We start from the raw sequence: 51,585 nt of genomic DNA on the forward strand, positions 1-51,585 counted from the left end.
ATCGCCCCGCCAGAGCCGTCGATCTTCAGCGGCCGGTCGAGGTCCAGCGGCTTCATGTCCAGGATCGGCGGATAGAGGCTGCCGGGCGGCGTCTCGAAAATATACCCGAAGCGGGTCATCAAGGTCGCGCCGGTTATCTCGTCGGCATAGACAGGGATGCGCTTGCGCATATGCAGCACCAGCGCGCGCATGTCGTCGATGCCATGGGTATGGTCGGCATGATCATGGGTGAAGAGCACGGCATCGAGATGCATGATCCCGGCGTCGATCAACTGCTCGCGCAGGTCCGGCGTCGTGTCGACGATCAGGCTGGTCTTGCCCTCCGCGCTTTCCCGTTCGACGAGGATGGAGCAGCGACGCCGGCGATTCCTAGGGTTCTTGGGGTCACAGGCGCCCCAGCCCGAGCCGGGACGCGGCACGCCGCCGGAGGAACCGCAGCCCAGGATCGTGACCGTCAGCGCCATAGCGAGCTTACGTCACGCGACCTGCGCCACCGGCGCCGCATGGTCCATCTTCCAATAGCAGCGCCGCGCATTGGCCGTGGTGATCCGGGCCATCTCGTCCAGGCTCATGCCGCGGACCTCGGCCAGCACCTTCGCGGTCTCTACGACATAGGCCGGCTGGTTCTGCTTGCCGCGGAACGGCACCGGCGCCAGATAGGGCGCGTCGGTCTCGACCAGGAGACGGTCCAGCGGCACGTCGGCCGCAATCCGGCGCAGATCCTCCGAGGTCTTGAAGGTCAGGATGCCGGAGAAGGAGACGTAGAGCCCAAGCTCGACGCCGATCCGGGCCAATTCGGGCCCGGCCGTGAAGCAATGCAGGATCGCGGGGAATGCGCCCTTCGCCATTTCCTCGCGCAGGATCGCGATCATGTCCTCGTCGGCCTGGCGCGCGTGGATGACGAGCGGTAGCTGCGTCAGCCGGGCGGCGGCGATATGGGTACGGAAGCCCTGGGCCTGCGCGTCGCGCGGGCTCTTGTCGTAGTGATAGTCGAGCCCGGCTTCGCCGATCGCGACGCAGCGCGGATGCTCCGAGAGCCGGGCGAGCTGCTCGGCCGTGACGTCGAGCTCCTCATGCGCGTTATGCGGATGCGTGCCGACCGAGCACCAGACCGACGGGAAGCGCTCGGCGAGTGCCTTATAGGCTTCGAAACGCGCGACACGGGTCGAGATCGTGACCATCCGACCGACGCCGGCGGCTTCGGCCCGCGCGATATAACCAGCGAGATCCTCGGCGAAATCGGGGAAGTCGAGATGGCAATGGGTATCGATCAGCATCAGGCGACCTGGCCGGCTTCCGGCTCGACATAACGTGGGAAGATCGCGCTCGGCGCCGGCAAGGTGGTGCCGCCGACGAGCCGGCCGCTCTCGCCAAGGCTCGCGAAGACGCGCGCCTCCGGGCCGACGGCGAGCAGGTCGAGCAGCTTGCTTGCCGCCTCCGGGATCACCGGCAGCGTCAGGATCGCGACCTGCCGCAGCACCTCGGCCGTAACATAGAGCACCGTGTCGCGGCGCGCCGGATCACTCTTGGTCAGCTTCCACGGCTCGTTGGCGGCGAAATAGCGGTTCGCCTCGGCGATGACGGCCCAGATCTCGGCAAGCACGACATGGAGGGCGAAATCCTCCATCGCCGCGCGCGCCTTGGCGAGCGTGCCGTCGGCAAGCGCCAGCATGGCCTCGTCGCCCTCGGTCCGCGCACCGGGCTTGGGCACCCTGCCCTCGCAGTTCTTGGCGATCATCGAGAGCGAGCGCTGCGCCAGGTTGCCGAGATCATTGGCGAGATCGGCGTTGATCCGCCCGACGATCGCCTCGTGGCTGTAATTGCCGTCCTGGCCGAAAGAGACCTCGCGCAGGAAGAAATAGCGCAGCTGGTCGACGCCATAGGCGGTCGCGAGATCGAAGGGATCGACGACATTGCCGACCGATTTCGACATCTTCTCGCCCTTGGAGAGCAGGAAGCCATGGCCGAAGACGCGCTTGGGCGGCTCCAGCCCGGCCGACATCAGGAAGGCCGGCCAGTAGACCGAGTGGAATCGGATGATGTCCTTGCCGATGATGTGGACATCGGCCGGCCAATAGTGCCAGCGCGGATCGTTCTCGTTGGGGAAGCCGCAGCCGGTGACATAGTTGTTCAGCGCGTCGACCCAGACATACATGACATGCTTGGGCGCGTCCGGGACAGGCAGGCCCCAGTCGAAGGTGGTGCGGCTGATCGAGAGATCCTGCAGCCCGCCCTTGACGAAGCTGACCACCTCGTTGCGGCGCGTCTCCGGACCGATGAACTCCGGATGCTCCTCGTAGTGCTTCAGCAGCCGGTCCTGATAGGCCGAGAGGCGGAAGAAGTAGCTCTCCTCCTCCGTCCACTCCACCGGCGTGCCCTGCCCGCCGATGCGGACGCCATCGGCGTTGAGATGGGTCTCATCCTCGGCATAGAAGGCCTCGTCCCGCACCGAATACCAACCGGCATAGCGGTCGAGATAGATGTCGCCATTGGCCTCCATCCGGCGCCAGAGCTCGAGCGTCGAAGGCAAATGATCGGCATCAGTGGTGCGGATGAAGCGGTCATAGGCGCAGTTCAGCGCGTCCGCCATATCCTTGAAGCGCGGGGCGGTGCGGTCGACCAGCTGGCGCGGCGTGACGCCCTCCTTGGCGGCGGCCTGGCTGATCTTCATCCCGTGCTCGTCGGTGCCGGTCTGGAAGAAGACGTCGTAGCCGTCGAGGCGCTTGAAGCGCGCGATCGCATCCGAGGCCACGACCTCATAGGCGTGGCCGATATGCGGCGCCCCGTTCGGGTAGGAAATCGCCGTGGTAATGTAGAATTTCGGGGCCGTGGCCATCAATTAATCCGCAAATTGTCTCGCTTCGACCATGGCCGGCCTGACCTGGATAGCCAGCCGGCACGATACAGGGTCCTCACGTTCACGCTGCGCGCGACCGGCGAACCGCATCCGACAAGTCATGAAACATCGTCATCACGAGCGGCCGGCGGTCAAGATTGTAGGTTTCCACCTCGCGGGCCGCGCGTCCCAGCTTTTCCCATACCTCCGCCAGCGGTGCAAGGCGGCCGGCGCCGGCAGCGGCATGGGCATGGAGATGGTCCGAGAGCCAGCTCTGGATCGTCTCGATCATGATGGCGAAATCGCTTTCGCCGGCCCGGCCGGCGACATCCTCGGCCAGCGCCATCAGCGCGGTCAGATCGATGCCCGGCAGCGCGTCGAGCCTGGCTCGAACCGCCTCGACCAGGGCCAGCGTCTCGGGATCGACATAGGTCAGGGCGCGGCGCACCGAACCGTCCGCGAGCGTCGCTGCGCGCCTGAGCGCCGAGCCGTCGAAGGGATCGCCCATGCGTTCGAGCGCGATCTCGCCGGCCTCGGCCACCTCGGCCTCGCTCAGCGCCTCGAAGCCGATCAGCCGGCAGCGCGAGCGAATGGTCGGCAGCAGGCGGCCGGGCGCATGCGCGATGATCAGGAAGAGCGCGCGCGCCGGTGGCTCCTCCAGCAGCTTCAGCAGGGCATTGGCGCTGGCGCGATCCATGTCCTCGGCCGAATCGACGATGCAGACGCGCCAGCCGCCCTCAGCCGCGCTGGCGCCGAAGCGGTCGATGACCTTGCGCACCTGGTCGACCGGGATATTGCTCGTGACGCTCTTGCCGTCTGGCTTAACCGTCCGGCGCAAGAGGTGCAGGTCGGGATGCGATTGCGCGATGATGCGCCGCGTCGCGGCATCTCCCTCCGGCATCGCCAGGCTGTCGGTGGCGCCGGCGCGAGCGAGCGGATCCCCGGCGGCCAGGACGAAGCGGGCGGCGCGATAGGCGAATGTCGCCTTCCCGATGCCCTCCGGCCCGCCGATCAGCCAGGCATGATGCATCCGGCCGGAGCGCAGCGCATCGAGGAAAGCCTGCTCCTGCCTGCTATGGCCGACGAGCGCGAGCGTCTCGCGCGGGTGCGGCGCGTTGGGCAGGCGGTCAGGTTCGAGCGAAGTCTCGCGCATCAAGGGGTTTCGTCAGCGTCCTGATTCAGGGGCAGCCTCTCGCAGAGCACCTCCCAGGCCGCCTGCGCAAGCTTATCCGGCGGAAGGCTCGCATCGAGCACGGCGCAACGCTCCGGCTCCTTCTCGGCGATGGCGAGATAGGCGGCTCGCAGCTTGCGGTGGAAAGTCAGGTTCTCGCCCTCGAAACGATCCTTGGCCTCGCCGGGATTGCGGCGCCTGGCGGCACGGGCGAGGCCTTCCTTCGGATCGAGATCGAGGATCAACGTGAGATCGGGCACGAGCCCGGCGATCGTGACCTGCTCGAGCTCGCCCAGCAGCGCCGGATCGATATGGCCGAGCGCACCCTGATAGGCGCGCGTCGAATCGATGAAGCGGTCGCAGATGACCCATTCGCCGCGGGCGAGCGCCGGGCGGATGCGCCGGTCGATATGGTCGATCCGCGCCGCCGAGAACATCAAGGCTTCGACGAAGGGGCCATGCGGCTTGATCCGGCCCGACAGGATGGTCTCGCGGATCGCTTCCGCCTTGGGTGAGCCGCCGGGCTCGCGCGTCAGGTCAACCGGAATGTCGGACATCCGCAGGCGTTCGGCGAGCGAGCGCGCCAGCGTCGACTTGCCGGCGCCCTCCCCGCCTTCGAGCGTGATGAAGCAGCCATGGTCCATATCAGCTTCGCTTGAACGCCTTGCGTACCCAGCCCGTCGCGGCCTCCATCAACGCGTCGAAGGCGCGACTCTGCAAGGTGCCGGGTTCGATCGACTCGGCGGCATAGAGCGGGATGTCGAGCGTCTTGACGTCGCCGCGCGTCACCAGCAGCCGCCCGACCTCTGCGCCTTCCTGCAACGGAACGGTCAGCGGTCCACGATAGACGATGCGCGCGTTCAAGCGTTCATTCGTGCCGCGCGGCAGCAGAAGGCTGACCGGCCCCTTGGCCTTGAGCCCGACCCGACCCTTGGTGCCGCCGAAGACGCTGGCCTCGCCGACGATCTCGCCCTCGGCGAAGATCTGGCGAGTCTCGAAGGCGCGAAAGCCCCACTCGAGCAGCTTGCGCGCCTCCTGCTCGCGTTCGCGCGCGGTCTTGAGGCCGTTTACTACGACGATCAGGCGCTGGCCGTGCTGCACCGCCGAGCCGACCAGGCCGAACCCCGATTCGGTGATGTTGCCGGTCTTGAGTCCGTCGGCGCCGAGATCCATGCCAAGCAGCGGGTTGCGGTTCTGCTGCCGGATCTTGTTCCAGGTGAACTCGCGCTCGCCGAAGATCTTGTAGAGCTCGGGATAGGTCCGGATGATGTGGTCGGCGAGCAGCGCCATCTCGCGCGCCGTGACGCGCTGCTGCGGATCGCCCATGCCGGTCGCGTTCTTGAAGACCGACTTGGTCAGGCCGAGCGCCCTCACCCGTTCGGTCATGATGCGGGCGAAGGTGCTCTCGTCGCCCGCCACAGCCTCGGCCAGGGCGATCGAGGCATCGTTGCCGGACTGGACGATGATGCCGCGCAGGATGTCCGAGAGCTTCACCCGACTGTTGAGCTGGGCGAACATGGCGGAGCCGCCCGACGGCCCGCCCCCCTTGCGCCAAGCGTTCTCCGAAATCACGATCTCGCTGTCGAGCGTCAGGCGCCCCTGCGCGATCTCCTGGAATGCCACGAGTACGGTCGCGAGCTTGGCGAGGCTCGCCGGCACCATCAGCTCGTCGGCGGCCTTCTCGTAGAGCACCGTGCCGCTGGCCGTATCCAGCAGGATCGCGTAGGGCGCCAGCGACTGGAATGCCTGCGCCCGGGCGGGGCCGGCCTGCACGGCCGACCATAGCAAAAGCACAGCCAGAACAGCCGCTTGGATAGCGGCCTTCAATCCAGGTTCTCGGTTGATTTTTTGCACCGCGCTCATGCCTTGATCTGAAGCAGAGCGGGATGCTTCGGGTCAAGCCTCGGCGGCGTCAATTCCGCGCTAGCGGCAGGGTCTGCTGCGGGACGAGGTCGCGGGCGAGCGGATGGTTTTTTGCGAAGCGCTCGATCGGCGCACGTTCCGGCGCAGCGAACAGGCTGGCGACCGTGGCGCGAGCCGGAGGCGGCAGAGGTGCCATGATCGGAGCGTTGGTCGGGCGCACGAGCACGGGCCGGCTGGCATTGGCGATGGTATCGAGATCGAAGGGCCGGTTCGGCGGCAACGGCGCCCCGCGGACGACGACCGCGGCGCTCGGCGCCGGCACGGCGGCGGCCGAGGCTGCGACCGGCGTGGCCGGGATGATGGTGCGGACTGCCGGCTGCTCAGGCGCATAGGCCTGCACGACCGGCTGGCTGACGGGAGCCGGCGCAGGTTCGGGGCGGAAGCTCTCCTCACGCGGCGGCACCTCGTCGAGATCGGCGCTGCGGCTGCGGTCGACCAAGACCGGCGCATTGCTGGCGACCATGGTGCGGGCGCTGGTGCCCGGAATCGCGGCCGGCTGACCATCGGTCCGCAAGGTCGCGAGCAGGAGCCTGTCGTCGGAGCCGGCGAGCGAGGCCTGGCCGAGATACTCGAGCTTGATGCGGGCGGTGCCGAGATGGCGGAAGGCGAGCGCATCGGCCGTCTTCTGCGAGACGTCCATGACGCGGCCGCTATGATAGGGACCACGATCGTTCACGCGCACGATGATCGAGCGGCTGTTGAGCAGATTGGTGACGCGCGCATAGGCCGGCAGCGGCATGGTCGGATGCGCGGCGCTGATGCCCAGGCGGTCATAGACCTCGCCATTGGCCGTGCGCCGGCCATGGAAGGCCTCGCCGTACCAGGAGGCCGTGCCGATCTGCGTATAGCCGACCGGCTTGTCATATGGCGCATAGCGCTTGCCGGCGACCGAATAGGGCCTGCCGACAAGCTGGCGACCGCCGCCCTTCGGCACGGGCTCGCCATCGGCGACGACGCGCGGGCTGGCCGGACCATATTTCGACGAGGGAAAAGCACCGATCTCCTTGGAGCGACCGCGGCGGGCGACCTGGTCGTTGGCGCAATTGGCGAGAAAGACTCCGGCCAAGACGACGCAGCCGAGGCGCAGGGCGCGAATGGCAGGCGTTGAAGGCGCGCGCGCAGACTCCGGTGCGGGATCGAGTGCGGTCAATGCCGGGGCCGAAGAGCGAGCGCCTCGCGTCATGCCGTATTCCTGACTCCTGGGCCGAAAAGAAGCGCGACGGCCAAGCCGCGAATGCGGCAAGACCGAAGCTTTCGACCAATTCCGTTAAGGGAGTGCTAACGGGCGAAAACGCGTGTCGCGCTCCGCCAATCTGGCATCCCATGCGCCCTAGGGCGGGCACAAAGGTGTCGGAAATGCGGCAGCTGTCAATCCATGTTCCAGCCGGAACCATTTTTTCCGCCGGCGTGACCTGAACGCAACGGGTCCGACCAGAGATTCTCAATCGGGTCTGCGAGGCGCTTTACCCGCTTCATCCAGGGCATTTTGTACTGGAATGGGACGCTAAGCGGATGAACGACGTCGCGAGCACGGTTCCGACGGTCACGACAACCGCCGCGCTATCGGGCGTCGCAAGATGGCACCTCCCGCCGCGCTGCCACGATTCGAACACGGATGCTTTCGGCCGCCGCCGACTCGCTGCCACAATGTCCGGGAGCCGAGATCAACCATCAGGCCGAGCTCATTGGGTTGGCGGAAGGGGTGGGATTCGAACCCACGGTGGGCTTGCACCCACGGCGGTTTTCAAGACCGCTGCCTTAAACCACTCGGCCACCCTTCCAGCGCAATCGTCATTGCCGGGAGCGAGCCGGTTTGGCAAGCGCGAAGCGGGGCGAGCGATCATGTCCTCTGAGTCTGGGCAGACTGAACGCCTGCTCTCCGTCGCAGGGCCGGTAGCCTGCGTGACAGTGCCAGAGAAGCGCTCGATCGACCCCAGCCCAAGGCGACGTCGCGATCCCTCAGCCGGTCAATCGTCCCAGTAAGGCCCGCTCTTGCAGCGATAGCCGACGAAGCAGGACGGCGTATCGCGGCTCGGCACCCAGGCCGGCTCGATATATTCGTCGAACTGGCAGAAGCTGCGGTCGCGCACGTAGCGATCATAGGTATAGCCGCCGGTGCCGAGCACGATGGCGCCGTTCGCGACCACGCTCTGGCGGTTGGCCGTGCAAGACCTCGCCGGTGACGACGGACGGGGCTGCGCCGCCGCCAGATCGGCGGCCAATGTCAGCACCAGAGCAAGAACGATCCGCCTCATCTTTGCCTCCAATCTTCGAGATCGCGGGGGTCATGGCCACAATCTAGGGCATGCATCCCCGCTCCCTGCGTGACCTGGAGCACATTATAGCACGCCGGTAGTTCCGGACTGCCGCCGAACTTTATTCAGCGTCCGATCGCGGCGAAGTGATCGCGCTATTTCACGAGAGATCGGGCATCGATTTCCTGTCGAAAGAATTGCGGCACCGTCTTGAGAGAATTGAGGTGATCGCTTGTTTGTGAACTCACAAAGATTTGCTGAAACAGGATTGGTGATTTGTGCATTTATTTGATGGGCGACACGTATAGGAGATTGGTCATGTTGATCCACAAACTCGCGTTCTTCGCTGGCGCTCTCGTCGTGCTCGCCGCCCCGGTGGCTCAGGCCTATGACCAGACCGGGTCCGGCGCGGACAGCATCGTCAGCGACACCTACAATAATCAGCGCGCCCTCGATGAGCAGGCGCAGAATCGCGCCTATCAGGATCAGTTCCGCATGGAGCGGCGGCCAATGGTCCGCACGGTGGGAATCAGCCGGAACGACGCGGTCGATATCGCCCGCGCCCATGGCGTCAGCGATATCAGGGCAGTGCGCCTGCTCCGCGACGGAGACTGGATGGTTCGCGGCAACAATGCTCGTGGCGCCACCGTCGCCGTCCGCGTCGATCCGCGCGGCGACGTGCTCGGCATGCGCCGCGGTTGAACGACACCGAGCCTGAGGGGCCGCCTCCTCCGGGAGGCGGCCCTTTCATCTCGGCCGGGCCGTGGCAAGATCGGAGATCGGCCAGGCGGAACCGCCAGGGTTGGGGGGAGGCCATGCCGACACAACTCCGCGCTATCCGCGCCGATATCACCACGCTTTCGGTCGATGCCATCGTCAACGCCGCCAATTCCTCGCTGCTCGGCGGCGGCGGCGTCGATGGCGCGATCCATCGTTCGGCCGGGCCGGAGCTCGTGCAGGAATGCCGGCTGCTCGGCGGCTGCCGGACCGGCGACGCCAAGCTCACCAAGGGCTACAGGCTGCCGGCGCGCTTCGTCGTCCATACGGTCGGGCCGGTCTGGCGCGGCGGCGACCAGGGCGAGCCGGAGCTGCTGGCTTCCTGCTATCGGCGCTCGCTCGAGCTTGCAGGCGAACGGGCGATCCGAAGCATCGCCTTTCCCAGCATCAGCACGGGCATCTACGGCTATCCGATCGACGATGCGGCTGTGATCGCGATCGATACCGTGCGCCTTGTCATCGCGAAGCAGGAGCTGCCGACGGACGTGATCTTCTGTTGTTTCTCGGCCGATGACCTCGGCATCTACGAGCGCGTGCTCGGCGCGCGAGCGTAGAGCATTTCCGCGTTTCTTCGAACCGCGTAGATTCTCTAACTCTTTGTTTTAACGCATTTTCTTCACGCGAACCGGCGTCCACTTCGCTCGAAAATGCTCGAGCCGCCCTCGCCGCTTCACGATGCGAGCGCATCGTCCTCCATGCGGGCATTGCGCCTGATCGCCTGGGGCGGCTGGCCGAAGGCGCGCAGGAAGGCGCGGCGCATGCGCTCGCGATCGGCGAAGCCGGTCTCGCTGGCGACGACATCGATCGGATGCCGGCTCTGCTCCATCATCAGCCGGGCCGCCTCGATGCGCAGGTTCTCCACCGCCTTGGCCGGCGATTGCCCGGTCTCGGCGCGGAAGGCGCGGCTGAACTGGCGCGGGCTGAGATGGGCGGCCTCGGCCAGCTGCTCGACCGAGAGCGGCGTGCGCAGGTTGCCCCTGGCATAGGCGAGCGCGGCCTGGATACGATCCGATTTCGGCTCGAGCTCGAGCAGGGCCGAGAATTGCGACTGCCCCCCGGCGCGGCGGTGATAGACCACGAGCTTCCTGGCGACGAGCCGGGCGAGCTCGACGCCATGATCCTTTTCGATCATCGCCAACGCGAGATCGATGCCGGCGGTCATGCCGGCCGAGGTCCAGATCGGGCCGTCGATGATGAAGATGCGGTCCTCTTCGGTCTTCACCCCGGGAAAGCGCTTCTGAAAGTCGCGGGCGAAGGCCCAATGCGTGGTCGCGCGCCTGCCGTCGAGCAGGCCGGCCTCGCCGAGGACGAAGGCGGCCGTGCAGATCGAGGCGACGCGGCGGCAGGAGGTCTGCGCCTGCCGCAGGAAGGCGTGCAGAGCCGGCGTGCCCGCCTCGATGCCGGTGCCGCCTCCAACGATGACCGTGTCATAGGCGGGCTCGCCGAAGCGCGAGGTCTCGACGGTCATGCCGACGGAACTGCGCACCGGCCCGCCTTCCTCGGAAAGGAAATGCAGCTCGTAGAGCGTCTGCTCCGCCGTGATGTTGGCGAATTCGAAGGCCGAGACGGCCGAGAAGCTCATGACCTGGAAATGGGGGAAGACGATGAAGCCGATGCGCTGCATGGCTCGCTCCTGCGATGTCCTAAAACGAGGTATATATGACATTTGAGACGCGCACCAGCAGGCGTATCCCATTCCGTGGCAGCCGTCCTCACCGGCGAAACGGAGATTTGAACCATGACCATTCCATCAAAGGGCACCGCCCTCGTCACCGGCGCTTCCTCCGGCATCGGCGCGATCTATGCCGACCGCCTGGCGCGCCGGGGGTATGACCTGATCCTGGTGGCGCGCAATCGCGACCGCCTGCATGCGCTGGCGAACAAGCTCTCCGACGAGACCGGCCGCTCGGTCGAGGTCGTCGCCGCCGATCTCGGCGACAAGGCCGATCTCGCCCGCGTCGAGACCGTGCTGAAGAGCGATGCCAGCATCACGCTGCTGGTCAACAATGCCGGCTTCGGCGCGGCCGCGCCGCTGCTCCAGGCCGATATCGAGAAGATGGAGGAGATGATCACGCTGAACGTCACCGCGCTGACGCGGCTGACCTATGCGGCAGTGCCTGGCTTCGTCGCACGCGGCACCGGCACGATCATCAATATCGCCTCGATCGTCGCCGTGGCGCCCGAGTTGCTCAACGGCGTCTATGGCGGCAGCAAGGCCTTCGTGCTCGCCTTCAGCCAGTCGCTGAAGCATGAGCTCGCCGACAAGGGCGTGCGCGTGCAGGCGGTGATGCCCGGCGCGACGGCGACGGAGTTCTGGGGCGTCGCCGGCGTCCCGGTGGAACATCTGCCGCAGCAAATCGTGATGCCGGCGGAGGCGATGGTCGATGCATCGCTGGCCGGGCTCGATGCCGGCGAATTCGCCACCATTCCTGCCCTCCCCGATCTGGCCGACTGGGAGGCCTTCGAGGCGGCCCGGCAGAAGCTCGGCCCGAACCTGTCGCACTCGGCGCCGGCGGCACGCTACAAGGCGGCCTGACCCGCCACGAATATCGGCCGCGCCAGAAGGGCGCGGCCGGTCTCATGTCAGGCAGCGCGGGTCAGTCTCGTTTGCACGGCGAAGAGCACGAGCGCCAGCGTGCCGATCAGCCCGCCGAGCGTCGCCGTCGCCGGCCAGCCGCCCCAGTGATAGCTCAGCGTGCCGAGGACCGAGCCGATCGCGCCGCCCGCGAAGGTGATCGTCATATAGAGCGCGTTGACGCGGCCGCGGGTCTCGGGCGCGCCGGAGAAGATCAGGCGCTGGCTCACCACCTGATTGATCTGCACGGCCGCGTCGATGACGATTGTCAGGACGAGCAGCGCGGCGAGCGCCAGGGCAGCCGCCGCCCAGCCGGTGGCGTAGAAGCAGAGCGCCAGGGCTCCCATCGCGCCTGCGGTGAGCGCGCTGGTCAGCCCGCGATCGGCGAGACGCCCGGCGATCGGTGCCGCGAGCGCGCCGCCGGCGCCGGCCAGCGCAAACAGGCCGATACCGTGTTCCCCAAGGCCGAAATGCTCGGCGAGCATCAGCGGTGCCGCGGTCCAGAACAGGTTGAAGGCCGCGAACATCAGCGCCTGGTAGATCGCGCGCCAGCGCAGCATTGGCAGATCACGCAGGAGCCCGGCCATCGAGGCGAGGATCTGGCCATAGTGCATGCCGGCGCGTGGCTCGTGCCGCGGCATCAGCCGCACCAGCGCCGCACCGATGCCGAGCATCAGGACGGCCGAACACCAGAAGACGGCGCGCCAGCCGAAGCTTGCTGCGATGAATAGCGCGACCGGCCGCGCCAGCATGATGCCGGTCAGCACGCCGGCCATGACATTGCCGACGACGCGGCCGCGACGCCTGGCCGGCACGAGATGGGCAACGAGCGGGATCAGCACCTGCGCCCCGGTCGAGCACAGCCCGATCACGAAGGCGGACAGGAAGAAGACCGCGGCCGAGGCCGAGACCGCGGCGCCGATGAGGCCGAGCGTGGTGAAGCCGAGCAGCGTCAGCACCAGCGAGCGGTTCTCGACCAGATCGGCCAGCGAGACCAGCAGGAAGAGCCCGGCGCCATAGCCGATCTGGGTGACGCTGACGACGCTGCCGGCGAGATCGGGCGAGATGCCGATCTCGGGCGCGATCGCCGAGATCAGCGGCTGCGCGTAATAGAGATTGGCGACGAGCGCCCCGGTCGAGATCGCGACCAGGGTGATGAGCGCCGCGGACGGACCTGTTTCCAGGTCCACCGCGGCGAGAGGCGCATCAGTGACGGACATAAGCGGCTCAGCCGACTTTCGGCCGGTTCGCGCGCTGGCGCTCCAGCATCCAGCCGGGATATTCCGCCGGCAGGGCGCTGACGGCGTCGAGCTTGCGCATCTCCTCTTCGTCGAGCCGGATCTCGGTCGCCGCGAGGTTGTCGTCGAGCTGCTCGACCGTCTTGGCGCCGATGATCACCGACATGACGAATTGCTTGGCCAGGACATAGGCGAGCGCAACACGGGCGACCGACACGCCACGGGCATCGGCAATCCCGCGCATCACGTCGATGCAGTCGAAGGCGCGGTCCTTGTTGACCGGTGGGAAGTCGAAGCTGGCGCGGCGCGCGCCCTCCGGCCCGTTTCCGTCGCGGTCATATTTGCCGGAGAGCAGGCCGCCCGCGAGCGGGCTCCAGACCATCAGGCCGACCTTCTCGGCCTCGAGCAGCGGGGCGATCTCGCGCTCGAGGTCGCGGCCGGCGATGGTGTAATAGGCCTGCAAGGTGGCAAGCCGGCTGAGGCCGTGCCGATCGGCGATCCCGAGCGCCTTCATGATCCGCCAGGCCGGCCAGTTGGAGACGCCGACATAGCGGACATGGCCCTGGCGCACGAGATCGTCGAGGGCGCGCACGGTCTCCTCGACCGGCGTGATGTGATCGGTGCCGTGGATCTGATAGAGGTCGATATAGTCGGTGCCCAGCCGCTTCAGGCTGGCCTTGACGCCGTCCATGATATGGCCGCGCGAAGCGCCGCCATCATTGACGCCCTGCCCGACCTTGCCGAAGACCTTGGTGGCCAGGACGATGTCGGAGCGCTTGCGGCCCGAATTGACCATGGCGCGGCCAGTGATCTCCTCAGACAGCCCTTCCGAATAGACATCGGCCGTGTCGATGAAGTTGACGCCGGCATCGAGCGCGCGAGCGACGATTCCGTCGGCGGTCGATTGGTCGAGCGCGCCGATCGCGTTCCACATGCCCTCGCTGCCACCGAAGGTCATGGTTCCCAGGCAGATTTCGGAGACGAGAAGGCCGGTACCGCCAAGCGTGTTGTAGCGCATGATATCACCTGTTCGTGAATGCGGGCGGAGCGTGCGCGGGCTGGAAAATGCCCGCGGGACCTGCCCGAAAGAGGATGTCTCTGAATCTCGTCCCGCCGCGTGGGCGGAACAAAAGGGTCAAAAAATTGGCCGTGCGGCCTCGAAGCGCCCCCTTGGTCGCATCTGCGGCGACCTGCGTGCCGATTTAGTCCGCCATGCGGCGGGCGATAACCGCCGGGTTGCTCGATACGTTGTATAGAGGCGCTATACGATCCTCTTGAAAACGGTCTCAGCTTGGCGCGCATCGATCCATTCGACGGCCTGTCGGAATTCCTCGCCATTGCCCGCTGCGGCAGCTTCCGCGCCGCCGCGGCCGAGCTCGGCGTCACACCGGGCGCGATCAGCCAGGCGCTGCAGGTGCTGGAGCGGCGGCTCGGCCTGCCGCTCTTCCACCGCACCACCCGCCGGATCGCGCTGACCGAGGCGGGCGAGCGGCTGATCCTGCAATTGCGCCCGGCGGCCGAGGCGATCACCGGCACGCTCGACGACCTGACGCTGCTCAGGGCCAAGCCGTCGGGCCGTCTGCGCCTGCTGGTGCATCGCATGGCTATCCCGCAGGTGGTCGAGCCGATCCTGCCGAGCTTTCGCCAGGCCTATCCCGATATCAGCGTCGAGATCGTGGTCGACGACGCGCAGGTCGGGCTGGTCGAGGGTGGCTTCGATGCCGGCATCCGCATCGGCGAATATATCGATCGCGACATGGTCGCCGTCAGGGTCTCGCCGCCGTTCAGCTGGGTCGTGCTCGGCGCTCCCTCCTATTTCGCCCGACGGGGCCGGCCGGATGCGCCTGAGGATATCGCCGCGCATGATTGCATCCGCTACCGGCTGCCGGGCCGGAGCGAAGTCTATCGCTGGGAATTCGAGCGCAACGGCCAGGCGCTCACGGTCGACCCGCCCGGTGCCGTCGTGGTCAACGACGCCGGCCTGCTGCGCTCACTCGCGCTGCGGGGGATGGGGCTGATCTATACGGCCGGCCTGAAGATCGGCCCCGACATCGCCAGTGGCGAGCTCGAGCCGGTGCTTGAGGAGTTCATGCCGCCGCGCGACAGCCTGTTCATCTGCTTTCCGCGCTCCAGCCGCAACCAGCCGAAGCTGCGGGCCTTCGTCGAAGCTTGCGCCGGCTGCGCGCGCTAGATGATCGGACCGGAACCAGCCCCCTCGTCATGCTCGGCCTTGTGCCGAGCATCCACGTCTTGAACACCGCCCTCGATCAGCGAAGACGTGGATGGTCGGGACAGGCCCGACCATGACGAAAGGCCTGAACCCGTATCCGCTACGGTCATCTGGCGTCTTGTTTTCGCATCGGCTTTTCCGAAACCGCAGTCCACGTTGCGGGCCGATGCGCTGACATAGGCGTCACGGGCTCAACGCGGCTTCGACGGCTTCGTCCTTAGGCAGCAGTTCCGCCAGCAGCCACTCCCTGAGCACGGTGACCTGAGGCCAGGTCTCCGCGCCGCTGGGATAGACGAGATCATAGCGCAGCCCCTCCAGCTCCGGGCCGAAGAAGGGCTGGACGAGCGCGCCCGAGGCGAGCTCGGCCGCAACCAGGGCCGTGCTCAAAAGGGCGATGCCCTGCCCGGCAATCGCGGCCTGGATCGCGCTGCTCTCATCGTTGAAGGTGATGCCGGCTTCGGGATCGATGCCAGCGAGGCCCGCCTGCTCGATCCAGCTGCGCCAGCTCGGCACGCTGAGCTTCTTGGCCTGCGGCCCCCATTCGAAATGGATGAGCGTCGCGTCAAGGAGATCCTGAGGCTCGCGCAAACCGAGATGCGGACTGCAGACTGGAGCGAAACTGTCGGTCATCAACGGCAGCGCGGTGAGGCCGTGATAGGGGCCCATGCCGTAGCGGATCGCCGCATCGGCTTCGCCGGCCTGCAGATCGACGGGGTCGTCTGAGGCGTGCAGGCGCAGGTCCCAGCCGGGATGCCGGGCGCGGAAGCTCGCGGTGCGCGGCACCAGGAGCTTGGCCGTGAAGGCCACCGTCGCCGACAAGGTCGCCATCCGCCGCGCCGGCGGACGCTTCACCGACTCGACTGCCGTGGCCATCTGGTCGAACGCCTCGCGCAGCGCCGGGTACAGCGCCCTGCCCTCCACGGTCAGCACGACCTTGCGGGTCTGGCGGACAAAGAGCGCGACGCCGAAGCCGGCTTCGAGCTGGCGGATCTGGTGGCTGACCGCGGTCGGCGTCACCCCGAGCTCGGCCGCGGCGCGCTTGAAGCTTTCGAGACGCGCGGCCGCCTCGAAAGCACGCAGGGAACCGAGCGGCGGCAAGCGGCGCATCAGGGCCACTCCGGGGCAGGGTTGCGCATAGACGAATTCAACTCATCCATTACCTGAGAACTTCGCGTTTGTCGCCAAGGTAATCAAGCGTCTAACTCGCCTTCAGTCCGGCCCGAGAGCGCACGGATGAACTGACGTCAACCAAACGAAGGCATACGAGCATGGCCTGGGCCTATCTCGCGGCGGCGGCCGTTTTCGAGGTGATCTTCGCCTTGGGCATGAAATACGCCGAGGGCTTCACCCGGCCGCTCCCGACCCTTGTCACGGTGATCGCCACGATCGGCGGCATCGGCTTCCTGACATTGGCAATGAAGACTCTGCCGGTCAGCGTCGCCTATCCGATCTGGACGGCCGTCGGCACGCTCGGAACGGCCCTGCTCGGCTTCGTCCTGCTCAACGAACCTCTGACCCTGCCCAAGCTCGTCTCGGCTCTCGCCATCGTCGGCGGCGTCGCCGGTCTGAAGATGAGCGCGGCCTGACGAGCCTACTCCTGGAGTACCGACCATGACCACCATCCTGCATCTCGACGCCAGCGCCCGCAGCACGCGCTCGCTCAGCCGGCGCCTCTCCGCCCTCTTCGTCGACAGCTGGCTCGGGCACAGCCCCGGCGACCGCGTGATCCGGCGCGACCTCGCGGAAACCCCGCCGCCGCATGTTTCGGAAGCCTGGATCGCCGCCAGCTTCACCGCGCCGGAACAGCGTGACGCGGCCATGCGCGAGGCGCTCACCTGGTCGGATGCGGCACTGGCCGAGCTGGAGGCCGCCGACCTGATCGTGCTGGGCACGCCCATGTATAATTATGGCATGCCGAGCGCGCTCAAGGCCTGGTTCGACCAGGTGATCAGGATCGGCCGGGCCTTCTCCTTCGACCTTGCGCGTGGCGATTACCCGATCGAGCCGATGCTCGGCGGCAAGCATCTGGTCGTCCTGAGCGGGCGCGGCGAATTCGGCTTCGCACCCGGCGGCATCCGCGAGAGCCTCAATCAACTCGATCCGCATCTTGCGACCTGCGCCGGCTATATCGGCGTCGCGCCGGAGGCGATCCATACGATCGCGATCGAGTATCAGGAATTCGGCGGCGAGCGGCATGCACGCTCGATCGCAGCGGCCGAAGCGAAAGCCATCGCGCTGGCGGCCGAGCTCAATCGCGCGTGCGAGCCGGTTGGCTGAGCGTCGGCGCAGTCGCGCTAGGCGACGCGCCCGACATCCTGATCAGCCCCGATCACGGTGCTGACGACCCGATTGCGACCGGACTGCTTGGCACTGTAGAGCGCGGCATCGGCCGCGCGGAGCATCTCGTCGCGGCCGGTCCGCCCGGTATCGCAACCGGCGACGCCTGCGCTCACGGTGCAGGTCAGTGCGCCCGCTTCCGAGGTGAAGCCGTGCCTTGCAAAGCGCATGCGAATGCGCTCGGCGATCAGCAGCGCTTCGTCGAGCGAGGTCGCGGGCAGGATCAGCGCAAACTCCTCGCCCCCCAATCGCGCCGCCACGTCGCTGCGCCGCGTATTGGCGGCGAGAAGGTCGCCGAAAACGCGCAGGACCTCGTCCCCGGCCTGGTGACCGTGGACATCATTGACCCGCTTGAACTGGTCGACATCGAACACGATGGCGGCGATCGGCGCGGCAAGATCGCCTGGAACCTTGCCGAACAGGGCCCGCCGGTTGAACAGGCCGGTCAGCGCATCGGTCTCGGCGTCGAGCTTGTGGCCACGGGCGAGCCGCGACTGATTGAGCGCGAGCGAGAGCGCGCCGATGCCGGCCGTGCTCGCCAGCGAGACCGCGAGATTGAGGTTCTCGACCCAGTTCACCGGCGCCTCATGGATGATCCATTGGCGCTCGGCGATCAGGACGACGGCGCAGGCGGCGAATGAGACCCCGGTGAGCGCATAGAGCACCGCGAGCAGCAGGATCGGCGTGCGCGCCTCGGCCCGGCCGAGCCAGTAGTCCCAGGCGGTCGCGAACAGGATCGCGGTCGCGCCCAGATTGAGCGCGATGAAGGCGATGCCGATATAGCCGGTCAGCATCGGCACGGCCATCGGCGCGATCGAGAGCGCGGCGCTGACCGCCATCGCCCTCACCGGCAAGACTCCCGTGCGGAACTGCCGGCCGGCGGCCATGACCACGACCAGGCCCATCAGCAGCAGCGAGAAAGCGGTCGCGCCGAGGATCGGCACGAAATCCTGCAGGAAGGCCGCATAGATGAGCGTCGCGACCATGATGAGCATCAGTCCGACGGACCAGGTCATCAGGAAGCGCTCGGTCTTGGCGACCAGCCAGCTGGTGAAGAAGGTCAACGCCAGGCCGGCGGAGGAAAAGCCGATCGCGACGAGCAGGGAATTGTAATCGAGCGGCACGGCCATCCTTGCACGCTATGTCCGCCGTGATGATAGGTCGGCCGACCCTGCCGAAGCTTTAATGCGCCCCGGCGGACCGTGTCCATAGGCGCAGGGCGCGGCATCCGAGCCCGCAGGCGGCGCGCCGATGGGGATGGAAAGCCCGGCGCGGCAGGCCGCCGCGATGCATCCACAGGGATTGTCCTCATCATATGGTACAACTTGCGCGCGATCGCGCGTCTCGCGAGCTTGGCCGGCCACTGCCCTGCTTCGGTTCGATGATGATCTCCATGCTAGCCCGCCTCCTCCCGGCCATCCTGCTCACCTTTGCGCTGGCCGGATGCGCAACTGTCACCAACACCGTTCCGGCCGATCGGATCGCCTCGTTCAAGCTGGAGAGCGTGACGGTCGGCTTCGCCGACGGCGCGCGCATCTGGTGGGGCGACGGCGAGCGCGCCTTCGCCGCGACCAAGGGCATCGCGGCGCAGGATGCCGAGAGCGTGGCGAACACGCCGGAGGCACAGGCCTATCTGCGCAAGGCGATCTCCGACCGGCTCAGGGCGGCGCTCGAGAAGCGCCTCAAGGGCGAGCTCACCGGCTCGCATCCGGTGCGCCTCGTCGTCCGGGTCAAGGATCTGCAGATATCCTCGGCGATCCAGCGCATCATCGTGGGCGGAGCCCATCATCTGAAGGCCGATGTCGACCTCGTCGATGCCCGCACCGGCCAGCTCATCCTCGCCTTTCCCGAGCAGACCGCGATTGCGATGGCCGGACAGGGCATCGGCGGCACCATGCTCGACCAGGCCCTGCTGCCGGACCCGCTCGACCGCGTGATCAACAATTTCGCGGATGGCTACGGTAATTGGCTGCTGCAGAAGTAGAATTGCCGGCCGGAGAGGCCAGCCGGAGACCCGCCCCTTCTCCCTGTGGAGGAGGGGTATTTTTATGGTTCAGGGCCTGATCTTTACGCGGCCCTTATGCTGACCTCAGCCCTTCCCGCTCGACCTCTTACGGAGCCCGGCACCACATCTCCGGCCTAACCTGACCCGGAGATTGGCCATGGCCGACATCCTCTTTCTCGTGCTTGGCGCCGGGAGCTTCGCGCTCTTCGGCTACTACGCCACCCTGCTGCGCAAGGTCTGACGATCATGGCGCTGACATGGCTTTACGCGGCCGCCGCACTCGGGCTGGCGGTCTACATGGTCGCCGCGCTGCTGCGCCCCGACCGTTTCTGAAACGAACCATAAAGGAGACCTCGCATGGACTGGCGGGGCTGGGCCGAGATCGTTTTCACGATCGCGTTGACGGTGGCTGTCGGCTGGCCACTCGGTATCTTCGTGGCGCGCGTCTGGGCGGGCGAGCGCACCTGGCTCGACCCGGTGCTGAAGCCGGTCGAGGCGCTCGCCTATGCCGGTTTCGGCGTCGACCGCAACAAGGGCCAGAATTGGCTGAGCTATGCCGCCGCGGCGCTGATCTTCAGTGCGGTCGGCTTCGTGCTGCTCTACCTGCAGCTGCGCTTCCAGAACCTGCTGCCGCTGAACCCGCAGGGGTTCGACGGACTCTCGCCGCATCTCGCCTTCAACACGGCGGTCAGCTTCGTCTCCAACACGAACTGGCAGTCCTATGCCGGCGAGGCGACGATGAGCAATCTCAGCCAGATGGCGGGGCTTGCGGTGCATAATTTCGTCTCGGCCGGCACCGGCCTTGCCGTCGCGGCCGCCGTGGCGCGCGCCTTCGCGGCCGATCGCGGCGAGAATCTCGGCAATTTCTGGGTCGATCTCACCCGGGTCACGCTTTACGTGCTGCTGCCGGTCTCCTTCGTCACGGCCCTTGCGCTCGTCGCGGCCGGCGTGCCGCAGACCCTGCTCGCCAATGTCGAGGCGACCACGGTCGAGGGCACCAAGCAGGTCATCTCGCTCTTCCCGGTCGCCTCGCAGGAGGCGATCAAGCAATGGGGCACCAATGGCGGCGGCCTGTTCAACGTCAATTCGGCCCATCCGTTCGAGAATCCGACGCCGCTGACCAACCTGATCGAGGTCGTCTCGCTGAACGCGCTCGCCTTCGGCACGGTCGTCGCCTTCGGCCGTGTCGCGATGGCGCGCAGGGAGGCCCGCGCCCTGCTCGCAGTCATGGTCATCCTGGTCGGCGCGGCCGCGGCGGTGATCTATTCCGCGGAGACGCTGACGCCGCAGCCCGCGATGATCTCGGCCGGCATCACCGATGCGTCGTCCAACATGGAGGGCAAGGAGGTCCGCTTCGGCCCCGCCGCCTCCTCGATCTGGGCGGCGCAGACGACGGGCGCCTCGAACGGCTCGGTCAACGCCATGCATGGCAGCTTCATGCCGCTCGGCGGCGGCACCGCGATGTTCCTGATGCAACTCGGCGAGATCATTCCCGGCGGCGTCGGCTCCGGCCTCTACGGCATGGTGGTGATGGCGCTGCTCGCGGTCTTCGTCGCCGGCCTCATGGTCGGGCGCACGCCGGAATATCTCGGCAAGAAGGTCGAGGCCCGCGAGATCAAGTTCGCCATGCTGGCGGTACTGATCCTGCCGCTCGCGATCCTCGGCTTCTCGGCCATCGCCGCGGTACTGCCGGTCGCGCTCGAGGGCCTGCTCAACAAGGGCCCGCACGGCCTGTCCGAGATCCTCTACGCCTATACCTCGGCGGCGGCGAATAACGGCTCGGCCTTCGCGGGGCTCACCGCCAACGCGCCCTGGTGGAACACCACGCTCGGCATCGCGATGCTGCTCGGCCGCTTCGCCTATCTCGTGCCGGTCATGGCCATTGCCGGCTCGATCGCGGCCAAGCCGAAGCTCGCGCCGACCGCAGGCACGCTGCCGAGCGACAATGGCCTCTTCGTCGGCCTGCTCATCGGCATCGTCCTGATCCTGGGCGGTCTGCAATTCTTCCCCGCGCTCGCTCTGGGCCCGATCGTCGAGCACTTCCAGGTGCTTGCGGCCTCTCGCTGAGCATGTTCCGCAAAAGTGGGAACCACTTTTGCGATGAGAACATGCTCAACTGATTGATTTAGCGCGAATTCTTTTCGTTCGGCCGGAGTCGGCCGAACGGAATGCGCGCCCGCCGACAAAGGAACTCGTTTCATGAGCCTATCATTCGCCAAATCGGGCGCCATTGACCAGGGCGTGGTGCTCACGGCGCTGAAAAGCGCCGTCACCAAGCTCGACCCGCGCGAGCTCACCGGCAACCCGGTCATCCTCGCGACCGAGGTGGTCGCGGCCCTCGCCACGGTCTCCGCCGTGGTCGCCATCGCCAGCGGCACCGCTGCGGGCTTCCCCGTCCAGATCGCGATCTGGCTCTGGCTGACCGTGCTCTTCGCCAATTTCGCCGAAGCCATCGCCGAAGGCAGGGGCAAGGCGGCAGCGGATTCGCTGCGCGCCACCCGCGTCACCACCAAGGCCAAGCTGATCATCGATGCCTCGCGCAATGCGATCATTCCGACGCCGGCCCATGAACTCGCGCTCGGCGACATCGTCCTGGTCGAGGCCGGCGACGTCATCCCCGCCGATGGCGAGATCATCGAAGGCGTCGCCTCGGTCAACGAGGCCGCCATCACCGGCGAATCCGCCCCGGTGATCCGCGAGAGCGGCGGTGACCGCTCGGCCGTCACCGGCGGCACCACGGTCGTCTCCGACTGGATCAAGGTGAAGGTCACCTCGCAGCCGGGCTCGTCCTTTCTCGACCGCATGATCGCGATGGTGGAAGGCGCCGACCGGCGCAAGACCCCGAACGAGCTGGCGCTTGCGGTGCTGCTCGCCGGGCTGACGCTGGTCTTCCTGATCGCCGTGGTCACGCTGACCGGGCTCGGCGCCTTCTCCGGCATCACGCTCGACCCGATGGTGCTCGGCGCCCTCTTCGTGACGCTGATCCCGACCACGATCGGCGGCCTGCTCAGCGCGGTCGGCATCGCCGGCATGGACAGGCTGCTCAAGGTCAACGTCCTCGCCACTTCGGGCCGCGCGGTCGAGGCCGCGGGCGATGTCGACACGCTGCTGCTCGACAAGACCGGCACGATCACCTTCGGCAACCGCATGGCGGTCGAGGTCGTGCCGGCGCCGGGCGTGCGCCCCGATGCCGCCATGCGCGCGGCGCTTATCGCCTCGCTGGCGGACGAGACGCCGGAAGGCCGCTCTATCGTGGAGCTGGCGCGCAACCAGGGCGTCACCGCCGAGATCCCGGCCGGGGCGACCTCGATCCCGTTCAGCGCCACCACACGCCAGTCCGGCCTCGATGCCGACGGCAAATCCTGGCGCAAGGGCGCGGTCGATGCGGTGCTGCGCTCGCTCGACCTCGCCGACAGCCAGGTCCCGGCCGAGATGCGCCAGGCCGTCGACCGCGTCGCCCGCTCGGGCGGCACGCCGCTCGCCGTCAGCGAGAACGGCGCGCTCGTCGGAATCATCCATCTCAAGGACGTGGTGAAGCCGGGCGTGAAGGAGCGCTTCGCCGATCTGCGCCGGATGGGCGTGCGCACGGTGATGATCACCGGCGACAACCCGGTCACCGCGGCGGCGATCGCGTCGGAAGCGGGCGTCGATGATTTCCTCGCCGAGGCTACTCCCGAGGACAAGCTTCGGATCATCCGCACCGAGCAGGCCAAGGGCCGTCTCGTCGCGATGTGCGGCGACGGCGCCAACGATGCCCCTGCCCTGGCGCAGGCCGATGTCGGCGTTGCCATGCAGACCGGCGCCCAGGCCGCCCGCGAAGCCGGCAACATGGTCGATCTCGACTCGGACCCGACCAAGGTCCTCGAGATCGTCGAGGTCGGCAAGCAGCTATTGATCACCCGCGGCGCGCTGACGACCTTCTCGATCGCCAATGACGTGGCGAAGTATTTCGCCATCATCCCGGCGCTCTTCGTCGGCTCGCTGCCGGCGCTCGGCGCGCTCAACATCATGGGCTTGTCGAGCCCGGAGAGCGCCATCCTCTCGGCGGTGATCTTCAACGCGCTCGTCATCGTCGCGCTGATCCCGCTGGCGCTGCGCGGCGTGCGCTACCGTGCCATCGGCGCGGCCAAGCTGCTCTCGCGCAACCTCACCCTCTACGGCATCGGCGGGCTGATCGCGCCTTTCATCGGCATCAAGCTGATCGACATCATCGTCGCAGCGCTGAAGCTCGCCTGAGTTAAGAAGGACCACGACCATGTTGTCCCAGCTTCGCCCCGCCATCGTCTCGATGGTTTTCTTCACCGCCGTGCTCGGGCTCGGCTATCCGCTCGCCGTGACCGGGATCGCCGGCGCTCTCTTCCCCGCCCAGGCCGGCGGCTCGCTGATCCGCAATGCGCAAGGCGAGATCGTCGGATCGGAATGGATCGGCCAGAACTTCAAGGATCCGGCCTATCTGCATCCGCGCCCCTCGGCCGCGGGCAAGGATGGCTATGACGCCTCCTCCTCGTCAGGCTCCAATCTCGGGCCACTGAACGAGGATCTCGCCGCCCGCATCAAGGGCGATGCCGACGCGCTGCGCGAGAGCGACGGCCAGGGCCCGATCCCGGCCGATGCGGTGACGGCTTCCGGTTCGGGGCTGGATCCCCATATCTCGCCGGAGAATGCCACGCGTCAGATCATTCGCATCGCCAGTGCCCGCAATACGGCTCCGGCAGAGGTCGCGGCGATCATCGCGGAGAACACCCAAGGTCCCACCTTCGGCTTCCTCGGCCGGCCGCGCGTCAATGTCCTGACCGCGAACCTTGCCCTCGACGCCCGCTATCCTAAGGCTAAAGCTAAAGGCGCCGTGAGCCAGATTCAGTGACAAGTCACGCTCGATGACAGCAGACGAGACGCGATATCGGGAAGAGGGTCGCCCCGACCCCGATGCCCTGCTCGCCCAGGCCGGCCGCAAGCGCGGCCGGCTCAAGATTTTTCTGGGCATGGCGCCAGGCGTCGGCAAGACCTTCGAGATGCTGACGCAAGGCCGCCGCGCCGCGCAGGAGCATGGCGAGGTCCTGGTCGGCGTGGTCGAGACCCATGGCAGGCGCGAGACCGAAGCCCTGCTCGACGGGCTCGAGGTGATGGCGCGCCGGCCGATCGAGCACCGCGGCCGCATCCTGCTGGAATTCGATATCGACACGGCGCTGGCGCTGAAGCCGCGCCTGCTGCTCGTCGACGAATACGCCCATTCCAACGCGGCGGGCAGCCGCCACCCGAAGCGCTGGCAGGATGTCGAGGAACTGCTCACGGCCGGCATCGATGTCTGGACCACGCTGAACGTCCAGCATCTTGAAAGCCTGGTCGACGTGATCTGGAAGATCACCGGCGTGCGCCAGCGCGAGACAGTGCCGGACAGCGTGCTCAGCAAGGCCGACGAGATCGAGCTGATCGACATCACGCCGACGGAACTGCGCCAGCGCATGGCCGAGGGCAAGGTCTACCTGCCGGACACCGCGCGGCTCGCCGCCGACAATTTCTTCAAGCCGGAGAACCTGACGGCGCTGCGTGAGCTCGCGTTGCGCCGCGCCGCGCAGACGGTCGACGACCATCTCAGCCAGGCGATGAAGCGCGCCGGGGTCGAGGGGCCCTGGGCGGCGGGCGAGCGCATCCTCGTGCTGATCGGCCCCGACGCCATGGCGAACTCGCTGGTCCGTGCCGGCCGGCGCCTCTCCGACATGATGATGGATGCGCCCTGGACCGTCGCCTATGTCGAGCGGCCCAATGCGGCAGAGACCGATACTGCGCGGGGGCGCAGCCTGTCGGAGGCGCTCAAGCTCGCCGAACAGCTCGGCGGCGCCAATGTGGTGCTGACCGGTGACGACCTCGTCGCGACGGTGCTGGAATATGCGCGGCGCAACAACGTCACCCAGATCGTCGTCGGCAAGTCGAATCGCCGCGGCTGGCGGGCCTGGTTCCATAAATCGCTCGCCCCCGCGCTGTTGAAGGAGCAGAGCGGCGCGGCGTTGCACATCATCACCGAGGTCGCGACCGGACCGGCGGCTCCGGCCGCGGCGCGCCAATCCCGCCATGCCATCGCCATCGCCTGGGGTGGGCATCTCGCGTCGGTCGCCCTGGTCGGCGGCGCCATCATCCTGGGTCGGATGGTCGAGAACCGGGTCGAGAACGCCAATCTCGCCATGCTGTTCATGGTGAGCGTGCTGATCTCAGGCCTCGCCTTCGGCCTGTGGCCCGCGATCACCGCGGCCGCGCTGGCGGCCGTCGCCTATAATTTCTTCTTTCTCGAACCGCTTCTGACCTTCTGGATCGGTCATCCCGCCGATGTCCTGACCTTCCTGGTTTTCTTCGCCGTGGCGATGACGACCGGCGGCTTGACCGGGCGCATCCGCGACCAGGCCAAGGCGACGGCGCGGCGGGCTTCGGCCATCGCAGCGCTGCTGGCAGCAGGCCGGCGCCTCTCCGGTGCGGCACGCAAGGAGGATGCGGCGGCCATCCTGGCCGAGCAGCTATCGGCAGCGACAGCGGGCAAGGTCGTGGTCTTCCTGCCCCAGGGCGAGGAGATCGTGGCGGCGGCCGGCGCGCCCGAGCTCGAAGCGCTCACCACAGCCGACATGACGGCTGCGCGCTGGGCCTGGACCCGTGGCGAGCCCGCCGGTGCAGGGACCGGCACCTTGCCGAACGTCGCCTGGAGTTTCCGGCCGCTACAGGGCGTGCGCTCACGCTCCGGCGTCGTCGGCTTCGAGCCCAAGGCGCTCTCCGGCGCCGAGAACGAGCGTTTCGCGCTCGCTCTCCTCGACCAGGGCGCGATCGCGCTGGAGCGGGCCGAGCTCGCCGCCGCCGCGGTCGATGCCGAGGCGCTCAGGCGCTCGGACCGGTTGCGCTCGGCCCTGCTCAACTCGGTCAGCCACGATCTGCGCACGCCGCTCGCGACCGTGCTCGGCTCGGTGACGACGCTGATCGATTTCGGCAAGAGCGTCGACCCGTCCGTCCGCGACGACCTCCTGCTCTCGATCCGCGAGGAGGCCGAGCGCCTCAACCGCTATGTCGGCGACCTGCTCGACATGACGCGGCTCGAAGGCGGTGCGCTGGTGACGCGGCGCGACTGGACCGATGTGCGCGATGTCATCGCCGCCGCCGCCGCACGCGTCTCGCGCCGGCTGAGCAAGCGCCGGATCCTGCGCGATTTTCCGGCCGAGCTCTCGATGGTCAGGGCCGATCCTGGCCTGCTCGAACAGGTGCTGGTCAATATCCTGGAGAACGCCATCGCCTATAGCGAGGACGGCGCGCTGATCGAGACGGCGGCCTATGAGGACCGCGGCAATGTCGTGATCTCGATCGAGGACGAGGGCCGTGGCATCCCGACCGAGGAACTGGAGCGCGTCTTCGAGAAATTCCGCCGCCTGGAGGAATCGACCGATCGTGGCGGCGAGCGCGGCAAGGGCGCGGGCCTTGGGCTCGCCATTGCCAAGGGCTTCGTCGAGGCGATGGGCGGGCGCATCGCGGCCGCCAGCCCGATCCATGACCGCCCTGATGGCAGCAAGGGCGGCACCCGCATCCTGATCAGCCTGCGCAAGGACACAACGGAAACCGGAACGTCTGCATGACAGCCTTTCGCCCCCGCATTCTCGTCATCGACGACGAGCCACAGATCCACCGCTTCCTCGGCCCGGCTCTCGACGCCGCCGGCTACGAGCCGATCCGCGCCGACGATGCCGCCGCCGGCCTGCGCGAGCTCGCCCGCAAGCCGCCGGACGCGGTGGTGCTCGATCTCGGCCTGCCCGACATGGACGGCAAGGAGGCGCTGGCCAAGGCGCGCGCCTTTTATGACGGGCCGGTCATCATCCTCTCGGCCCGCGATCGCGAGACCGAGAAGATCGACGCGCTCGATTCCGGCGCGGACGACTATGTCGAAAAGCCCTTCGGCGTCGGCGAGCTGCTCGCCCGCCTGCGCGTCGCGCTGCGCCATCGCCTCGAGCGCCAGGGCGCCGAGGCGACGATCGTCTCAGGCAATGTCGAGATCGACCTCGTCAACCGCCGCGTCAGCCGTGACGGCGCGCATGTGAAGCTCTCGCCCAAGGAATATGACCTGCTCGCCTGTCTCGCCGGCGGCAATGGCCGCGTGCTGACGCATCGCCAGATCCTGACCGCGGTCTGGGGCCCGGCCCATGAGCACGACGTGCAGTATCTGCGCGTCTTCGTCGGGCAATTGCGCCAGAAGCTGGAAGATGACCCGGCCACGCCGAAGCTGATCGAGACCGAGCCGGGGGTGGGTTACCGACTGGGTGGCCTCGTATAGCCGGTCCTTAGAGGATTTTTCCGACCTCCCCGGCTCGCCCAGCCGGGGCGAAGATAATTATCCTCTTTCTGAATGGGAATAAGGAAAAACACGCTACCTGACGTGAATTGAACCGATCGCCGCCCGGGTTTATTTGAAGTGTTCGGAAGAACGAACGAGGCGAGCGGAGCAGGTGGCCATTCTGAACGTCATCGACCGGCAGGGCCGGCCCCATGCGCTTGAAGCCGTCGAGGGCTGGCGCGTCATGGAGATCCTGCGCGATTACCGCGTTGGGATCGAGGGCGTCTGCGGCGGTTCCTGCGATTGCGCCACCTGCCATGTCATCGTCGCGCCCGACTGGGCGAAGCGGCTGCCCGAGGCGCGCGCGGACGAGATCGATGCGCTCGACACGCTGCCGCTGATCGAGCCGACCTCGCGCCTCTCCTGCCAGCTGATCTGGTCCGACGATCTCGACGGGCTCACCCTCACTCTCGCGGAGGCCGCTTGATGGCTGCTGCTCCCAAGCGCCCGGCCCTGCCGGCGATCCTGCTCGCCAACGACCTGCTCGACGGCGATATCGTTTTCGCGACCGCCGGAGCCGAAGGCGCCCTGATCTGGACGCGCGATCCGGCGCATGCGCTGGTGGCGAATGACGACAAGGCGGCCGAGCAGCTCGAAGCCTATGCCGCCAACCAGCTCGCCACCAACCATGTGGTCGATGCCTATCTGGTCGATGTCGCGATCGAGGCCGGCCAGCCGGTGCCGCGGCATTATCGCGAACGCATGAAGACGCTCGGACCGAGCAACCGCCCCGATCTCGGCAAGCAGGCCGGCGAGGGTATCGAACGCGCCGAGCAAGGGGCCTGACGATGTATCGTTACGACGAATTCGATGAACGCTTCGTGCGCGAGCGCGTGGCGCAGTTCCGCGACCAGGTCGCGCGCCGGCTCGACGGCTCGCTGACCGAGGACGAGTTCAAGCCGCTGCGGCTGAAGAACGGCGTCTATCTCCAGCTCCACGCCTATATGCTGCGCATCGCCGTGCCCTATGGCACGCTGAATTCGCGGCAGCTGCGCCAGCTCGCGCTGATCGGCGAGAAATACGACCGCGGCTACGGCCATTTCACCACGCGCACCAATCTCCAGTACAACTGGCCGAAGCTGCGCGACATTCCGGACATTCTCGACCTGCTCGCCGATGTCGAGATGCATTGCATCCAGACCTCCGGCAATTGCATCCGCAACGTCACGGCCGACCATTTTGCCGGCGTCGCGCAGGACGAGATCGAGGATCCGCGCCCGACCGCGGAGCTGATCCGGCAATGGTCGAGCCTGCATCCGGAATTCAGCTACCTGCCGCGCAAGTTCAAGATCGCCGTGACCGGCGCCGAGCATGACCGCGCCGTGATCAAGGCCCACGATATCGGGCTGCGCTTGCGCCGGCATCCCGACACGCACGAGATCTGCTTCGAGGTCAGCGTCGGCGGCGGGCTCGGCCGCACGCCGATGATCGGCAAGGTCGTGCGCGACTATCTGCCCAAGGCCGACCTGCTCGCCTATCTCGAGGCGGTCATGCGGGTCTACAATCTCGAAGGCCGGCGCGACAACAAGTACAAGGCGCGCGTCAAGATCCTCGTCCACGAGATCGGCGTCGAGGAATTCACCCGCCGTGTCGAGGAGGAATTCGCCCGGCTCGACGGCCCCTCGGTCAATGCCGATCCGGCCGAGGTCGCGCGCATCGCCGCCTATTTCGCCCCGCCCTCCTACGAGGTGTTGCCGGAAACCAGCCGCGTGCTGGAAGCGACCAAGGCCGCCAACCCGGCTTTTGCGCGCTGGGTCGAGACCAACACGACGCCGCACAAGGCTCCGGGCTATACCGCGCTGACGATCTCCCTGAAGCCGATCGGCGAGGCGCCGGGCGATGCGACTTCGGAGCAGATGCGGCTCGTCGCCGATCTCGCGGAGCAGTATTCGCATGACGAGCTGCGCGTCACCCATGCCCAGAACCTCGTGCTGCCGCACCTGCGCCAGCGCGATCTCTTCACGATCTGGCAGAAGCTCGGCGAGGCCGGGCTGGCCAGCGCCAATATCGGCCTGATCACCGACATCATCGCCTGCCCCGGCCTGGATTATTGCGCGCTGGCGACGGCGCGCTCGATCCCGATCGCACAGGCGATCCAGCGCCGCTTCGCCGATGACGAGCGCCAGCGCCTGATCGGCGAGCTCAACATCAAGATCTCCGGCTGCATCAACGCCTGCGGCCACCATCATATCGGCCATATCGGCATTCTCGGCCTCGAGAAGCGCGGCATCGAATCCTACCAGATCACGCTTGGCGGCGAGGCGACCGAGAACGCCACGATCGGCGAGATTCTCGGCCCTGGCCTGGCGGCCGAGGACGTGCCGGACGCGATCGGCCGCATCGTCGACGTCTACCTGGCCGAGCGCCAGGGCAATGAGAGCTTCATCGAGAGCGTGCGCCGGCTCGGGCTCGCCCCGTTCAAGGCTGCCTTCCAGGAGGTTGCGAATGCTGTTGCTTGATAAGAGCGGCGCCAAGGCCGATGTCTGGACGCGCAGCGAAGGCGCGGCGATCGACAATATCTCGCATGCGCTCGTCGCCTGGGAGGCGCTGCCGGAAGCGCTTCAGCAGAAATCGCGCGACCAGCGCCTCGGCGTGATCGTTCCGAACAATGTCAGCATCGCCGAGCTCAAGCTGGTGCTGCGGCAATTGTCTCTGGTCGCAGTCAGCTTTCCTTCCTTCTCGGACGGGCGTGGCTTCAGCCTGGCCAAGCTGATCCGCAATCACGGCTTCACCGGCACCCTCCGCGCGTCAGGCCCGCTGATCGCTGACCAGTTCGCCTATGCCATCTCCTGCGGCTTCGACGAGATCGAGCTGCCCGATGCCAGTGCCGGCCGCCAGCCGGTCGAGCAGTGGCTCAAGGCCGTCGCGCAGATCAGCCATGGCTACCAGCGCGGCTATGGCGACAACCGCAACATCCTCGACCAGCGCCGCGCGGCGCGGGCCGCCGGCGGGGCCGTGTGACATGGCCCTCGCCTCGCCAGGCAAGGGCTTTCAGGGGCGCCATCCGGCGCTCGACAATGATGAGGAGGAGAGCATGAGCCACGACGTGATGCGCACGATCCCTCCCCGCGCCTTTGAGCGCTGGTTCGATCTTTGCTTTCGCCTTATCATCCTGGCGCTTGCCGGTTTCTGGCTGCTGATGCCGCCGGCCGGCGTCTCGCAGCGCCCGGCGGATGATGTGAAGGCAGCAGTAGCGACCCGATGACGGATAGAGAGCCCGAAGCCACCAACGCAAGCCGTATCGAGCGGCTTGCGACCCTCCCGCTGTTCCACAAGCTGGACGGGCGCAAGGTCGTGCTGGCGGGGACGGGCGAAGGCGCTCTTTGGAAGGCGGAGCTTCTCGCAGCTGCGGGCGCCGATCTCCTCATCCTTGCCGGTCATGCCGGCGCCTTGTTCAAGCCGCTCGCCGCCGATTCGCTGGCGGGCACGGTGACCATCGCCGAACGCGGCTGGCAGCCGGCCGATTTCGCGGACGCGGCGATCGCGGTCGGCGATATCGATGGAGATGACGAGGCGCGCGCCTTCGCTGCTGCGGCGCGGCAGGCCGGCGTGCCGGTCAATGTCGTCGACAAGCCCGAATATTGCGATTTCGCCTTCGGCTCGGTGGTGAATCGTTCGCCGCTGGTCGTCGCGATCTCGACCGACGGGGCTTCGCCCGTCTTCGGCCAGACCATCCGCGCCAAGATCGAGGCGCTGCTGCCGGCCGGGCTCAAGGCCTGGGCGCAGGCCGCGAAGGACTGGCGTCCGGCCGTGCAGGCACGCGAGCTGCCCTTCGCCTTGCGCCGCGCCTTCTGGGAACGCTTCACCGACCGCGCCATGGCCGAGCCCGAGCGCCTGCCGACCGTCGAGGATGAGGGCGAACTCTTCGCCGCCCTGCGCCGGCTCGAAGGCGCGCATGACGGCACCGGCCGGGTCACGCTGGTCGGCGCCGGCCCGGGCGATCCGGACCTGCTGACGCTCAAGGCGATCCGTGCGCTGCAAAGCGCCGACATCATTCTCTATGACGATCTGGTCTCGACCGGGGTGCTGGAGTTCGCGCGGCGCGAGGCCAAGCGCATGCTGGTCGGCAAGACCGGCTATGGCCCCTCGGTCAAGCAGAGCGATATCAACGGCTTGATCGTCTCACTTGCGAATCAGGGCAAGCATGTCGTGCGCCTCAAGGGCGGCGATCCCGGCATTTTCGGCCGCGCGGGCGAGGAGATCGAAGCGTGCCAGGCGGCCGGGATTCCCGTCGCCATCGTGCCCGGCATCTCGGCGGCGCAGGGCGCGGCCGCTTCGCTCGGCCTGTCGCTGACGCATCGCGACCATGCCCGCCGGCTGCAATTCGTCACCGGGCATGCCCGCACGGGTGACCTGCCCGACGACCTGGACTGGCGGGCCATGGCCGATCCGCATGTGACGACCGTGGTCTATATGGCGCGCGCGACGCTCGCCGGCTTCCGCGACCGCGCGCTCGCCGCCGGGCTCGATCCGCAGACGCCTGCCATCGCGGTCCTGTCGGCGACACAGCCCGGCGAGCAGCACCTCCAGGCGACGATCGCAAGCCTGCCGGAGCGGCTCGGCGAGCTGCCGGCGAAGGGACCCCTTCTCGTCCTGATCGGACACGCGCTCGGCGCGGGTGCGACCAAGGCGCTCGACCTCAGGGATTTGCGCCGCGCCTGACAGGCGCTATTCTCACCTCACGCGCCGCGACCGAGGGGCCGGTGCAAATGGCCTGGAACGCCTTATAGAGAGAGGCGTTTTCTCCCGCAGGGCCCAAGTTTAGAACGGGCATGCTGCGTCGTGCCGTTGTGAAAATACCGCCAATTCAGTACGTTTCGTTTGTTATTCAGAACAATCATTTGCCTCTGCACATGCAGGCGCGCGATGATTTCGACGGAGCACTGACATGACGCGACAGCGCATTCGCCGTATTCTTGAAGCGGCCCTCATCCTCGGTGCCTTTTCGATCTGCTTCGGCATCGTCAGCGGTGCCCGCGCCCAGACCGAACTGCTCAACGTCTCCTATGATCCGACGCGCGAACTCTATCGCGCCATCAACGCCGCCTTCATCGCCGACTGGCAGCAGAAGACCGGCCAGAAGATCACCATCCGCCAGTCGCATGGCGGCTCTGGCGCACAGGCCCGCACCGTGATTGATGGGCTCAATGCCGATGTGCTGACCCTCGCGCTTGCCGGCGATATCGACGCCGTCGCCGAGCGCTCGAAGAAACTGCCCGCGAACTGGCAGACGCGCCTGCCGCAGAACTCCTCGCCCTATACCTCGACGATCGTCTTCCTGGTGCGGAAGGGCAATCCGAAGGGCATCAAGGACTGGGGCGACTTGGTGAAGCCCGGCGTCCAGATCATCACGCCCAATCCGAAGACCTCCGGCGGGGCGCGCTGGAACTATCTCGCCGCCTGGGCCTGGGCCGACAAGGCCTACAACAAGGACGAGGCCAAGGTCCGCGACTATATCGCGACCGTGCTGAAGAACGTGCCGGTGCTCGACACCGGCGCGCGCGGCGCGACCACGACCTTCACCCAGCGCGGCATCGGTGACGTCTTCCTGTCCTGGGAGAACGAGGCCTTCCTGGCACTGGCCGAGTTCGGCGCCGACAAGTTCGATATCGTCGTGCCCTCGCTCTCGATCCTGGCCGAGCCGCCGGTGGCGCTGATCGACGCCAATGTCGACGCCAAGGGCACGCGCGCCGTAGCGCAGGCCTATCTCGAATTCCTCTACACCCCGGCGGCACAGGCGATCATCGCCAAGAATTTCTACCGGCCGCGCAATGTCGAGGCCGCAGCCAAGGAGGATCTGGCACGCTTTCCCAAGGTCGATCTGGTCACCATCGATGCGTTCGGCGGCTGGGCCAAGGCCCAGAAGGACCATTTCGCCGATGGCGGCAGCTTCGACCAGCTTTACAAGCCGGCGAGGTAGCACCGCGTGACGCTTGCGCTTCCCGCTGCCAGCAGCAGCTCCTCCTGGCGGCAGCCCAGCATCCTGCCGGGCTTCGGCCTGTCGCTGGGGATTACGATCAGCGCCCTGTCGCTGGTCGTGCTGATCCCGCTCGCCGCGCTCTTCCTCAAGGCGGCAAGCGCCGGCCCGGCCGATATCTGGGCGATCATCGCGTCGCCCCGCACGCAGGCGGCGCTTCGCCTCTCATTCGGGGCAGCCGCATTCTCGGCGATCGTCAATGCCATCTTCGGTCTGATCATCGCGTGGGTGCTGGTGCGATACCGTTTCCCGGGCCGGAGACTGCTCGACGCAGCGGTTGACCTCCCCTTCGCCCTGCCGACAGCGGTTGCCGGCATCTCGCTCGCGGCGATCTACGCGCCGAATGGCTGGATTGGCAGCCTGCTGGCGCCGTTCGACATCAAGGTCGCCTACACCCCGCTCGGTGTCATGGTCGCGCTGATCTTCATCGGCCTGCCCTTCGTGGTGCGCACGGTCCAGCCGGTGCTGGAGGAGGCCGATATCGAGACCGAGGAGGCTGCGGCGTTGCTCGGCGCCAGCCGGCTGCGCACGATCTTCCGCGTCATCCTGCCCGGCATCGTGCCGGCGCTGCTGACGGGGTTCGTGCTGGCCTTCGCGCGGGCGGTCGGTGAATACGGCTCGGTGATCTTCATCGCCGGCAATGTGCCGATGGTCTCCGAGATCGCGCCGCTGCTGATCGTGATCCGCCTCGAACAGTTCGACTATGCCGGCGCCTCGGTCGTGGCGATGATCATGCTGATCGTCTCCTTCAGCCTGATCCTGGCGATCAATGCGATCCAGGCCTGGAGCCGCGGGAGGCTCGGCCATGTCTGAGACGAGGCTGCACGAGGCCGGCCCGATCCCGGTCTACCGGACCGACAGGGCCTTGCGCGACAGCATCTGGATCAAGGCGCTGCTGCTGACGTTGGCGCTGACCTTCCTGGCGTTCTTCCTGTTCCTGCCGCTGGTCTCGGTCTTCGTCGAGGCCTCGCGCAAGGGCTATGAGGCCTTTGCCGAGGCGGTGACGGAGCCCGATGCACTGAGCGCGATCCGGCTGACGCTGCTCGTCGCCGCCATCGCGGTGCCGTTCAATGTCATCGTCGGCATCGCCGCGGCCTGGGCGATCGCAAAGTTCAATTTCCGCGGCAAGAGCCTGCTGATCAGCTTCATCGACCTGCCCTTCTCGGTCTCGCCGGTGATCTCGGGCCTGGTCTATGTCCTGCTCTTCGGCGCGCAGGGCTTCCTCGGCCCCTGGCTAAAGGCCAACGGCATAGAGATCATCTTCGCCCTGCCCGGGCTCGTGCTGGCGACGGTCTTCGTCACCTTCCCCTTCGTGGCGCGCGAGCTGATCCCGCATATGCAGGCGCTCGGCTCCAGCGACGAGGAGGCGGCACTGACGCTCGGCGCCTCGCCCTGGCGCACCTTCTTCACCATCACGCTGCCGAATGTGAAATGGAGCCTGTTCTACGGGGTCCTGCTCTGCAACGCCCGCGCCATGGGCGAATTCGGTGCCGTGACGGTGGTTTCAGGCCGGATCAGGGGCGTGACCACGACCATGCCGCTGCATGTCGAGATCCTCTACAACGAGTACAACAGCGTCGCCGCCTTTGCCGTCGCCTCGCTTCTGGCGGGTCTGGCGCTGGTGACTCTCACCCTCAAGACCTATCTCGAATGGCATTACGCGGACGCGATCGCCGCGACCAAGCGTCATTGACGGAGCATTCTCGATGTCAGTTGCGGTTACGGTCGAGTCGATTCAGAAGACCTTCGCCAATTTCGCGGCCCTGCGCGGCGTCTCGCTCGACGTCCAGCCGGGCGAGCTCGTCGCGCTGCTCGGCCCCTCCGGCTCAGGCAAGACCACGCTGCTGCGCCTTGTTGCCGGTCTGGAGCAGGCCGATGGCGGACGCGTGCTCTTCGACGAGACCGATACGCGCCAGCTGAGCCTGCGCGACCGGCGGATCGGCTTCGTTTTCCAGCATTACGCACTGTTCAAGCATATGAATGTGGCGTCCAACATCGCCTTCGGGCTCAAGGCGCGCCCACGCGCCGAGCGGCCGAGCCGGAGCGAGATCGATCAGCGCGTCTCCGATCTGATGGAGCTCGTGCAATTGAAGGGGCTGGAGCGGCGCTTCCCGGTGCAGCTTTCCGGCGGCCAGCGCCAGCGCGTCGCCTTGGCGCGGGCTCTGGCGATCGAGCCGCGCGTGCTCCTGCTCGACGAGCCCTTCGGCGCGCTCGACGCCAAGGTCCGCAAGGATCTGCGCAGCTGGCTGCGCGACCTGCACCGGCGCACCGGCCATACCACGCTCTTCGTCACCCATGACCAGGAGGAGGCGCTGGAGCTCGCCGACCGCGTCGCCATCCTGAACGAGGGACGGCTCGAGCAGGTCGGCTCGCCCGACGATGTCTACGATCACCCGGCGACCCCCTTCGTCTGCGAATTCCTCGGGGAGGCCAACAAGCTGCCGGTCAAGGTCGTCGGCAGCCAGGCCTTCTTCGGCGACCGGCCGGTGCTCGGCGGGCTGCAGCAGAATCAGGGCGGCCCGGCCTCGCTCTATGTCCGCCCGCAGCACCTGCGCATCGTCGACGAGGCGCCGCTCTCGCTGCCGGGCGTGGTCGAGGATCTGCGCCGCAACGGCGCCGTGCGCCGGGCCGAGGTCGCGGTGCAGGGCCTGGCCAAGCGGCTCGATGTCGACCTCGCGAGCCAGGTCGCGCCGGCACGCGGCGAACGGATCCGACTGCGCATCTCACATGGCAGCCTGTTCGCGGCGGCGTGACGCCGCCCCCTCGCCTCCCGGCTCGCAAGCCACTAAATCTCTCGTCGGTCGAGACGAAAGGAATCGTGATGAAGGCGCGCGCGCGTTGGGTTGAAGGCATGGCCTTCATGGGCGAGGCCGGCAGCGGCCATGCCGTGATGATGGACGGGGCGCCGGAATATGGCGGACGCAATATTGGCATCCGGCCAATGGAGATGCTGCTGATCGGCCTGGCGGGCTGCACCGGCTTCGATGTCGTCTCGATCCTGAAGAAGAGCCGCGAACAGGTCACCGGGTGCGAGGTCGAGGTCGAGGCCGAGCGCGCCACGGAAGACCCGAAGGTCTTCACCAAGATCCACCTCTCCTATCGCGTGACCGGGCGCGGCCTGTCCCATGCCAAGGCCGAACGGGCCGTCACATTGTCGAAGGAGAAATACTGCTCTGCTTCGATCATGCTCGGCGCGACAGCCGAGATGAGCTACACGCTCGATGTCGTCGACGAACTCCAGCAGGTGGCCGCGGAATGAGCGAAACCCATTTCTCCGGACTGATCTCGCCCGAGGCGCTCGAGAAGCGGCTCGGTGACAGCAATCTCGTCATCCTCGACATCCGCTCCTCGGTCGATGGCGGCGGCAAGGCGGCCTATGAGGCCGGCCATGTGCCCGGCGCCGTCCACACGAATTACGTGGCCGATGGCTGGCGCGCCAAGGTCGGCGCGGCGCCCGGCATGCTGCCGCCGCTCGACAGGCTGTCCGAGCTGGTCGGCAGCCTCGGCATCAAGCCGCATGACGACGTCGTCATCGTACCGGCCGGCATCAGCGCCACTGATTTCGCCGCGGCCGCCCGCGTCTACTGGACGCTGAAGCTGATCGGCCATGGCCAGCAGGCGATCCTCGATGGCGGCTTCAAGGCCTGGAGCGCCGATCCCAAGCGCTCGGTCGAAAGCGGTTCGGCCCAGCCGAAGCCGGCAGGGCCCTATCCGGTCGTGGTCAAGCAGAACCTGCGCAGCACCAGCGACGCGACGCTCGTCGCCTCGCGCAGCAAGCTTGCGACGCTCGTCGACGCCCGCTCGGCCAGCTATTTCGACGGCAAGGAGAAGGCAGCCGAGGCGACCCGTGCCGGCCATATCCCGGGTGCGATCTCGCGCGACTATGCCGAGGCCTTCGACCTCTCGACCGGGCGGCTGAAACCCGTCGGCGACCTCAACACGCTGTTCAACGCGGTGCCGAAGGGGCCGGCGATCTCCTATTGCAATACCGGCCACACCGCCTCGCTGAACTGGTTCGTGCTGTCGGAGGTGCTCGGGCGCGACGAGGTTTCGCTCTATGATGGCTCGATGACCGACTGGACCCAGGACCCGGAGAGGCCGGTGGCGACTGCCGGGTAGCCAAAGGCGGGCCAGGCCTCGCCATCATTGCGAATACCGGGTCTTGCCTTCGGCAAGCCCGAGTTCCGCGAAGCAATCAAGTGACGGCTGCGCTCTGCGTCCACCTGGATTGCTTCGTCGCTTCGTTCATCGGAATGACGATCTGCCCGGCCGGATTTGCCAAATCGGCCGAAAAGGATCAAAGAGGCGCGCAACGCGCCGGCCTTGCCGCGCCTCTCCCTTTTTCAAAGTCCGAGTTTGCCGCCGATGAATGCCGTCGCGCCGAAGATTTCTTTCGTGTCCCTGGGCTGCCCCAAGGCGCTGGTGGATTCCGAGCGGATTATCACCTCGCTGCGCTCTGAGGGCTACGAGCTCAGCAAGAGCCATGCGGGTGCCGATCTCGTCATCGTCAACACCTGCGGCTTCCTCGACAGCGCCAAGGCGGAGTCGCTGGAGGCGATCGGCTCGGCCATGGCCGAGAACGGCAAGGTCATCGTCACCGGCTGCATGGGCGCCGAGCCGGAGCAGATCCGCGACGTCTTCCCGAACGTTCTCGCGATCACCGGGCCGCAGGCCTATGAGAGCGTGGTCTCGGCCGTGCACCAGGCGGTGCCGCCCAAGCACGATCCCTTCGTCGATCTCGTGCCGGACCAGGGCGTCAAGCTGACCCCGCGCCACTACGCCTATCTCAAGATTTCAGAGGGTTGCAACAATCGCTGCAGCTTCTGCATCATCCCGAAGCTGCGCGGCGACCTGGTCTCGCGGCCGATCGGCGATGTGCTGCGCGAGGCCGAGAAGCTGGTCAAGGCCGGCGTCAAGGAACTGCTGGTGATCTCGCAGGACACCAGCGCCTATGGGCTCGACATCAAGTACAGCCCCTCGATGTGGAAGGATCGCGAGATCCGCACCCGCTTCTTCGAGCTGGCGCGCGAGCTCGGCCAGATGGGCGTCTGGGTGCGCCTGCATTATGTCTACCCCTACCCACATGTCGACGAGGTCATCCCGCTGATGCAGGAGGGGCTCGTGCTGCCCTATCTCGACATCCCGTTCCAGCATGCCGCGCCGAATGTGCTGAAGGCGATGAAGCGTCCGGCCCATCAGGACCGCACGCTCGACCGCATCCGCAAATGGCGCGAGATCTGCCCGGACCTCGCCATCCGCTCGACCTTCATCGTCGGCTTCCCCGGCGAGACCGAGGAGGATGTCGATTTCCTGATCGAATGGCTGAAGGAAGCCAGGCTCGAGCGCGTCGGTTGCTTCAAATACGAGCCGGTCAAGGGCGCGCCCGCCAATGATCTCGGCCTGCCGCTCATCCCCGAGGAGGAGAAGGAGGCGCGTTGGCACCGCTTCATGAAGGCGCAGGCCGAGATTTCCGCCCGCATCGTCAAGGGCCGGGTCGGCAAGCGCATTCCGGTGATCATCGACGAGGCCGGTCCGACCGTGGCCAAGGGCCGCTCGAAATGGGATGCGCCGGAGATCGACGGCAATGTCTATGTCGCGAGCCGTAGGCCGCTGCGCGCCGGCGATATCGTCACCGTGAAGATCGAGCGGGCCGATGCCTATGATCTGCACGGCGTCGCGGTCTGACGCTTAGAGCATTTTCGAGCGAAGTGGATACCGGTTCGCGTGAAGAAAATGCGTCAAAACAACTAGATAGAGAATTTTCGCGATTCGAAGAAACGCGGAAATGCTCTAGCGCGTCTCGCAGACATAGCGGACGACCTGTCCGGCGCGGTTGCGGATCATGAGATATTCGCCGCCCGAGCAGCTCTCGTTGAGACGGGCAAGTTCCACCGGCGGGCGACGGTTCGGAGGCGGCCGCTCGTTGCAGGTGCTGCGGGCGGCGCAATTCGCGTCGGGGCGCAGCAATTCCCGGGCGCGGGACAGGCGGGCCCGCTCGTGATCCCGCAGGCGCAGCGCGACGACCGAGTTGCCGCCACCGCCATTGCCACCGGCGGATTGCGCCATGGCGACGGTGGAGATCGTCAGCGAGGCCAGGATCAGGCCGGTGATCCGAATTGTGCAGCCCATGACATGTCTCCGAATGGCGATCAGCAGTTGCTGACCACCATTCGTCGCGGCGACGTCAGACCGGGTTCAAAACAGAAGCAGAGAAATCTTTCGGGCTCAGGCCGGCTGCCGTCTCGGCCCCGGCATCAGGCGGCGGCCGAGCCACCAGCCGAGCCGCTGTGAGAACATCGCCAGAGCCAGGGCCCAGCCCAGCAGGGCAAGGAGCCAGCTTGCCGCGGTCAGGCTAAGGCTGCCGAGCACAAGGGCCGAGCGGCCGAGCAGCGTGAGGATGGCACGGGTCTTCGAGCCGGCCGTGCTGCTGAGTTTGGCAGCCCGGCCGATATCGCCGGCATCCTCGGCGACATTCAGGACCTGGCGCAGGCCGCGCTGGCCGGTTCTGGCATAGAGTGCGCCCGTGTCCTGCCCGAGCGCGGCGAAGCGCTTCATCGCGGCCGGGCGGATGAGATTGGCACTCGCCATGCGGGCGCCGGCGAGATCGAGCCGCGCGGCGGCGGCGAGGCTCGCATTCAATGCCGGTCGGTCGATGGCACTGGCGGCGGTGCGGGCAAGGCCCACGGTCAAGCCTGGCGAGAGCTTGCCCGCCTTGCTCGCCGATTTGACGATGCTGAGGCCGCCGCGTGCCGGCAATCCGCCGCCGAGGCTGACCCAGGTCGCGGCACTGAGCACGAGCCCGGCGCCGGCCAGCGCCAGCACGGTCTGGTCCGGCGTCTCGCCGCGGACGAGTTTCTGCCCCTCATGAGCAAGGTCGCGCAGATCACCAAAGCCGATCAGATCGCCGGTGAGCGCCCCGGCAAAGCCGGCACCGCTGACGCGCTCGCCGGCGAAGAAGCCATAGCCGAAATCCTGGACGGCGCGGCTGAGCGCCTCGTCCTTCAGCGTGTCGAGGCGCTGGCGCAGCTCGGGCGCGATGCTGATGCCGCGCTCCTCCGCCAGATCGACGAAGCTTTCGGCCAGCTCGGAATCACCAGCTGCAATAGCGAGATCGATCTCCGAGGCGATGCGCTCAGGCGTCGCCACGCCGCGGAGCCGAATTTGCGACAACGCCGCCGGATCATCGGCGGCGGCGTGCAACTGCCAGCTTTGCCAGCCATTGGGAGCGATATAGGCGCCCGCGCCGGCCAATCCCGGCACGAGCACAAGCGCCAGCAACACCCGCTTCATATTCGCCCAGCCGCCCTTTCCGCCGCATCGTCAGCGGCGGTCTAGCAGATAATCTGGGCGATATTGGCGCGGCGGCCTCGCTCTCTAGGGGAGCAGGACGGTCGATCCCGTCGTGCCGCGGCTTTCGAGCGCGCGATGCGCGTCGGCCGCATCCTTCAGCGCGAAGGTGGCGTTGACCGGCACCGTGACCTTGCCGGATGCGACGGTGTCGAACAGGTTCTTCGCCATCGCGACCATGGTCCCGTGCTTGGCCGTATGCGTGTTCAGCGTCGGGCGGGTGACATAGAGCGAGCCCTTCGCGGCCAAGATGCCGAGATTGAACGCCTCGACCGCGCCGGAGGCATTGCCGAAGCTCGCGAGCAGGCCGAAAGGCTTCAGCGAGTCGAGCGAGGCCATGAACGTGTCCTTGCCGACGCCGTCATAGACCACGTCGCACATCGCGCCGCCGGTGATCTCCTTGACCCGCGCCGCGACATTCTCGTCGCGGTAGAGGATGACATGGTCGCAGCCATTGGCCTTGGCGAGCTCGGCCTTGTCCTTCGAGCCGACGGTGCCGATCACGGTCGCGCCCAGTGCCTTGCCCCATTGGCTGAGGATCAGGCCGGTGGCGCCGGCGGCGGCATGGACGAGGATCGTGTCGCCCTGCTTCACCTTGTAGGTGCGGTGCAGCAGGTATTCGGCGGTCAGACCCTTCAGCATCATGCTGGCGGCGGCCTCGTAGGAGATCGCGGGCGACAGCGCCACCGTGTCGGCGACCGGCACGATGCGCTCCTCGGCATAGGCGCCGTGCGCCGAGACGACGGCGACGCGGTCGCCGACCTTGAACTCGGTGACGCCAGGGCCGACCGCGAGCACGTCGCCGGCCGATTCATTGCCGAGCACCAGCGGCAGACGCGGCGCAGGGTAGAGGCCCGAGCGGAAATAGGTATCGATGAAGTTGAGGCCGACGGCGCGGTTCTTGATCAGGAGCTGGCCCGGGCCCGGCGCCGGCAGCGTGATCTCCTCGAACTGCAGAACCTCGGGTCCACCGTTCTTATGAATCTGGATGGCCTTGACCATGACATGAACTCCCTGACGTGATGGCCCGGACCATAGGGATTAGGCTTGGCCCAGCGCAATGGCCGAAATGCCGACATGACCAGCGTTGCACGCCCGGGGGATTTGCAAATCCGCATGATCGCTCCGGAGGCAGATGCGGCGATCTCGTTCTGGCCAAGCGCCTGTCCTTCGGCTAGCCAAGGGGCATGAGCGCTCATCAGCAGGATCAGGTGGATATCGCGATCGTCGGCGCCGGCGCCGTCGGCCTTGCGGCGGCGCTCGCCTTCGCCGCCGATGGCTGGCGCGTGGCGCTGTTCGGCAAGCCGACCGCGCCGCGCGACGGGCGCACCGTCGCGTTGCTCGACGCCTCCTGGCGCTTCCTCGACGGGCTCGGCTTGTTGCCAGCGCTGGAGGAGAAAGCCGCACCGCTCGCGGTGATGCGGCTCGTCGACGATACCGGCAGCCTGTTCCGGCAGCCACCGGTCGAGTTCATGGCATCCGAGCTCGGGCTCGAGGCGTTCGGCTGGAATATCGAGAATGTCGAGCTGGTCGGTGCGATGGCCGCGATCGTGCAGGCGAATCCGGCGATCCGCATCCTGCCGCATTTCGTCTCGGAGCTCGAGGCGAGCGATGAGGCTGTGACTCTGACCGGCGATGGTTTCGAGCCGCTACGCGCGCGGCTCGTGGTCGGCGCCGACGGACGACAATCACGCGTCCGCGCTGCCGCCGGCATCCAGGCGCGCGACTGGACCTACCCGCAAATGGCGCTGACGGCGATCATGTCGCATCGCCGCGAGCATCGTGACAGCTCGACCGAGTTCCATACCCGCTCCGGCCCCTGCACTCTGGTGCCCCTGCCCGGCCGGCGCTCGTCGCTGGTCTGGCTGCTCGAGCCCGGCGAAGCGGCGCGCGTGGCAGAGCTCGACGATGCCGCCTTCGCCGCCCGCGTCGAACGGCAGGTTCACTCGCTGCTTGGCGCCATGACTGTCGAGGGGCCGCGCGGAAAAGTGCCGATGAGCGGGCTGTCGGTCGAGCATTTTGGCGCGGGACGCATGGCGCTGATCGGCGAGGCGGCGCATGTCTTTCCGCCGATCGGCGCGCAAGGTCTCAATCTCGGACTGCGCGATGTCGCAGCGCTGCGGCGCTCGCTCGGCGGCGCCTCCGACCCCGGCTTCGAGGCCGTCATCGCGGCCTATGACAAGAGCCGCCAGACAGATGTGCGGCTGCGCACCGGCGCGGTCGACGCGCTCAATCGCACCTTGCTGACCGATCTGCTGCCGGCCGACCTGTTGCGCGGCGCTGGATTGCTGGCGCTGTCGCGGATGGGGCCGTTGCGGCGGCTCGTCATGCGACAGGGGCTGGCCGGCGGGTTGAGCTGAACCGCAGGGCGGAGCGAGGCTCTCTTTCCCTTCTTCTTCCCTTCTCCCCTTGGGGGAGAAGGGAGCAGCGCGAAGCGCTGACGGATGAGGGAGGAGCGACCGGGCGAGCCGGTGGGCCCATCGCCCGTCCCTCCCTCATCCGTCTCGGCTGCGCCGAGCCACCTTCTCCCCCGAGGGGAGAAGGAGATTCTGATCCGCCCCGCTCGCCGGCACCTGCTTCAACCCCTCGCCCTTCTCCCTGAACACCGGCGCCAGCGGCAGCGGCGTCGAGACCAGCCTGCGTCCGCCCGGTTCCTCGGCCTGGGCGTCGAGCGCACCGCGGGCGGTCAGGTGCGGATCGGCCAGGGCCTCTTCCAGGCTGCGCACCACCGTGCAGCAGCAATCGCGCGGCTCGAGATGGTCACGCCAATAGGCGGCCGATTGCGCGGCGATCAGGGCCGCCACGGCGGCTCTCGTCGTCTCCGGCGCCACGCGATCGTCACGCAAGGCGGGAGCGAGGTCGATCGCCTCGCAAAAGCCCTCCCAGAATTTCTGCTCCAGGGCGCCGACCGCGAGAAACCAGCCATCCGAGGTGGCGTAGAGCCCGTAGCGCGGGCTCGCGCCGGTGAGCAACCCCTCGCCGCCCTCGGGATAGCGGCCGGTCGCCTGGCCTTGCGCGAGCCCGTACCAAGCGAAGGTCGGCATCGCGTCGGCCATGGCGATATCGAGATGGCAGCCCTCGCCGCGGCGCTCGCGCTGGCGCAGCGCCAGCAGGATGTTGAGCGCGGCGGGCATGGCGCCGCCGCCGATATCGGCGACGAGCGCAGGCGGCAGTGGCGGCGGCGCGCCACGCTTCAGTGATTGGCTGAGCAGCCCGCCGATCGCCTGGTAGTTGATGTCGTGCCCGGCCTCCTGCGCGCGCGGGCCGGATTGGCCGTAGCCGCTGATCGAGCAATAGATCAGGCGCGGGTTGAGCGCCTTCAGCGCCTCGTAGCCGAAGCCGAGCCGCTCCATCACGCCCGGCCGGAACTGCTCGATCAGGATATCGGCGCGCTCAATCAGCGGCGTCAGGCGGGCCAATGCGTCGGGAGCTTTCAGATCGATCTCGATGCTCCGCTTGCCGCGGTTGAGCACGGCGAAGGGCGCCGAGGTCTCGCCGAAGCGCGGCGGGAAGCGCCGAAGGTCCTCGCCGCCGGGCCGTTCGACACGCACGACCTGCGCCCCGGCCTCGGCCAGGAACAGGCTGGCGAGCGGTCCCGGCAGCAGGGTCGAGAAATCGAGCACGAAGAGATCGTCGAGCGGCAGCATCGCTGTCCCGGAGATGGGCAGGCCGCACGCAGGGCGGCCATCAGGGGAAGAGGTCGGCGGCCATCCTGCCCGTTCTGATCAGCCACAGGAAGCCCGTCAGCGTCACCATGGAGACCAGCGTGCCGACGAGGATACAGGCCGAGGCACGTTCGATGCCGACCTTGTACTGCGTCGAGATCACGAAAATGTTCAGGGCCGGCGGCAGCGCCGCCATGATCACCGCCGCGTAGATCCAGGGCGCGGCGAAGCCGCCGAAAGCCGAAAGCAGCAGCCAGACCAGGAGCGGATGCAGGACGAGCTTGATCAGGACCAGCGCCGGAACCTCGCCCGGCATCGATTTCATCGGCCTGAGCGCCACGGTGACGCCGAGCAGGAACAGCGCGCAGGGGGCGGCCGCCTGCGAGAGCCAGAGCGTCATCTGGTCGATCGCGACCGGCAGCTTGAGCTGGGTATAGGCGGCGAAGACGCCGACCATCGTCGCGAGGTTGAACGGATGGGTCAGCACGCCCCAGACGACCTCGCCCGCGGTCGCAGCGAGGCTCTTCTTGCCGACACCGGCGAGCGCCATCAGGAAGGGCACGAGCGAGAACAGCAGCAGGCTGTCGAAGACGAAGATCAGCACCACCGGCGCGCTCGCCTCCGGCCCGAGCGCGGCCAGGATCAGCGGCGGGCCCATATAGCCGATATTGGAATAGGCGCCGGCGACGGCCTGCATCACCGATTGCGGCATCTCGCGCGTGTAGCGCCAGCCGACCGCGAAGGAGAGCGCGAAGGCGCAGAAGGTCGAGAGCGTCGTCGTGCCAATATAGGCCCAGTTGGCGAGTTCACTAAGATGCTTGTCGCTGATCAACCGATAGAACAGGCAGGGCAGCGCGACATAGATCAGGAAATACTGCATCCAGGCGAGGCCCGCCTCCGGCAGCTTCTTGTAACGGCCGGCCGCGAAGCCGAGCAGGATCAGGCCGAAGAAGGGCGCGACCAGATTGAAGAGATTGGCAAGTTCGGCCATGCGGTGGATGCGACCTCGGGCGGGCGATGGCCGCCCAATGCAGCCGGTGACTTGGCGATTCCGCGCGGTTTAGCGGCTCCGCGCCGCCAGGCAAGGCCGCTCAAGGCATGGGCGCCTCACCATTTCGGATAGAATGCCTAGGATAAATCTCCCAGGCCATTATTCCCAGGCATCCTGTCCTATTGACACAGGCAGATGCGAAAGGAGCAATGGACGGCGCCACGCCGCTCCGGCACAGTCGCTGCGTTGCAGCATGGAGTGCGCCGATGACGGTGAAGACGCCGCGCCAGTTCTTCCGCCCGCTCGCCATCGGCGCGCCGGAACCGTGGCGCGAGCTGCCCTCGAGGCTGGAGCGGATGATCCATTTCGTGCCGCCGCATATCGAGAAGGTGCGCGCCAAGGTAGGCGAGCTCACCGGCCAGGTCGATATCGTGCTCGGCAATCTCGAGGATGCCATTCCGGTCGAGGCCAAGCAGGCGGCGCGCGACGGTTTCATCGCCATGGCCAAGGCTGTCGATTACGGCGCGACCGGCCTCTGGACCCGGCTCAATGCATTGAACTCGCCCTGGTTCCTCGACGATATCGGCGCGATCATGGCCGAGATCGGCGGCAAGCTCGATGTCGTGATGGTGCCCAAGGTCGAGGGTCCCTGGGATATCCACTATGTCGACCAGTTGCTCGCGCAGTACGAGGCGCGGCATCAGCTGCCCAAGCCGATCCTGATCCACGCCATCCTGGAAACCGCCGAGGGCGTGAAGAATGTCGAGGCGATCGCCACCGCCTCCCCACGCATGCACGGGATGAGCCTGGGGCCCGCCGACCTCGCCGCCTCGCGCGCGATGAAGACGACCCGGGTCGGCGGCGGTCACCCGGACTACAAGGTGATCGCCGACCCCTCCCCCGATGGCGGCCCGCGCGCGGTGGCACAGCAGGATCTCTGGCATTACACGCTGGCGAAGATGGTCGACGCCTGCGCCGCGGCCGGGATCAAGCCGTTCTACGGGCCGTTCGGCGATTTCGCCGATGCGGCCGCCTGCGAGGTGCAGTTCCGCAATGCCTTCCTGCTCGGCTGCGCCGGAGCCTGGACCCTGCATCCTTCGCAGATCGAGATCGCCAAGCGTGTCTTCAGCCCCGACCCGGACGAGGTGGTCTTCGCGCGGCGCATTCTCGAGGCGATGCCGGACGGCTCGGGCGCCGTGATGATCGACGGCAAGATGCAGGACGACGCCACCTGGAAGCAGGCCAAGGTGATCGTCGATCTCGCGAGGCAGGTCGCGGCGCGCGACCCGGCACTGGCCGAACGCTACGGATTGTGAACAGCAATCCCGGCGCAAGCCATTGATCTTGACGTATTTGCGACGCAATCCTACCGCATGCGCGAAGTGGGCGGCGTTGCCCGTGGGTCCGAGGGCCTGCGGCCTGAGGAAGATCGAAACGGACAATGGAAGCACGTTCGGCCAAGTTCCGAATCGGCCAGGTGGTGAAGCATCGCGTCTACCCGTTCCGGGGCGTGATCTTCGACGTTGACCCCGTCTTCTCCAATACGGAGGAGTGGTGGCTGGCGATTCCTGAGCATCTGCGCCCGGCGAAGGACCAGCCCTTCTATCATCTCTTCGCCGAGAACGAGGAGACGGAATATGTCGCCTATGTTTCCGAGCAGAACCTGGTGATCGACGAATCCGGCCAGCCGATCAGGCACCCGCAGGCCAAGGAATATTTCCGGCGCGACCGCAAGGGCCGCTACATGCTCGACCGGGCCGGGTTGAACTGACTTCTCAGATCAGGCGGTCTCGGCAAGCGTCACGACAGACGCCTCCGATCTCCCAAAAACAAAAGGCCGGTCCTCGCGGACCGGCCTTTGTTCTGTAAGCGGACCAAGCCGCGATCAGGGCTTCGGCGGGATGGCGGGAGCACCCGGAGCCGGGGCGGCGCCCGGAGCAGGCATGGCGCCCGGAGCGGCATTGGCGCCGGAGCCACCAAGGCGCTGACGCAGCTCTTCCTGACGCTTGGCGAGCTCGTCCTGCAGCTGCTTCTGCTGCTCTTCCAGGACCTTCGGGTCGATCGGCGCGCCGTCGAAGCCCTTGGCGAAGTCGGCGAGCGGGATCTGGAAGGAGACCTCGCGGGCGCCCTGGTTCTGGACGCTCACGTTGAGGTTGGTGCCCTTCTTCATGGCGTTGATAAAGTCGTCCTTGATCTGCGACTCGGCGAAGCAGCCATTCGGGAAGCAGATCGCGTAGCGGCCCGAGACCGGCTGCGCATTGTCGACGCCGAAGCGGATGCCGGGGGTCAGCAGCAGGCCGAGCGGCATCAGGAAGCGCACGATCTTGTTGGGGTCGCCCTTGACGTCATAGATCGCGACCGCGAGCACCGGCTGGCCCTGATCGGAGACGAAGTCGCGGGTGGTGTAGCAGATTTCCTTGTTCGCGGCCTGATCCTTGCCGCAAACCTTGGTCCAGTTGGTCTGCGACGGTTCGGGCTTGACCTGGACGACGGTCGGGCCGGCCTGCTGGCCCTGGCCGGCTGGCGGCTGCGCGGGCTGCTGGGCCGGCTGCTGCGCCGGACGCTGGGCGGGGCGCTGCTGCTGAGCGAACGCGGCGACGGGGCTGAGGCCGAGCGCGGCGCTCAGGACAAGGCCGATGGCGCGGCGAGACGAGCTGAACGAAGCGGACATACCTTTTTCCTTATCAGGCGAATTCGATAACACGACTTCGCAAGCCGCGCGCATCATCGTCGACGACCCAACCATCTTTGGGGCCGGCCTTCATGGGGCCGTGCACTTCCGCTGCGATTGAGGCGTTTGAATGACGCCTTGGTTGCGTTTAGCGAGTTCTGCTGCAGGTTTCCAGCCCGAACAGCGTGCATGACTGCTGCCAAGCCGTGTTATTCTTTTCTACGGGAATCAGGTCAGGCAATGGGTTCATTTCGTGCGTCTTCCGTAGGCATGGGCGCCGCGGCCAGGCAAATCTTCGCTCTCTTCGCACTCGCTCTGGTGGCGAGCGTCGGCGCGCGCGCCGAATCGCCGCTGCCCGATCACGCGATCGCGATGCATGGCGAACCAGCCCTGCCGCGCGGATTCAGCCATTTGCCCTATGCCGATCCTGCCGCGCCGAAGGGTGGGCGCATCACCTTCGCCATCCAGGGCACTTTCGACAGCCTCAATCCGCTGGTCGTGCTCGGCGTCGCGCCCGATGCGGTGCCGCGCTATGTGCAGCAGAGCCTGCTCTTCCGCTCGGCCGACGAGCCCTTCACCGCCTATGGGCTGCTCGCCAGCAAGGTCGAGCTCAACGACGAACGCACGAAGCTCGCCTTCGAGATCGACCCGCGTGCGCGATTCTCGGACGGGACACCGGTCACCTCCGAGGACGTGCTCTTCACCTTCGAGATGCTGAAGAGCAAGGGCAAGCCGTTCCATCGCTCCAGCCTCGGGCGCGTCACCAAGGCGAGCGCCCCCTCCCCGACCCGGGTCGAATTCGAGCTCGGCGACGGCTCGAACCGTGAATTGCCGCTGGTGATCGGCGCCATGCCGATTTTCGCCAAGCACGCGACCAATGCCGAGACCTTCGGCGAGACGAGCTTCAAGCCGGCCCTCGGGTCCGGCCCCTACAGTGTCAGCGAGGTCAAGCCGGGCGAGGCGATCATTCTGAAGCGCCGCGGCGATTTCTGGGCCGAGGACCATCCGCTCAGCCGCGGCCTCTTCAATGCCGACGAGATCCGCTACGAGTTTTATCGCGACGCCAATACGCTGTTCGAGGCGTTCAAGGCCGGGCTCTATGATGTCAGGCTCGAAGGCGATCCGACGCGCTGGATGACCGGCTACGACATCCCGGCCGTGCGCGACGGCCGCATCGTCAAGGAGACGCTGCATTTCGACACGCCGAAGGGCATGACTGGCTTCGTCTTCAACACCCGCCGCCCGGTCTTCGGCGATATCAGGGTGCGCGAGGCGTTGGGCATGCTGTTCGATTTCGAATGGGCCAACCGCAACCTGTTCTACGGGATCTATCGCCGCGCCGGCAGCTTCTTCTCCGATTCCGACCTCTCGGCGCTCGGAGTGCCCGCCGATGCCCGCGAGAAGGCACTGCTCGCCGCCTTTCCCGGTTCGGTGCGCGACGATGTCCTTCAGGGAACCTGGCAGCCAACGACGACCGACGGCTCCGGCCGTGACCGCGAGCAGGCGCGTAAGGCCTTCGATCTCCTGAAGAGCGCGGGCTACGAGATGCGCGATGGCGTGCTGCGCAACAAAGCGACCGGCGAGGCGCTCAGCTTCGAGATCACCGTCACCAGCCGGCCGCAGGAGCGGCTGGCGCTGAACTATGCCAAGTCGCTGGAGCGGCTCGGCATCGTCGTCACCGTCCGGATGATCGACGACGTGCAATATTGGCGCCGGCTCTCGGCCTTCGACTTCGACATGATCCAGTGGACCTGGCCGGCCTCGGCCTCGCCCGGCAACGAGCAGGTGGGCCGCTGGGATTCGAGCAATGCCGAGCGTAGGGGCTCGCTCAACTATGCCGGTGTGAAGTCGCCGGCGGTCGATGCGGTGCTGAAGACGATGCTGTCGGCGCGCGAGCGCGAGGATTTCGTCGCCTCGGTCAGGGCGCTCGACCGGCTGCTGATCTCCGGCTTCTATGTCGTGCCGCTGTATTATTTGCCCGACACCTGGCTGGCGCGCTCGCGCGATGTCGTGATGCCGTCGCATAAGCCGGCTTACTTCCTGTCCAACGAAGTGCTGGCGCGGTCTCCGTCACCGCCGGCTCCGGCGAATTGAAGGCTGCCGATGCGGGCCGACCAGGACGAAGCCGCCACCCTGCTCGACGGGCTCGATCTCGACACCTTGCTGAAGGCGCTGGTCCGCGGCCGCGGCTACGAGGCGGCGCTGCGCGATCCGCCGGGTCGGCGCAGCTGGAGCGACGAGCAGCCTCATTCGCTCAGCTTCGGCGCGCTCGACCAGCGCATCGAGCGGCTCGCCGGGCTGCTGGCGACCAACCGGGCGCAGGCCGGGGCGAGCGTCGCGATCATGGCGCCGCTCGGGCCGGAGGCGGTGATTTCGGTGCTGGCCTGCCTGCGGGCCGGACTCTCGCCGCTAATGCTGCCGCTGCACGGCAACGAGCTGGAATTGCTGAGGCTGATCGAAGCCTCCGGCGCGGTGATGGCGCTCGGCATCGGCCGCGTCGGGCCGCTGCGGCCTTTGCTGATCCTGCGCAATCTGGCGATGCGTGCCTTCGGCACCCGTTTCGTCGGCGGCTTCGGCCACGATATTCCAGATGGCGTGGCCCCGCTCGACCAGCTGATGGCGAGCGGCGCAACGCATCCGCTGCCGCCACTTGTCGAGCGCCCGGCGCTCCAGGTCGCCGATGCGCGGACCTTGACGGGGCCGCAGACGATTTCCGAGCGCGAGCTGCTCGGCAAGGCGCTCGAAATCTCGCGCGTGCTGAAGCCGATGAGCTCGTCGCGGATCGTGACAACGATGGTCGGCGGCGATCTCGCGACGCTGGCCTCGGGGCCGGGCATGGCGATCCTGACCGGGGTCGAGCTGCTGCCGATGGGGCTGTTCAGTCTCGGCGACCTGCATGCCTGTCTCGAAGGCGGGCGCACCGCCCATCTCGTCGTGCCCGGCGCAATGGAACCGGCCCTGGCGCGCTCGAAGCTCGCAGGCCACAAGGCGCTCGCCAGCCTCGTCTTCGTGCAACGCCCGGGCGATACCCGCGCCTATCCGGCACTCGACCGGCCGGACCTCGCCATCGTCGACATCGCCGTGCGCTCGGCGGCCGAGGTCGAGGTGGTCAGGCGTTAGCCGTCATTGAGCGAAGCAATCCTGTATGTTGTGAGTTGCTCCGGGTCGTCCGGGGCCAGGCGGATGGGGCGCGTAAGCAATCCCGGCTCATCGCCGCCCTCTGGCTGGCGC

50 protein-coding genes and 1 tRNA gene (1 of these 51 running past the window's edge) are annotated in these 51,585 nt (G+C 67.1%); 31 read left to right on the plus strand and 20 right to left on the minus strand.

The window, feature by feature from the left end:
* The 9 genes from EV560_RS15715 to EV560_RS15755 form a co-directional block, all read right to left on the minus strand.
* Positions 1-464 carry the 5' portion of an MBL fold metallo-hydrolase gene (locus EV560_RS15715; RefSeq protein ID WP_131856701.1) on the minus strand. Its footprint begins 340 nt before the window's first position, so only the first 464 of its 804 coding nucleotides appear in the window; the start codon lies at positions 462-464; its stop codon lies off the left edge, out of view.
* Between the two features lie 12 nt (positions 465-476).
* Entirely contained in the window at positions 477-1,277 is an 801-nt protein-coding gene (locus EV560_RS15720; protein ID WP_131856702.1) for a TatD family hydrolase, read from the minus strand.
* Entirely contained in the window at positions 1,277-2,836 is a 1,560-nt protein-coding gene (gene metG / locus EV560_RS15725) for a methionine--tRNA ligase (RefSeq protein WP_131856703.1), read from the minus strand. Before metG ends, EV560_RS15720 begins: the two co-directional genes overlap by 1 nt.
* An 82-nt stretch (positions 2,837-2,918) precedes the next feature.
* Positions 2,919-3,989 carry a DNA polymerase III subunit delta' gene (locus EV560_RS15730; RefSeq protein WP_131856704.1) on the minus strand — a complete coding sequence of 357 codons (1,071 nt, stop codon included), beginning with the start codon at positions 3,987-3,989 and terminating at the stop codon, positions 2,919-2,921.
* Positions 3,989-4,651, minus strand: a complete 663-nt coding sequence (gene tmk, locus EV560_RS15735) for a dTMP kinase (protein WP_131856705.1) — start codon at positions 4,649-4,651, stop codon at positions 3,989-3,991. The genes EV560_RS15730 and tmk overlap by 1 nt, the downstream gene beginning before the upstream one ends.
* Position 4,652: 1 nt before the next feature.
* The gene (locus EV560_RS15740) at positions 4,653-5,870 is read right to left on the minus strand and encodes a D-alanyl-D-alanine carboxypeptidase family protein (RefSeq protein WP_131856706.1); all 1,218 of its coding nucleotides are present in this window, start codon (positions 5,868-5,870) and stop codon (positions 4,653-4,655) included.
* A gap of 49 nt (positions 5,871-5,919) precedes the next feature.
* A complete protein-coding gene (locus EV560_RS15745; protein WP_248312060.1) occupies positions 5,920-6,996 on the minus strand; it encodes a septal ring lytic transglycosylase RlpA family protein in 1,077 nt (358 codons plus the stop codon).
* A 625-nt stretch (positions 6,997-7,621) separates the two neighbouring features.
* Positions 7,622-7,711, minus strand: a tRNA-Ser gene (locus EV560_RS15750).
* 186 nt (positions 7,712-7,897) lie between these two features.
* On the minus strand, positions 7,898-8,185 hold the full coding sequence (locus EV560_RS15755) for a hypothetical protein (protein ID WP_131856708.1): 288 nt from the start codon (positions 8,183-8,185) through the stop codon (positions 7,898-7,900).
* Positions 8,186-8,503: 318 nt separating this feature from the next.
* Here EV560_RS15755 and EV560_RS15760 point away from each other — a divergent pair, with 318 nt between their 5' ends.
* On the plus strand, positions 8,504-8,887 hold the full coding sequence (locus EV560_RS15760) for a PepSY domain-containing protein (RefSeq protein ID WP_131856709.1): 384 nt from the start codon (positions 8,504-8,506) through the stop codon (positions 8,885-8,887).
* Positions 8,888-9,000: 113 nt separating this feature from the next.
* On the plus strand, positions 9,001-9,516 hold the full coding sequence (locus tag EV560_RS15765) for an O-acetyl-ADP-ribose deacetylase (protein ID WP_131856710.1): 516 nt from the start codon (positions 9,001-9,003) through the stop codon (positions 9,514-9,516).
* Positions 9,517-9,632: 116 nt separating this feature from the next.
* On the opposite strand, the gene EV560_RS15770 is transcribed toward EV560_RS15765, so the two are convergent.
* Positions 9,633-10,586, minus strand: coding sequence for a GlxA family transcriptional regulator (locus tag EV560_RS15770; RefSeq protein WP_131856711.1), 954 nt, complete (start codon positions 10,584-10,586; stop codon positions 9,633-9,635).
* Positions 10,587-10,700: 114 nt separating this feature from the next.
* Here EV560_RS15770 and EV560_RS15775 point away from each other — a divergent pair, with 114 nt between their 5' ends.
* Positions 10,701-11,498: an SDR family NAD(P)-dependent oxidoreductase gene (locus EV560_RS15775; RefSeq protein WP_131856712.1), complete on the plus strand. Its 798-nt coding sequence runs from the start codon at positions 10,701-10,703 to the stop codon at positions 11,496-11,498.
* A 47-nt stretch (positions 11,499-11,545) separates the two neighbouring features.
* Here EV560_RS15775 and EV560_RS15780 read toward each other — a convergent pair whose 3' ends face one another.
* Together EV560_RS15780 and EV560_RS15785 are read right to left on the minus strand one after the other, a co-directional pair.
* Entirely contained in the window at positions 11,546-12,757 is a 1,212-nt protein-coding gene (locus EV560_RS15780; protein WP_131856713.1) for an MFS transporter, read from the minus strand.
* 7 nt (positions 12,758-12,764) lie between these two features.
* Complete coding sequence (locus EV560_RS15785) at positions 12,765-13,793, minus strand: aldo/keto reductase (RefSeq protein ID WP_131856714.1); 1,029 nt, start codon at positions 13,791-13,793, stop codon at positions 12,765-12,767.
* Positions 13,794-14,066: 273 nt separating this feature from the next.
* Here EV560_RS15785 and EV560_RS15790 point away from each other — a divergent pair, with 273 nt between their 5' ends.
* On the plus strand, positions 14,067-14,966 hold the full coding sequence (locus EV560_RS15790; RefSeq protein ID WP_131856715.1) for a LysR family transcriptional regulator: 900 nt from the start codon (positions 14,067-14,069) through the stop codon (positions 14,964-14,966).
* A 222-nt stretch (positions 14,967-15,188) separates the two neighbouring features.
* Here EV560_RS15790 and gcvA read toward each other — a convergent pair whose 3' ends face one another.
* Complete coding sequence (gene gcvA, locus EV560_RS15795; protein ID WP_131856716.1) at positions 15,189-16,112, minus strand: transcriptional regulator GcvA; 924 nt, start codon at positions 16,110-16,112, stop codon at positions 15,189-15,191.
* Between the two features lie 161 nt (positions 16,113-16,273).
* Here gcvA and EV560_RS15800 point away from each other — a divergent pair, with 161 nt between their 5' ends.
* Positions 16,274-16,591 carry a DMT family transporter gene (locus tag EV560_RS15800; RefSeq protein ID WP_131856717.1) on the plus strand — a complete coding sequence of 106 codons (318 nt, stop codon included), beginning with the start codon at positions 16,274-16,276 and terminating at the stop codon, positions 16,589-16,591.
* Between the two features lie 25 nt (positions 16,592-16,616).
* Positions 16,617-17,282, plus strand: coding sequence for an FMN-dependent NADH-azoreductase (locus EV560_RS15805; protein WP_131856718.1), 666 nt, complete (start codon positions 16,617-16,619; stop codon positions 17,280-17,282).
* Positions 17,283-17,299: 17 nt separating this feature from the next.
* Here the strand turns inward: EV560_RS15805 and EV560_RS15810 are convergent, their stop codons facing one another.
* On the minus strand, positions 17,300-18,472 hold the full coding sequence (locus tag EV560_RS15810) for a GGDEF domain-containing protein (RefSeq protein WP_248312061.1): 1,173 nt from the start codon (positions 18,470-18,472) through the stop codon (positions 17,300-17,302).
* A gap of 263 nt (positions 18,473-18,735) precedes the next feature.
* Between EV560_RS15810 and EV560_RS15815 the strand changes: the two genes are divergently transcribed.
* The 20 genes from EV560_RS15815 (at position 18,736) to rimO (ending at position 39,365) form a co-directional block, all read left to right on the plus strand.
* Positions 18,736-19,326 carry a hypothetical protein gene (locus tag EV560_RS15815; protein ID WP_131856719.1) on the plus strand — a complete coding sequence of 197 codons (591 nt, stop codon included), beginning with the start codon at positions 18,736-18,738 and terminating at the stop codon, positions 19,324-19,326.
* A 267-nt stretch (positions 19,327-19,593) separates the two neighbouring features.
* Positions 19,594-19,680 (plus strand): K(+)-transporting ATPase subunit F, encoded by an 87-nt coding sequence (gene kdpF, locus EV560_RS36870; protein WP_131856792.1) that lies wholly within the window; start codon positions 19,594-19,596, stop codon positions 19,678-19,680.
* Positions 19,681-19,704: 24 nt separating this feature from the next.
* A complete protein-coding gene (gene kdpA / locus EV560_RS15825) occupies positions 19,705-21,414 on the plus strand; it encodes a potassium-transporting ATPase subunit KdpA (protein WP_131856720.1) in 1,710 nt (569 codons plus the stop codon).
* Between the two features lie 132 nt (positions 21,415-21,546).
* Positions 21,547-23,583 (plus strand): potassium-transporting ATPase subunit KdpB, encoded by a 2,037-nt coding sequence (gene kdpB / locus EV560_RS15830; RefSeq protein ID WP_131856721.1) that lies wholly within the window; start codon positions 21,547-21,549, stop codon positions 23,581-23,583.
* A gap of 19 nt (positions 23,584-23,602) precedes the next feature.
* On the plus strand, positions 23,603-24,211 hold the full coding sequence (gene kdpC, locus EV560_RS15835) for a potassium-transporting ATPase subunit KdpC (RefSeq protein ID WP_131856722.1): 609 nt from the start codon (positions 23,603-23,605) through the stop codon (positions 24,209-24,211).
* Positions 24,212-24,224: 13 nt separating this feature from the next.
* Complete coding sequence (locus tag EV560_RS15840) at positions 24,225-26,951, plus strand: sensor histidine kinase (RefSeq protein WP_131856723.1); 2,727 nt, start codon at positions 24,225-24,227, stop codon at positions 26,949-26,951.
* Positions 26,948-27,643 carry a response regulator gene (locus tag EV560_RS15845; protein ID WP_131856724.1) on the plus strand — a complete coding sequence of 232 codons (696 nt, stop codon included), beginning with the start codon at positions 26,948-26,950 and terminating at the stop codon, positions 27,641-27,643. Before EV560_RS15840 ends, EV560_RS15845 begins: the two co-directional genes overlap by 4 nt.
* 172 nt (positions 27,644-27,815) lie before the next feature.
* Positions 27,816-28,130, plus strand: a complete 315-nt coding sequence (locus EV560_RS15850; protein WP_131856725.1) for a 2Fe-2S iron-sulfur cluster-binding protein — start codon at positions 27,816-27,818, stop codon at positions 28,128-28,130.
* The gene (locus EV560_RS15855) at positions 28,130-28,489 is read left to right on the plus strand and encodes a DUF2849 domain-containing protein (protein ID WP_131856726.1); all 360 of its coding nucleotides are present in this window, start codon (positions 28,130-28,132) and stop codon (positions 28,487-28,489) included. The genes EV560_RS15850 and EV560_RS15855 overlap by 1 nt, the downstream gene beginning before the upstream one ends.
* A gap of 2 nt (positions 28,490-28,491) precedes the next feature.
* Positions 28,492-30,162 (plus strand): nitrite/sulfite reductase, encoded by a 1,671-nt coding sequence (locus tag EV560_RS15860; protein WP_131856727.1) that lies wholly within the window; start codon positions 28,492-28,494, stop codon positions 30,160-30,162.
* Entirely contained in the window at positions 30,149-30,664 is a 516-nt protein-coding gene (locus EV560_RS15865; RefSeq protein WP_131856728.1) for a DUF934 domain-containing protein, read from the plus strand. Before EV560_RS15860 ends, EV560_RS15865 begins: the two co-directional genes overlap by 14 nt.
* 1 nt (position 30,665) lies before the next feature.
* A complete protein-coding gene (locus EV560_RS15870; RefSeq protein ID WP_131856729.1) occupies positions 30,666-30,908 on the plus strand; it encodes a hypothetical protein in 243 nt (80 codons plus the stop codon).
* Entirely contained in the window at positions 30,905-32,365 is a 1,461-nt protein-coding gene (cysG, locus tag EV560_RS15875) for a siroheme synthase CysG (RefSeq protein ID WP_131856730.1), read from the plus strand. The genes EV560_RS15870 and cysG overlap by 4 nt, the downstream gene beginning before the upstream one ends.
* 226 nt (positions 32,366-32,591) lie before the next feature.
* Complete coding sequence (locus EV560_RS15880; RefSeq protein ID WP_131856731.1) at positions 32,592-33,623, plus strand: sulfate ABC transporter substrate-binding protein; 1,032 nt, start codon at positions 32,592-32,594, stop codon at positions 33,621-33,623.
* Positions 33,624-33,629: 6 nt separating this feature from the next.
* Positions 33,630-34,493, plus strand: a complete 864-nt coding sequence (cysT, locus tag EV560_RS15885) for a sulfate ABC transporter permease subunit CysT (RefSeq protein ID WP_131856732.1) — start codon at positions 33,630-33,632, stop codon at positions 34,491-34,493.
* Complete coding sequence (gene cysW / locus EV560_RS15890; protein WP_131856733.1) at positions 34,486-35,373, plus strand: sulfate ABC transporter permease subunit CysW; 888 nt, start codon at positions 34,486-34,488, stop codon at positions 35,371-35,373. Before cysT ends, cysW begins: the two co-directional genes overlap by 8 nt.
* Positions 35,374-35,386: 13 nt before the next feature.
* The gene (locus EV560_RS15895) at positions 35,387-36,433 is read left to right on the plus strand and encodes a sulfate/molybdate ABC transporter ATP-binding protein (protein ID WP_131856734.1); all 1,047 of its coding nucleotides are present in this window, start codon (positions 35,387-35,389) and stop codon (positions 36,431-36,433) included.
* Positions 36,434-36,501: 68 nt separating this feature from the next.
* A complete protein-coding gene (locus EV560_RS15900) occupies positions 36,502-36,939 on the plus strand; it encodes an OsmC family protein (RefSeq protein ID WP_131856793.1) in 438 nt (145 codons plus the stop codon).
* Positions 36,936-37,799, plus strand: coding sequence for a sulfurtransferase (locus EV560_RS15905; protein ID WP_131856735.1), 864 nt, complete (start codon positions 36,936-36,938; stop codon positions 37,797-37,799). Before EV560_RS15900 ends, EV560_RS15905 begins: the two co-directional genes overlap by 4 nt.
* A gap of 246 nt (positions 37,800-38,045) precedes the next feature.
* Positions 38,046-39,365, plus strand: coding sequence for a 30S ribosomal protein S12 methylthiotransferase RimO (gene rimO, locus EV560_RS15910; RefSeq protein WP_131856736.1), 1,320 nt, complete (start codon positions 38,046-38,048; stop codon positions 39,363-39,365).
* A gap of 105 nt (positions 39,366-39,470) precedes the next feature.
* Here rimO and EV560_RS15915 read toward each other — a convergent pair whose 3' ends face one another.
* From EV560_RS15915 to EV560_RS15925, 3 genes are all read right to left on the minus strand, one after another.
* Positions 39,471-39,809, minus strand: coding sequence for a hypothetical protein (locus EV560_RS15915; RefSeq protein WP_131856737.1), 339 nt, complete (start codon positions 39,807-39,809; stop codon positions 39,471-39,473).
* Positions 39,810-39,905: 96 nt separating this feature from the next.
* The gene (locus EV560_RS15920; protein ID WP_131856738.1) at positions 39,906-40,970 is read right to left on the minus strand and encodes a hypothetical protein; all 1,065 of its coding nucleotides are present in this window, start codon (positions 40,968-40,970) and stop codon (positions 39,906-39,908) included.
* Positions 40,971-41,054: 84 nt separating this feature from the next.
* The gene (locus EV560_RS15925) at positions 41,055-42,029 is read right to left on the minus strand and encodes a quinone oxidoreductase family protein (protein ID WP_131856739.1); all 975 of its coding nucleotides are present in this window, start codon (positions 42,027-42,029) and stop codon (positions 41,055-41,057) included.
* A gap of 185 nt (positions 42,030-42,214) precedes the next feature.
* Between EV560_RS15925 and EV560_RS15930 the strand changes: the two genes are divergently transcribed.
* On the plus strand, positions 42,215-43,387 hold the full coding sequence (locus tag EV560_RS15930; protein WP_131856740.1) for a UbiH/UbiF family hydroxylase: 1,173 nt from the start codon (positions 42,215-42,217) through the stop codon (positions 43,385-43,387).
* A gap of 135 nt (positions 43,388-43,522) precedes the next feature.
* On the opposite strand, the gene EV560_RS15935 is transcribed toward EV560_RS15930, so the two are convergent.
* Complete coding sequence (locus EV560_RS15935; protein WP_131856741.1) at positions 43,523-44,674, minus strand: CaiB/BaiF CoA transferase family protein; 1,152 nt, start codon at positions 44,672-44,674, stop codon at positions 43,523-43,525.
* Between the two features lie 40 nt (positions 44,675-44,714).
* Positions 44,715-45,683: an AEC family transporter gene (locus EV560_RS15940; protein WP_131856742.1), complete on the minus strand. Its 969-nt coding sequence runs from the start codon at positions 45,681-45,683 to the stop codon at positions 44,715-44,717.
* Between the two features lie 272 nt (positions 45,684-45,955).
* Here EV560_RS15940 and EV560_RS15945 point away from each other — a divergent pair, with 272 nt between their 5' ends.
* A complete protein-coding gene (locus tag EV560_RS15945; protein WP_131856794.1) occupies positions 45,956-46,999 on the plus strand; it encodes an HpcH/HpaI aldolase/citrate lyase family protein in 1,044 nt (347 codons plus the stop codon).
* Between the two features lie 125 nt (positions 47,000-47,124).
* Entirely contained in the window at positions 47,125-47,454 is a 330-nt protein-coding gene (gene hspQ / locus EV560_RS15950; protein ID WP_131856743.1) for a heat shock protein HspQ, read from the plus strand.
* A 114-nt stretch (positions 47,455-47,568) separates the two neighbouring features.
* Here hspQ and EV560_RS15955 read toward each other — a convergent pair whose 3' ends face one another.
* On the minus strand, positions 47,569-48,354 hold the full coding sequence (locus EV560_RS15955) for an invasion associated locus B family protein (protein WP_131856744.1): 786 nt from the start codon (positions 48,352-48,354) through the stop codon (positions 47,569-47,571).
* Positions 48,355-48,594: 240 nt separating this feature from the next.
* Here EV560_RS15955 and EV560_RS15960 point away from each other — a divergent pair, with 240 nt between their 5' ends.
* The gene (locus EV560_RS15960; protein ID WP_248312062.1) at positions 48,595-50,448 is read left to right on the plus strand and encodes an extracellular solute-binding protein; all 1,854 of its coding nucleotides are present in this window, start codon (positions 48,595-48,597) and stop codon (positions 50,446-50,448) included.
* 9 nt (positions 50,449-50,457) lie between these two features.
* A complete protein-coding gene (locus EV560_RS15965) occupies positions 50,458-51,474 on the plus strand; it encodes an AMP-binding protein (RefSeq protein ID WP_131856745.1) in 1,017 nt (338 codons plus the stop codon).
* Positions 51,475-51,585: the final 111 nt, after the last annotated feature.

This window comes from Allobosea sp. BK604, assembly GCF_004341515.1.
Taxonomy (GTDB): Bacteria; Pseudomonadota; Alphaproteobacteria; order Rhizobiales; family Beijerinckiaceae; genus Allobosea.

Bases quoted from the DNA above. Each gene is read 5' to 3' on its own strand.
- EV560_RS15720 (WP_131856702.1), bottom strand. From the start codon at position 1,277: ATGCTGATCGATACCCATTGCCATCTCGACTTCCCCGATTTCGCCGAG.
- metG (WP_131856703.1), bottom strand. From the start codon at position 2,836: ATGGCCACGGCCCCGAAATTCTACATTACCACGGCGATTTCCTACCCG.
- EV560_RS15730 (WP_131856704.1), bottom strand. From the start codon at position 3,989: ATGCGCGAGACTTCGCTCGAACCTGACCGCCTGCCCAACGCGCCGCAC.
- tmk (WP_131856705.1), bottom strand. From the start codon at position 4,651: ATGGACCATGGCTGCTTCATCACGCTCGAAGGCGGGGAGGGCGCCGGC.
- EV560_RS15740 (WP_131856706.1), bottom strand. From the start codon at position 5,870: ATGAGCGCGGTGCAAAAAATCAACCGAGAACCTGGATTGAAGGCCGCT.
- EV560_RS15755 (WP_131856708.1), bottom strand. From the start codon at position 8,185: ATGAGGCGGATCGTTCTTGCTCTGGTGCTGACATTGGCCGCCGATCTG.
- EV560_RS15760 (WP_131856709.1), top strand. From the start codon at position 8,504: ATGTTGATCCACAAACTCGCGTTCTTCGCTGGCGCTCTCGTCGTGCTC.
- EV560_RS15765 (WP_131856710.1), top strand. From the start codon at position 9,001: ATGCCGACACAACTCCGCGCTATCCGCGCCGATATCACCACGCTTTCG.
- EV560_RS15770 (WP_131856711.1), bottom strand. From the start codon at position 10,586: ATGCAGCGCATCGGCTTCATCGTCTTCCCCCATTTCCAGGTCATGAGC.
- EV560_RS15775 (WP_131856712.1), top strand. From the start codon at position 10,701: ATGACCATTCCATCAAAGGGCACCGCCCTCGTCACCGGCGCTTCCTCC.
- EV560_RS15780 (WP_131856713.1), bottom strand. From the start codon at position 12,757: ATGTCCGTCACTGATGCGCCTCTCGCCGCGGTGGACCTGGAAACAGGT.
- EV560_RS15785 (WP_131856714.1), bottom strand. From the start codon at position 13,793: ATGCGCTACAACACGCTTGGCGGTACCGGCCTTCTCGTCTCCGAAATC.
- gcvA (WP_131856716.1), bottom strand. From the start codon at position 16,112: ATGCGCCGCTTGCCGCCGCTCGGTTCCCTGCGTGCTTTCGAGGCGGCC.
- EV560_RS15800 (WP_131856717.1), top strand. From the start codon at position 16,274: ATGGCCTGGGCCTATCTCGCGGCGGCGGCCGTTTTCGAGGTGATCTTC.
- EV560_RS15805 (WP_131856718.1), top strand. From the start codon at position 16,617: ATGACCACCATCCTGCATCTCGACGCCAGCGCCCGCAGCACGCGCTCG.
- EV560_RS15810 (WP_248312061.1), bottom strand. From the start codon at position 18,472: ATGGCCGTGCCGCTCGATTACAATTCCCTGCTCGTCGCGATCGGCTTT.
- EV560_RS15815 (WP_131856719.1), top strand. From the start codon at position 18,736: ATGCTAGCCCGCCTCCTCCCGGCCATCCTGCTCACCTTTGCGCTGGCC.
- kdpF (WP_131856792.1), top strand. From the start codon at position 19,594: ATGGCGCTGACATGGCTTTACGCGGCCGCCGCACTCGGGCTGGCGGTC.
- kdpA (WP_131856720.1), top strand. From the start codon at position 19,705: ATGGACTGGCGGGGCTGGGCCGAGATCGTTTTCACGATCGCGTTGACG.
- kdpB (WP_131856721.1), top strand. From the start codon at position 21,547: ATGAGCCTATCATTCGCCAAATCGGGCGCCATTGACCAGGGCGTGGTG.
- kdpC (WP_131856722.1), top strand. From the start codon at position 23,603: ATGTTGTCCCAGCTTCGCCCCGCCATCGTCTCGATGGTTTTCTTCACC.
- EV560_RS15840 (WP_131856723.1), top strand. From the start codon at position 24,225: ATGACAGCAGACGAGACGCGATATCGGGAAGAGGGTCGCCCCGACCCC.
- EV560_RS15845 (WP_131856724.1), top strand. From the start codon at position 26,948: ATGACAGCCTTTCGCCCCCGCATTCTCGTCATCGACGACGAGCCACAG.
- EV560_RS15855 (WP_131856726.1), top strand. From the start codon at position 28,130: ATGGCTGCTGCTCCCAAGCGCCCGGCCCTGCCGGCGATCCTGCTCGCC.
- EV560_RS15860 (WP_131856727.1), top strand. From the start codon at position 28,492: ATGTATCGTTACGACGAATTCGATGAACGCTTCGTGCGCGAGCGCGTG.
- EV560_RS15865 (WP_131856728.1), top strand. From the start codon at position 30,149: ATGCTGTTGCTTGATAAGAGCGGCGCCAAGGCCGATGTCTGGACGCGC.
- EV560_RS15870 (WP_131856729.1), top strand. From the start codon at position 30,666: ATGGCCCTCGCCTCGCCAGGCAAGGGCTTTCAGGGGCGCCATCCGGCG.
- cysG (WP_131856730.1), top strand. From the start codon at position 30,905: ATGACGGATAGAGAGCCCGAAGCCACCAACGCAAGCCGTATCGAGCGG.
- EV560_RS15880 (WP_131856731.1), top strand. From the start codon at position 32,592: ATGACGCGACAGCGCATTCGCCGTATTCTTGAAGCGGCCCTCATCCTC.
- cysW (WP_131856733.1), top strand. From the start codon at position 34,486: ATGTCTGAGACGAGGCTGCACGAGGCCGGCCCGATCCCGGTCTACCGG.
- EV560_RS15895 (WP_131856734.1), top strand. From the start codon at position 35,387: ATGTCAGTTGCGGTTACGGTCGAGTCGATTCAGAAGACCTTCGCCAAT.
- EV560_RS15900 (WP_131856793.1), top strand. From the start codon at position 36,502: ATGAAGGCGCGCGCGCGTTGGGTTGAAGGCATGGCCTTCATGGGCGAG.
- EV560_RS15905 (WP_131856735.1), top strand. From the start codon at position 36,936: ATGAGCGAAACCCATTTCTCCGGACTGATCTCGCCCGAGGCGCTCGAG.
- rimO (WP_131856736.1), top strand. From the start codon at position 38,046: ATGAATGCCGTCGCGCCGAAGATTTCTTTCGTGTCCCTGGGCTGCCCC.
- EV560_RS15915 (WP_131856737.1), bottom strand. From the start codon at position 39,809: ATGGGCTGCACAATTCGGATCACCGGCCTGATCCTGGCCTCGCTGACG.
- EV560_RS15920 (WP_131856738.1), bottom strand. From the start codon at position 40,970: ATGAAGCGGGTGTTGCTGGCGCTTGTGCTCGTGCCGGGATTGGCCGGC.
- EV560_RS15925 (WP_131856739.1), bottom strand. From the start codon at position 42,029: ATGGTCAAGGCCATCCAGATTCATAAGAACGGTGGACCCGAGGTTCTG.
- EV560_RS15930 (WP_131856740.1), top strand. From the start codon at position 42,215: ATGAGCGCTCATCAGCAGGATCAGGTGGATATCGCGATCGTCGGCGCC.
- EV560_RS15935 (WP_131856741.1), bottom strand. From the start codon at position 44,674: ATGCTGCCGCTCGACGATCTCTTCGTGCTCGATTTCTCGACCCTGCTG.
- EV560_RS15940 (WP_131856742.1), bottom strand. From the start codon at position 45,683: ATGGCCGAACTTGCCAATCTCTTCAATCTGGTCGCGCCCTTCTTCGGC.
- hspQ (WP_131856743.1), top strand. From the start codon at position 47,125: ATGGAAGCACGTTCGGCCAAGTTCCGAATCGGCCAGGTGGTGAAGCAT.
- EV560_RS15955 (WP_131856744.1), bottom strand. From the start codon at position 48,354: ATGTCCGCTTCGTTCAGCTCGTCTCGCCGCGCCATCGGCCTTGTCCTG.
- EV560_RS15960 (WP_248312062.1), top strand. From the start codon at position 48,595: ATGGGTTCATTTCGTGCGTCTTCCGTAGGCATGGGCGCCGCGGCCAGG.
- EV560_RS15965 (WP_131856745.1), top strand. From the start codon at position 50,458: ATGCGGGCCGACCAGGACGAAGCCGCCACCCTGCTCGACGGGCTCGAT.